This is a genomic window from Mesorhizobium sp. WSM4845 (genome assembly GCF_055811455.1).
In genome coordinates this window covers 1-41657 of record NZ_JBVVQA010000046.1, presented here as the reverse complement: position 1 = coordinate 41657, position 41657 = coordinate 1, and the positions used below count along the sequence as shown (strand labels likewise).

General features: G+C 59.6%; 36 protein-coding genes and 11 pseudogenes. 16 read left to right on the top strand and 31 right to left on the bottom strand.

Annotated elements, in window-relative coordinates; all coding sequences use genetic code 11:
* Window positions 1-408 precede the first annotated feature (408 nt).
* Window positions 409-1101, top strand: coding sequence for an OmpW/AlkL family protein (locus AC0L2C_RS31895; RefSeq protein WP_473525317.1), 693 nt, complete (start codon window positions 409-411; stop codon window positions 1099-1101).
* Between the two features lie 609 nt (window positions 1102-1710).
* Window positions 1711-4050 carry a S9 family peptidase gene (locus AC0L2C_RS31890; RefSeq protein WP_473525316.1) on the top strand — a complete coding sequence of 780 codons (2340 nt, stop codon included), beginning with the start codon at window positions 1711-1713 and terminating at the stop codon, window positions 4048-4050.
* 845 nt (window positions 4051-4895) lie between these two features.
* Here AC0L2C_RS31890 and AC0L2C_RS31885 read toward each other — a convergent pair.
* Window positions 4896-5246 (bottom strand): hypothetical protein, encoded by a 351-nt coding sequence (locus AC0L2C_RS31885; RefSeq protein ID WP_473525315.1) that lies wholly within the window; start codon window positions 5244-5246, stop codon window positions 4896-4898.
* Window positions 5247-5252: 6 nt separating this feature from the next.
* Window positions 5253-5645, bottom strand: a complete 393-nt coding sequence (locus tag AC0L2C_RS31880; protein WP_473525314.1) for a hypothetical protein — start codon at window positions 5643-5645, stop codon at window positions 5253-5255.
* A 56-nt stretch (window positions 5646-5701) separates the two neighbouring features.
* On the opposite strand from AC0L2C_RS31880, the gene AC0L2C_RS31875 reads away from it, so the two are divergent.
* Window positions 5702-6115, top strand: coding sequence for a hypothetical protein (locus AC0L2C_RS31875; RefSeq protein WP_473525313.1), 414 nt, complete (start codon window positions 5702-5704; stop codon window positions 6113-6115).
* Window positions 6116-6928: 813 nt separating this feature from the next.
* Here AC0L2C_RS31875 and AC0L2C_RS31870 read toward each other — a convergent pair.
* The 4 genes and pseudogenes from AC0L2C_RS31870 to AC0L2C_RS31855 all read right to left on the bottom strand — a co-directional run bounded on the left by AC0L2C_RS31870 (window position 6929) and on the right by AC0L2C_RS31855 (window position 8867).
* Window positions 6929-7144 carry a hypothetical protein gene (locus tag AC0L2C_RS31870; RefSeq protein ID WP_473525312.1) on the bottom strand — a complete coding sequence of 72 codons (216 nt, stop codon included), beginning with the start codon at window positions 7142-7144 and terminating at the stop codon, window positions 6929-6931.
* A gap of 147 nt (window positions 7145-7291) precedes the next feature.
* Window positions 7292-7633, bottom strand: coding sequence for a DUF2958 domain-containing protein (locus tag AC0L2C_RS31865; RefSeq protein WP_473525311.1), 342 nt, complete (start codon window positions 7631-7633; stop codon window positions 7292-7294).
* A gap of 95 nt (window positions 7634-7728) precedes the next feature.
* Complete coding sequence (locus tag AC0L2C_RS31860; RefSeq protein WP_473525310.1) at window positions 7729-7908, bottom strand: hypothetical protein; 180 nt, start codon at window positions 7906-7908, stop codon at window positions 7729-7731.
* Window positions 7905-8867 (bottom strand): annotated as a pseudogene (locus tag AC0L2C_RS31855) (ArdC family protein). Before AC0L2C_RS31855 ends, AC0L2C_RS31860 begins: the two are co-directional and overlap by 4 nt.
* 387 nt (window positions 8868-9254) lie before the next feature.
* Between AC0L2C_RS31855 and AC0L2C_RS31850 the strand changes: the two are divergent.
* The gene (locus tag AC0L2C_RS31850; protein WP_473525309.1) at window positions 9255-9596 is read left to right on the top strand and encodes a hypothetical protein; all 342 of its coding nucleotides are present in this window, start codon (window positions 9255-9257) and stop codon (window positions 9594-9596) included.
* A gap of 421 nt (window positions 9597-10017) precedes the next feature.
* Here the strand turns inward: AC0L2C_RS31850 and AC0L2C_RS31845 are convergent, their stop codons facing one another.
* The 4 genes from AC0L2C_RS31845 to AC0L2C_RS31830 form a co-directional block, all read right to left on the bottom strand.
* Window positions 10018-10986: an omptin family outer membrane protease gene (locus tag AC0L2C_RS31845; RefSeq protein ID WP_473525308.1), complete on the bottom strand. Its 969-nt coding sequence runs from the start codon at window positions 10984-10986 to the stop codon at window positions 10018-10020.
* Between the two features lie 345 nt (window positions 10987-11331).
* Complete coding sequence (locus AC0L2C_RS31840) at window positions 11332-11652, bottom strand: GNAT family N-acetyltransferase (RefSeq protein ID WP_473525307.1); 321 nt, start codon at window positions 11650-11652, stop codon at window positions 11332-11334.
* Window positions 11653-12805: 1153 nt separating this feature from the next.
* Complete coding sequence (locus AC0L2C_RS31835; RefSeq protein ID WP_473525306.1) at window positions 12806-13219, bottom strand: DUF982 domain-containing protein; 414 nt, start codon at window positions 13217-13219, stop codon at window positions 12806-12808.
* A 118-nt stretch (window positions 13220-13337) separates the two neighbouring features.
* Window positions 13338-13556, bottom strand: coding sequence for a hypothetical protein (locus AC0L2C_RS31830; protein ID WP_473479244.1), 219 nt, complete (start codon window positions 13554-13556; stop codon window positions 13338-13340).
* A gap of 870 nt (window positions 13557-14426) precedes the next feature.
* On the opposite strand from AC0L2C_RS31830, the pseudogene AC0L2C_RS31825 reads away from it, so the two are divergent.
* From AC0L2C_RS31825 to AC0L2C_RS31815, 3 genes and pseudogenes are all read left to right on the top strand, one after another.
* A pseudogene (locus tag AC0L2C_RS31825) lies at window positions 14427-14828 on the top strand (DUF6538 domain-containing protein); the annotation flags it as partial.
* A gap of 389 nt (window positions 14829-15217) precedes the next feature.
* Window positions 15218-15431, top strand: a pseudogene (locus tag AC0L2C_RS31820) (cytochrome P450); the annotation flags it as partial.
* Window positions 15432-15435: 4 nt separating this feature from the next.
* Window positions 15436-15753, top strand: coding sequence for a DUF4158 domain-containing protein (locus tag AC0L2C_RS31815; RefSeq protein WP_473525305.1), 318 nt, complete (start codon window positions 15436-15438; stop codon window positions 15751-15753).
* Between the two features lie 133 nt (window positions 15754-15886).
* On the opposite strand, the gene AC0L2C_RS31810 is transcribed toward AC0L2C_RS31815, so the two are convergent.
* The 4 genes from AC0L2C_RS31810 to AC0L2C_RS31795 all read right to left on the bottom strand — a co-directional run bounded on the left by AC0L2C_RS31810 (window position 15887) and on the right by AC0L2C_RS31795 (window position 18427).
* Window positions 15887-16117: a hypothetical protein gene (locus tag AC0L2C_RS31810; protein WP_473479240.1), complete on the bottom strand. Its 231-nt coding sequence runs from the start codon at window positions 16115-16117 to the stop codon at window positions 15887-15889.
* Window positions 16118-16223: 106 nt separating this feature from the next.
* The gene (locus AC0L2C_RS31805; protein ID WP_473525304.1) at window positions 16224-16967 is read right to left on the bottom strand and encodes a hypothetical protein; all 744 of its coding nucleotides are present in this window, start codon (window positions 16965-16967) and stop codon (window positions 16224-16226) included.
* Between the two features lie 632 nt (window positions 16968-17599).
* Window positions 17600-17848: a DUF982 domain-containing protein gene (locus AC0L2C_RS31800; protein ID WP_473479235.1), complete on the bottom strand. Its 249-nt coding sequence runs from the start codon at window positions 17846-17848 to the stop codon at window positions 17600-17602.
* A 276-nt stretch (window positions 17849-18124) separates the two neighbouring features.
* Window positions 18125-18427, bottom strand: a complete 303-nt coding sequence (locus tag AC0L2C_RS31795) for a DUF982 domain-containing protein (RefSeq protein ID WP_473525303.1) — start codon at window positions 18425-18427, stop codon at window positions 18125-18127.
* Between the two features lie 242 nt (window positions 18428-18669).
* Between AC0L2C_RS31795 and AC0L2C_RS31790 the strand changes: the two are divergent.
* Window positions 18670-19132 (top strand): annotated as a pseudogene (locus AC0L2C_RS31790) (Ros/MucR family transcriptional regulator).
* A 396-nt stretch (window positions 19133-19528) separates the two neighbouring features.
* Here the strand turns inward: AC0L2C_RS31790 and AC0L2C_RS31785 are convergent.
* From AC0L2C_RS31785 to AC0L2C_RS31750, 8 genes and pseudogenes are all read right to left on the bottom strand, one after another.
* Complete coding sequence (locus AC0L2C_RS31785) at window positions 19529-19999, bottom strand: S1 domain-containing protein (protein WP_473525302.1); 471 nt, start codon at window positions 19997-19999, stop codon at window positions 19529-19531.
* Window positions 20000-20348: 349 nt separating this feature from the next.
* A pseudogene (locus AC0L2C_RS31780) lies at window positions 20349-21097 on the bottom strand (adenosine kinase).
* Window positions 21098-21191: 94 nt separating this feature from the next.
* Window positions 21192-22366 (bottom strand): annotated as a pseudogene (gene metK, locus AC0L2C_RS31775) (methionine adenosyltransferase).
* Window positions 22367-22423: 57 nt separating this feature from the next.
* A pseudogene (gene glyA / locus AC0L2C_RS31770) lies at window positions 22424-23611 on the bottom strand (serine hydroxymethyltransferase).
* A 994-nt stretch (window positions 23612-24605) separates the two neighbouring features.
* The gene (locus AC0L2C_RS31765; RefSeq protein ID WP_473525301.1) at window positions 24606-24806 is read right to left on the bottom strand and encodes a helix-turn-helix domain-containing protein; all 201 of its coding nucleotides are present in this window, start codon (window positions 24804-24806) and stop codon (window positions 24606-24608) included.
* Between the two features lie 155 nt (window positions 24807-24961).
* On the bottom strand, window positions 24962-25156 hold the full coding sequence (locus AC0L2C_RS31760) for a helix-turn-helix domain-containing protein (RefSeq protein ID WP_473525319.1): 195 nt from the start codon (window positions 25154-25156) through the stop codon (window positions 24962-24964).
* Window positions 25157-25222: 66 nt separating this feature from the next.
* Window positions 25223-25438, bottom strand: a complete 216-nt coding sequence (locus tag AC0L2C_RS31755) for a helix-turn-helix domain-containing protein (protein WP_473525300.1) — start codon at window positions 25436-25438, stop codon at window positions 25223-25225.
* Window positions 25439-25712: 274 nt separating this feature from the next.
* Window positions 25713-25925, bottom strand: a complete 213-nt coding sequence (locus AC0L2C_RS31750; RefSeq protein ID WP_065012446.1) for a helix-turn-helix domain-containing protein — start codon at window positions 25923-25925, stop codon at window positions 25713-25715.
* A gap of 127 nt (window positions 25926-26052) precedes the next feature.
* Between AC0L2C_RS31750 and AC0L2C_RS31745 the strand changes: the two genes are divergently transcribed.
* Entirely contained in the window at window positions 26053-26304 is a 252-nt protein-coding gene (locus AC0L2C_RS31745) for a DNA -binding domain-containing protein (protein ID WP_065012453.1), read from the top strand.
* A gap of 30 nt (window positions 26305-26334) precedes the next feature.
* Here the strand turns inward: AC0L2C_RS31745 and AC0L2C_RS31740 are convergent, their stop codons facing one another.
* From AC0L2C_RS31740 to AC0L2C_RS31710, 7 genes are all read right to left on the bottom strand, one after another.
* Complete coding sequence (locus tag AC0L2C_RS31740) at window positions 26335-26619, bottom strand: DUF2285 domain-containing protein (protein ID WP_473525299.1); 285 nt, start codon at window positions 26617-26619, stop codon at window positions 26335-26337.
* A 354-nt stretch (window positions 26620-26973) separates the two neighbouring features.
* Complete coding sequence (locus AC0L2C_RS31735; protein ID WP_473525298.1) at window positions 26974-27132, bottom strand: transcriptional regulator domain-containing protein; 159 nt, start codon at window positions 27130-27132, stop codon at window positions 26974-26976.
* A gap of 1 nt (window position 27133) precedes the next feature.
* A complete protein-coding gene (locus tag AC0L2C_RS31730) occupies window positions 27134-27664 on the bottom strand; it encodes an acyl-homoserine-lactone synthase (RefSeq protein ID WP_473525297.1) in 531 nt (176 codons plus the stop codon).
* A gap of 204 nt (window positions 27665-27868) precedes the next feature.
* Window positions 27869-28594, bottom strand: coding sequence for a LuxR family transcriptional regulator (locus tag AC0L2C_RS31725; RefSeq protein WP_473525296.1), 726 nt, complete (start codon window positions 28592-28594; stop codon window positions 27869-27871).
* Between the two features lie 672 nt (window positions 28595-29266).
* The gene (locus AC0L2C_RS31720; protein ID WP_473525295.1) at window positions 29267-29506 is read right to left on the bottom strand and encodes an IS66 family transposase; all 240 of its coding nucleotides are present in this window, start codon (window positions 29504-29506) and stop codon (window positions 29267-29269) included.
* Window positions 29442-29624, bottom strand: a complete 183-nt coding sequence (locus AC0L2C_RS31715; protein ID WP_473525294.1) for an IS66 family transposase — start codon at window positions 29622-29624, stop codon at window positions 29442-29444. Before AC0L2C_RS31715 ends, AC0L2C_RS31720 begins: the two co-directional genes overlap by 65 nt.
* Window positions 29625-29792: 168 nt before the next feature.
* Window positions 29793-30095 carry an IS66 family transposase zinc-finger binding domain-containing protein gene (locus AC0L2C_RS31710; RefSeq protein ID WP_473525293.1) on the bottom strand — a complete coding sequence of 101 codons (303 nt, stop codon included), beginning with the start codon at window positions 30093-30095 and terminating at the stop codon, window positions 29793-29795.
* On the opposite strand from AC0L2C_RS31710, the pseudogene AC0L2C_RS31705 reads away from it, so the two are divergent.
* Window positions 30016-30759 (top strand): annotated as a pseudogene (locus tag AC0L2C_RS31705) (aldehyde dehydrogenase family protein); the annotation flags it as partial. The gene AC0L2C_RS31710 and the pseudogene AC0L2C_RS31705 sit on opposite strands and share 80 nt — an antisense overlap.
* Window positions 30760-31278: 519 nt before the next feature.
* Here the strand turns inward: AC0L2C_RS31705 and AC0L2C_RS31700 are convergent.
* A complete protein-coding gene (locus AC0L2C_RS31700; protein WP_473525318.1) occupies window positions 31279-31683 on the bottom strand; it encodes a DNA -binding domain-containing protein in 405 nt (134 codons plus the stop codon).
* A 181-nt stretch (window positions 31684-31864) separates the two neighbouring features.
* Window positions 31865-32083, bottom strand: coding sequence for a hypothetical protein (locus AC0L2C_RS31695; protein ID WP_473525292.1), 219 nt, complete (start codon window positions 32081-32083; stop codon window positions 31865-31867).
* A 1397-nt stretch (window positions 32084-33480) separates the two neighbouring features.
* On the opposite strand from AC0L2C_RS31695, the pseudogene AC0L2C_RS31690 reads away from it, so the two are divergent.
* The 6 genes and pseudogenes from AC0L2C_RS31690 to AC0L2C_RS31665 form a co-directional block, all read left to right on the top strand.
* A pseudogene (locus AC0L2C_RS31690) lies at window positions 33481-35593 on the top strand (prolyl oligopeptidase family serine peptidase).
* A 101-nt stretch (window positions 35594-35694) separates the two neighbouring features.
* Window positions 35695-36355, top strand: a pseudogene (locus AC0L2C_RS31685) (OmpW/AlkL family protein).
* Window positions 36356-37057: 702 nt separating this feature from the next.
* Window positions 37058-37486, top strand: a complete 429-nt coding sequence (panD, locus tag AC0L2C_RS31680) for an aspartate 1-decarboxylase (RefSeq protein WP_473525291.1) — start codon at window positions 37058-37060, stop codon at window positions 37484-37486.
* Window positions 37487-37626: 140 nt separating this feature from the next.
* Window positions 37627-38724 carry a D-alanine--D-alanine ligase family protein gene (locus tag AC0L2C_RS31675; RefSeq protein ID WP_473525290.1) on the top strand — a complete coding sequence of 366 codons (1098 nt, stop codon included), beginning with the start codon at window positions 37627-37629 and terminating at the stop codon, window positions 38722-38724.
* A 376-nt stretch (window positions 38725-39100) separates the two neighbouring features.
* On the top strand, window positions 39101-40267 hold the full coding sequence (locus tag AC0L2C_RS31670) for an IS110 family RNA-guided transposase (RefSeq protein WP_473525289.1): 1167 nt from the start codon (window positions 39101-39103) through the stop codon (window positions 40265-40267).
* 568 nt (window positions 40268-40835) lie between these two features.
* Window positions 40836-41568, top strand: a pseudogene (locus AC0L2C_RS31665) (IS256 family transposase); the annotation flags it as partial.
* Window positions 41569-41657: the final 89 nt, after the last annotated feature.

Here is a 41657-nt window from a genome sequence, read left to right as displayed (position 1 = left end):
CCCCTCCGCCTCCCCCTTACCCGTGCCCGTCTACGACACCAATCTAGGAGCCAAGCTCTGGGCAGTTCCGCCTGCGCCGCCTCGGGGACATATTCGGGCTACGTTAATACGATGCCTATCCCGCTTACTTCTACGGACCAGCGCAGGCGGGCACAGCTACGGCAAGGACAATCCGAGCGGGCCGCATTCATTGCCTTGGGCGACAATTTCCTTGGCAGCGCGATCGGCTCGCACGCCGATAGCGTTCATTGGCGACCGGCAGGTCAACAAGGGCGAACTTCGACGAAGTGAGTACATGTCTAACAATGCGCGCAGAATTTTCGAATAATGCGCGCCAGTATTCTGTAGATAGCAATCAACACGGCAGGACTATTCACAGTGAAGTCTAACGAGCAAGGAAACAACATTATGGCAACAAAGCGAATGAACGTGTTGCGGGGACTCACAGCGGCCGTCGTCCTGTTGCTGGTAGGACAGCAGGCGGCCGCGGCAGACCTTGCAGAACCGTGCGACCCGGATAAGGGTGCCTTGTTCACGGAATGGCCAAGCCCTTGGCAGATCCGCCTGCGCGCGTTGGGGGTTATCACTGAGGATTCGGGCTACGTTAACGCGGTGCCCGGCTCCGGTCTTTCCTATTCGAACACCGGAACGCCGGAACTCGATATTTCGTATTTCTTCACGGACAACGTCGCAGCCGAGCTTATCCTCGGCACCACCTATGCCAACATCACAGGCCAAGGCTCGATCGGCGGGCTGGGGAATATCGGCAAGGTTTGGCTGCTGCCGCCCACGCTGACATTGCAGTATCACTTTACCGATTTCGGCGCCTTCAAGCCCTATGTCGGCGCCGGCGTGAACTATACGATCTTCTATCATCAGCAAGCCGGCAGCGCCGATGATCTCAAGGTCAAGAACACGTTCGGCACCGCGCTGCAGGTCGGGTTCGACTACATGGTCGACCAGCACTGGGGCGTCAACTTCGACGTGAAGAAGCTTTTCCTGAAGCCAGACTTCGACGTCACCGTGGCCGGCACGAAGCAGACGGGGAAGGCGGAGCTCGACCCCTGGCTGATTGGCGCAGGCGTCACGTACCATTTCTGACGCCGGCGAAGTCGGCTTACGCGCAGCCCGAGTCGAATGAAGGGCGCCTCGTGCGCCCTTTTGCCGTGGGCCCGACGGTCCATTTTTGTCAACCCGACATACACCCAAGGTCAATGTGACTTTGGGTGGTCCGAGCTGTCGGATGTGCGACGTTAATGTCGTTCACCCGACACAGCCAGTCCGATCGATTGCCGTGATCTAAAAGGATCTCCTTTGGCGCGCATATTGCATCGTTCATCCGGACACGGATCAACGGACTGACGACAGCCATGCAGAGAATGTCCATAGCCAACGCTTTGTGCCGGGCCCAATTCCGGCCCTTCCAGGTGCAGAAAAAGGAAGGGGGTGTGATTGCAAGCGTCATCGGGCTTTGAATTTTCCATCATTGTGGACATGGAAAATACCCTGCTGGCTCGGCGCCAACTCTTCAGTCTGGTTCACCCCGCCAGTCCTGGATATCCGCGTAGGGCGCACGGGTCATGGTGACTGCCGTCTCGGCTGCACCCCGCGTGCTGACTCCTTCGAGCAACGCTCAACGCTGCTGCACACCGGCGATGAAAAGCCAGATCCAACAATGTGTCTTCCGAAAACCGAAAGAGGTGAACAGATATGGTCGAGATCGGCGCTTTGGCACTCGCGTCATTAATTCAAGGGGCATCGGGATCGGCAACCGCTCGGGTGCTGGCCAACGATTCGAATGGTGCACATCCACCGCTGGCGCTGGCGGATTTCGAGCGGGCACTTACGATCAACGATCGCTATAGCGGACTCAGTGCCAATGTCCCCGAAATGCCTTTTTGGCTGACTGGGGGTGAAGCCTTCGTCTACCGCCGGACTAGCCACGGCGAGCGCCAGTTCATGCGGGTCGATGCTGCCACGGGTTTGAAACGGGCCGCCTTCGACCAGGCCCGTCTGGCGGCGGCGCTAAATGAAGCGAGCCATAAGAGCTATCAGGCCGGCGATCTTCCCTTCGAGCGTTTCGAACTGACCGAGGATGGTCGCAGGCTCGACTTCCTGATTAAGCAGGTCCGGTGGAGCTGCGACGTTGCAAGCTATGTTTGCACCAGCACAAACTTGGATGTGGACGCGCCGGACTTTCAGCTCCGCCACGACTACACCCCCCCGGCTAAGAATAACCCCGACCAGAGGAGCGTCTCGCCCGACGGCAAATGGATCGTCTATATAAGGAACCACAATGTCTTGCTGCGCAGCAAGGATGGATTGCAGAATGTTGCGCTGAGCCGGGATGGATCCGAAAACAATGGCTACGTCTTTTCGACACTGAGCTGGTCGCCGGACTCGCGCCATCTCGCGGCCTACCGCGTTCGCCCCGGCTACAAGCGGGAGGTCCCCTACCTCAATTCGTCGACGGACCGGTTGCAGCGCGAATATTCGGCAAGGGTCTATCCCAAGCCGGGCGATGTCCTTCCGCTGCCCCAGCCGGTCCTGTTCGACATTGCCAGCCAGCGCCAGATCGCGATCGACGACGCCCTGTTCTCCAACCCCTTCGAACTTTCCCCTCTCCGGTGGTGGGCGGACGGTCGCGGCTTCACTTTCGAATATAACCAGCGCGGGCATCAGCTCTATCGGCTGGTCGAGGTAAACGCCGCCACGGGCCGCGCACGCTCGCTGATCGATGAGACCAGCACGACCTTCGTTGATTACCGGCCGCTGGTGATGAACCAGCGCCGTACCGGCAAAATCTTTCGTTACGATGTCGACGACGGGAAGGAGATCATCTGGGCGTCCGAGCGCGATGGGCACGAGCACCTGTATCTGTTCGACGGCCGGACCGGCGCGCTCAAGAACCAGATTACCAGCGGTGAGTGGGTCGTGCGGGGGGTCAACCATGTCGATCCGGTCAAGCGCCAGATCTGGTTCGAGGCGAGCGGGATGCACCCGGGGGAAGACCCTTATTTCGTCCATGCGTACCGCATCGGCTTCGACGGTGAGGGGCTGACTGAGCTCACGCCCGAGCCGGCCAACCACCATGTCGAGTTCTCTCCCGACGGCCGCTACTATGTCGATCTCTGGTCACGCATCGATCTGCCGCCCCGCATGATGCTCTACCGCGCCAGCGACGATGTCAAACTCATGCAGGTGGAGACCGCCGACATATCCGAGCTCGTCGCCGCAGGCTGGCAGCCGCCACTCAGTTTCCACGCCAAGGGGCGCGACGGCAAGACTGATATCTGGGGCGTGATCCACCTGCCCGCCAATTTCGATCCGAAGAAGAAGTACCCGGTGGTGGAGAATATCTATGCCGGGCCCCAGGGCTCGTTCGTCCCAAAATCCTTCTCAGGGCGGACAGAGCCGCTCACGCAGCTGGGCTTCGTCGTTGTGCAGATCGATGGCATGGGTACCAACAAGCGCTCGCGCGCCTTTCATGACGTTGCCTGGAAAAATCTGAAGGACGCAGGCTTTCCCGATCGCATTCTATGGCACAAGGCGGCCGCCGCGAGGTATCCGTGGTACGATATCTCCAATGTCGGCATTTTCGGCTGGTCCGCAGGCGGCCAGAACGCGGTGAGCGCGCTGCTCTTCCATCCCGAATTCTATAAGGTCGCGGTCGCCAACAGCGGCTGCTACGACAACCGGATAGACAAGATCTGGTGGAACGAACAGTGGATGGGGTGGCCAGTCGGCATTGAATATTCCCAATCCTCCGCCATCGACAATGCTTACAGGCTGCGGGGCAAGCTGATGATCGTCGTCGGCGAAATGGACCGCAATGTCGACCCGTCCTCCTCGCTGCAGCTTGCCGACCGACTCATCAAGGCGGGAAAAGATTTCGACATGGTCTATGTGCCTGGTGCCGATCACAACGCGCCAGGCATCTACACTGAGCGCAAACTCCTGGACTTCTTCGTTCGCAACATTCTCGATCAGACCCCACCCGACTGGAACGCTGAACGAACCGAGCTGCAAAAGAGCAAATCGTCACGATGATGGCTTCGGCTGCTTCTGCCTGTGGCAATCCTCGCGCCCGTTTTGTTGGCTGTGATCGAGGCGGCGAGCGAGCGGAGAACCGCTCCCACGAGGGCCTGCGCCGATTCCTGCGCCACGGGCCTTCGCAAGACGGAAACAGGAACGATTCCGACGCTCGACGGCCGCAAAGCGGGAATTAAGGACATGGCGCCCCGCCTCTGCCTGCCTCTTCGATGACGGCACGCTTCTATCTTGCATGCTTCGTTTTGCCTCCGCTCGCCAATCGCGGCTTTCCCCGGAAGCGGGACGGAAGCGGGGCGGGCGGCGAGTTGCGACCGGAAGGGCCGCCGTCCAGGCGGACCGCATCCGAAGGACCGGAACGAAGAGAAGGACCCGAAGCGAGAGCGAAGGGTTGCGGTTCGACTCAGAGCCTCGTGGATGGCGATGATATCTTTCACGCTTGGGCCGAGCGGGACGCTCCGGCCGACCTTGGGGATGGCTCGTATCTCTTGAATCATCTTTTCAGCGAGTCAGAATGTGGATGCGTCTTCGGTCAGTCCGCTGGCCGGCGGTCAGCGCATCATTTCGGTGACTAACCTCGACGAGGCGACGAGGCGGGCCGCCGGACGCACATCACCTCAAGTCAGCGACCCACACGCGACGCATGGCCAAACCCAACCTCGCCCTGATCCGGAATGCTTGCCGCCAGGGCCTTGGCGATCTGCCGAGCCCTAGATGACCGGCACGAGTATAGGCGAGCCCTTGCGTATCGGGGGCGTTCGGCTTGATGCTCTCAGCCGAGCCGAACCCTACCGCGGCGCAGACTCGGTAGTCGGCCCTGAACAACGGCTAAGGTGTTGACATTGTTAATATTGCGGACCCGGGAAGACGAGTGGAAGCATCCGATTTCGCCGTTTTCGGCTGGAGTTCTTGCAGGCACCAGGCAAGCCAAAGCGCGAGTGAGGATCAGGCGCAGATTTTGGCCGCGGCGACGAGCAGCGCATTGATCGCATCGCCAGCATGACCGAGGAGAGCGTACCATCGATCGACTGCTCGCAAACCGGGCTCGCACTGGTGATCGCCCATTCGTCCCGATTGAACAACCGGCGGATTTTCAGCTCTTCCTTGTTCTTTTGTAGGTCCCGGGCGAGCACCTCCAGACGCTGCTGATAACGACGAACGTTGCCGCGAATGGCCGCTATCGCGTTGTCCCGCAAGACCGCTTAGGAGACAGGCCGCGCGATCGGCTGACACGATACCCAAGCGGCGTCGCGGATATCGGGCTTGCGCAGGTTCAGACACCGTCGCCAGGGGCGGACGTGGCTATAAGCGTTGCGTCTCGGCAACATCCCGGCGCGGCGCAGGGCTGGCGAAGGCGATGAGTTGGCGTCGGGATTTCGCGTGCGGTGCACGCCGGAAAAGCCGCAAAGGTGCAGCCGGCATCGCCCGAGAGAGGTGCCAGGCGGCGGCACTCCGGCCAGGAACAGCGGCTGAACTCTGGCCAATTGATCGGCGGTGCGGAAGCCGCCCCGGGTCGTGTAGCTTTCGGCGGGGAATTTCATCCAGCGCGGCAGCCATGCGTCGACTTTCTCCCTGCCGTTCTCGCCGAACAGCAAATCGCGGATGGTTGTCTTTTGCGTCTTCACCTTCTCGAAACATTGCCGTGGGCGATATGCTTGCCGCCGATATCGGCGAGTATCAGATTGGTAATTTCCTTGTCGCGCAACAGGTCGAAGAGGGCGTCGTCGGCTTGCCAGCAAGCGGCCATATCGACATTCAGGTGATTGCCAAGCGCCTCGATGACGGCGCTGCCGGCTTCCACCGTCTCGGCCATAACGATGGCGAGAACGCGCAGGACATCGTCGTCGGACAGCGTCAACAGCCGGGCGAAGACGCGCGCTGTGGCAAAGGCATCGCCGTTGCCGCCGGCGACCGCGCCATCCTCCTCCGATTGCCCCAGCAGCGCCAAAACCTCGCGCCGCCTTCGCAGAATACGGCTTCGGCCTTGCAGGCTGCGAGGCTTGCCGCCACCGCTTGGCGGTACGCTGCGGCTCGCGGCGAACCTGCCACAGGCCCGAACCTGTGATGGGATGCGCCACCATCAGGCGCAGCGCGACACCCGGACGGTCGAGCATGGCCGCGCGCACCGCGGCATGGCAATGCAGATCGACATGGTTCTGCATCGGCCCGGTGAGCTCCGGTCGCGACGGCTTTGCGGGGGTGTCTTCGTGCTCGCCGCCCTCGCCTTGCGCGCGGCGCGGCGGGCATCCTTGCGCGACGCCAGCCCTCGTGGCACTCGACCGCGCCGCGATGCGAGACTGATTTGAAGACCTTGCCGCCCTTCTTCCTCGGCGTCTTTTCGTGGTCCCAAGACTGGAAAAACTGCCCCGGTTCCAGCACGGCCACGTCGGCCAGCCGGCTTCCAGATAGGCGTCGCGCTTGGCAGCGATCGCCTCGTTCTGCTTTTGCCAGAACAGGTCGGCGTCGGCGAAATAGCTGTCCCCGCCGAACAGGTCGCAGACGATCAGGCCCGGATAATCCTGGACGGCAAACAGCGCCACCTCTGAGGAAATCGACTGGCCGCCGAACAGCCACTGCTTCAACCGTCGCCGCGCGGCGCGTATTGCTCCGGATCGACATAAAGCGCCAGCCAATCCTTCTGCTGCGCGCTTGGAGGCCATGGTCAGATTGCGCGCCGTCTCGGCGTCGATTTCCTCGCGCCGATAGGCCTCGCGGATTTTCGGCAACAGGTCGCCGAGCGCCAGAATGCGTTTGACCAAAAGCTCGGTGATGCCGAAAGTGGCGGCGATGGCGGCAACACCGCGGTCCTCCTTGATCAGCCGCGAAAACGTCTCCCACTGCGACACCTCGTCGGGATCGAGCCGTGCGAAGTTTTCGATCAGCAGACCTCGAGCGCATCGGCGTCGTCGCCATCTTCCATGACGGCGCAGGGCAAGGCATTGCCCTCGCCGCGCTCGTCGGCGAGCGACTTCGCGGAGAAATAGTGGCGCCGGCCGGAGACGATCTCGAAGCTTTCCGGCGTGCCGTTGTGCCGCACCAGAAGCGGCACCAGGACGCCGCGGACAGACGGCAGAATGTCCGACACGTCGGGCACGCTGGAATGGCCCCATGTTGAGCGTGGAAATGCTGGGCCGGTCGAAAGGAATGTGGGCAAGCTGCATGGTTCGTCTCCTTCGTTGGGGGTGGAATTGTCCCCCGCCGCAAGGGCCGAAGGCCGGCGCGGCGGGGGCGGTTTTGCGCCTTATCGGCGCTCTTGCTCCGCCGTGTCGGGCGGAAGCTTGGAATGGGAGTTGCCAAGTGCTTCCGCTGCCTGCCGCAGAAGCCGCTCGGCTTCGGTGATGTGGCCGGCGCTGCGCGCCGCTTGGGCGTAAACGGAGAGCGGAAAGCGCGCCTTGAACCAGAGGTCGCGCTCGATGCCGAGGCCAAGCCGGGCCTTTGGCGCTTGCAAGCTCGGCAAGGCTGACGCTGCCGAGTTCCGGGAGCCGAAGCCGAGGTCGCAAAGGCCGAACATTGTGTCGCCGTCGGCGTCGAGTTCGGTGAGAAGCCAGGTTGCTGGCCCGGTCGGATCGAACAGTTTTACCACCGGGACATGGTCTGTCTCGATGTCAGTTGCGCCATTGGCGAGCAGCTGGCGCGCAGTTCGTCGGTGATCAAGATCATGGGAAAACTCCTCCCAAATCAGGTCGAGTTATTTCTGTCGGCGTCATCGAGCAGCCCGGTATCGAGCGGCTTCTGCGCCGCGCGCGGGCGCGTCGGCCAAAGGGCAAGGCGGTCGCGCGTGGTGACCGGCCGGACATCGTCTGCTCGCCTTGCGGCGTCGGTTCGGTCTGCAGGGTGTCGGGATCGCGCGCCGCTCATGCCGCGATCTCATCTTGTTGCGCGCCTTCGGTCTCGGCGTTAAAGCCAAGAAGAAAATCGGCGGCTTTGGAGGCAAGGCTGGCGGCGCGGAAGATGGCGCGATTTTCCTCGCGCAGCACCTTCAGCCATGTGCCGATATAGTCGGCATGGCACACGGTCGGCTCGATGCCGAGCGTCGAGCAGACAAAGTCTGCGGCGATTTCGGCAACCAATTCCTCGCGCGCATAGGTCTTGGAACCGAAGGCGCCGGACAGGTCGCGCGCCAGCCGCGCCGGGTGGCCGGTCCAGTGGCCAAGCTCGTGGAAGCAGGTGCGGTAATAGTCGATCTGCTGAAAGAATGCCGGCTGCGGCGGCACCTGAATAAAGTCGCTGCCAGGCATGTAGAAAGCGCCATCGCCGCCGATGCGAAAATCAGCACCGCTTGCATGAATGAGCGCCTCGGGTTGCGGGACGATCTGGCGCGCGGGCAGCGGTTCGGCGGCGGCATAGAGATGTTCGGGCAGGTTATCGCACTGCGCGACATTGAAGACGGTGAAGCGCTTCAAAAAAGGCACGGCCTGCGGCTCATCCCCATCGGCCTTGGCCCGTTCCTTCTCGTCTTTTGGGACAAAGCGATCGGCATGCACGATGGTGGTGCCGTGTTCGCCCTTCCTGACATTGCCGCCAAGGGAAAGCGCCTGCCGGAAGGTGAGCCAGTTCTGGCTGGGTATGAGCGCTCGATGACCGCGCCCCACAGGATAAGGACGTTGATGCCGGAATAGCGGCGCTGGGTGGCTGCATTCCTGGGCAGGCCAAGGGCTGTCTTTGCCCTGCCCCAGGGCTTGACCCATGGCACGGTGCCGCGCTCCAGTTCGGCAACGATGCTGGTCTGTGATCTCCTGATAAAGGCTGGCGCCCGGGCGCCCGCCCTTAGCCGCGCCAGCCTCTGCGCTGGCGCAACGCTTGTCGTTTGCACGCATTCCTTTCGTCCTCCGCTAACCACTCGCCGCGCCTTTCCCCGGAAACGGGGTGGGCGGCGAGACGCGACCGGAAAGGCCCGCCGTCGGAGGCGGACCGCATCCGAAGGACCGGAACGCAAGAGGAGGACCCGAAGCGAAGCGAAGGGTTGCGGGATGCCGCGGCGGGCCTAGAAGGGAGTGCCGCCCACCCCGCGCCGCCGGGAAAGGCCAACAGATAAACCGCGCCGGCCGACAGGCCGGCGACCGTCAGCAGCCGACAGGCTGCCCGCGCCAGGGGGCGAAGCGGATGGCCGAGACCGCCTGAGCCTGTCGAAGAAATAGCGGGCTCGGTGCACGAGCACCCGGCGCGCGCCGTCAGGCGCGCGGGCGCGTCAAGCTTAGGCCAAATTGGGTTCTTCCGCATATCTGGTGCAGCGACTACTTTTTTCGGGTGTCCATTTGTCCGGTTGGGTCAAGCGGCTGCCAGAAGTCGGTCCGGAGGAGTGGATAGGCGGCGCGCCCGTACATCTGGCGCTTGATCGTCTTGAGGTGGTTGATCTGGCCTTCGACCGGGCTCGTACTCCAGGGCTGGGTGATTGGCGCCCGGACAGCCTCAATGTCACGGCTGAGACCTGCCGCAAGGGTAGCCAGTTCGCTGTTCATGGCATCGTCTATCCATTGACCGAGGCCTGCATCGTCATCGCCACGTATCATCGCGGCAAAGCGGCGGGCCAGGTCAGCCGCGATTGAAAGTTCCGAAGCATGTTCATGCAGATGGTGGAGGAACCGCTCGGTCGCTCAGCCGAATTCGCGTGCTTCACGCTCGATCACATCGAAAGAATGGGGCCATTTCCTCGCTGCCGTGAATGTTCGGTGCGACGCGCTCTCAGTCGGCGGTGAACAACACGTCCGTTGGTACGGATCGTCCGATAAAGTTGAACGCGGGTTCTGAGTGCGGCTCGACGTTGTTCTGGAAGCCGACGATTGAAGGCTATCAGCTCACAGCTGTCGCAATAGGCCTATTCGATGGCCCATCCGGTTTGCATCTCTCCTGATACCATTTGTCGGGGACAAGGACGACTGCTGCGAGGTCAGAGACGGTCTACCGCGGAACGACAGCTCGGCTGCGCCATGCGGACATCGGTTTGGCGTTCCGGTCGAGTTCGTTCAATCAGAACGAGGTCTTGATGCCGACCATCACTGTCGCCGCGGCAAAATCGCCGCCAACCCTGTCGTCGTCGCCGCCCTTCTTTGCGCCGGTCGGAATGTCATAGGTGTTGTAGTCGCCGCGAGCGGTGAACACCTTTTCGTAGGAACCGGAGACGAAGAAGCTGGTCCGTTCGTTGTACTGGTAGCCGACGCTGCCGCCGACTATCAGAACCGGCGCCGATTCGAAATCTTTCTCGAAGCGCAGGTCACGCCTCCAGTGATGATCGGTATCGCCGGCCGAGAAGGTCATCCCGCCCTTCAGCGCAAAGCCGAAGTTCCAGCGATTCTGGACATAGGTCGCATCGATGCCGGCGAAGGCGACCGGCAATTTCTGCTGGTAGCTGATGCCCTTTGTGTCTCCTGGGAAGTCGCCAACCCGATCCCGGAAGCCGTCAACGCTGTAGACATAGGAGCCGCCAAAGGCAGTCCACTTGACCGAGGTGTACTTGAAGCCACCGTTGACGTTGATCAGCAGCTGGTCGCTGACCTGGAAATCGTGGCCGAGCGCGACGGTTGCCGAATAGAAGTAATCAAGATCGGTGTCGGAATGGCGCGAACGGTCGCTCCAGTCGTTCCAGCCATCATTGGTCGAGTATCGCGGGTCCCAGTCATAGTCTTCCATGTAGCTGTCGCCGCTGAAGGCGATCTGGCCGGAAAGCTTGGCGGTCCAGCCAGTCTCGCTGCGCGCCGTCATCTCGGCTGAAATGACCGGAGAGGTGCTTTCCCAGATAAGGTGGCTCCGCTTGGAGCCGCTGCCGGGAGCCTGATAGAGTAGCTCGTTGGCCTCGATGTCGATGACGCCGACGCCGCCAACGAAAGAGAAATCGGGATTGTAGGGCGCCGGTTCGCTCACCACCGCGGCGCTGGCCATCGCCGGCCAGGCGGCGAGCAACGCTGCCGCTCCACCAAAAACTTTCGCATACAATTTCATGAAACTACCCTCATAGGAATGATCCGTTATTCGGCTATACGCTGCGTAACCGGGTGCACGTCACGTGCGGTCGTCTATGCAGCGCCCCTGTAGGTTGGCAGATTTGCCGCCCTCGGCTCGGTTCCTCAACACTCAAGGAAACGTCGTTAGCGTGACCCGATTGACGGCGGTTTTTGCCGATGCGTTCCGGGCGGTCGGCGTGACGGGAACCTTGCATTATCTGAGGCACACATTTGGGATGACGATGCTGGTACGATTGCAGCGGCAGGCAGCGACCACGCCGGACCTCAATCCGCTGAGATCGTGCAGGTTGCTTTGAGCCAGTCCACAGCAGACACTCTGAGTCTAGATTATCCGACAGAGCCGAGGGCCGACTTCCTCGAACCCGTTCCGCAGATAGAAATCGAGCGTGCGCTTCCATTTTGGTTGCCCGGGCGCTCCAACTTCAAGTCGCTTCCAACCACGAGCACGGCTTTCCTGCGAGGCGACCTCAAGCAGATGAGGGGCAATCCCTTTGGAGCGCATGTCGGGTCGAACATACAGCTCCGAAATGTAGCCGAACTTGCCTCCTGCATAGATCGCCGTGCATTCATTCAGCACCATGATGCCAACCGGCTCGTCATCTGCACTTGCGATCACAGCGACCCCGCCAGCGTCGGCAAGCACCGTCTCCGCGCTTTGTCTGACGACGTCGGGCGTGGGCGCTTTCCCGCCAGTGAGTTCATCGAGTAGCGCGTGAATGAAACCGGCGACCGTCTCTGCGTCCCTTGCGTTGGCGCTACGTGTAGATATGGAAGGCATATTCTCTCCTGCTAGTGGTCAAAATCCCAGATCCATGCTGCCATCCCCGCAGGTCCGACTCACTTTTAGATGTAATGGCGGGAAAATGAACAGAGTTTTTTATTAAATATATGTGAAAGAACTGCAAAACAAATATTACAAGCTGCAGGATTCCGGATGACTTGATGCGATTGCCGCAGATAGGAGACATTTTCACATCAAAGGAACCGGGTTACTTCGTTGTCGATGAGAATTTGAGAGCAGTGGCCGTCGACTCGACTCGTGAGTCCAATCGTCTCCTTGGGCCGGCTTGGCCACCAAGGTGGGCATCATCGGACAAATGAACTCCAGCCGGCCAGCACCGGAACTCACTCGTTTACGCACGGAATCGAGTCTAGGCCCGTCCCATCTGGTGGCTAGTGGAACGGATTATGATCGTTTACTAAATTAGCAATTCTGCACGAAACGGCTTATTGTCGGTCCCAGCCGGCGGACACGACCACACCCCGACGGTTAGGCCCGCCGGTCGGTTGCCTACCCCGCAGCGGCTGTCGGGCCGTCCCCATCACAGTTCGGACAATCAACGTGAGCCGAGATAGAACCAACAACCCCGCAACCGGGATCAAGGGCAAGCGCCACGGGCCGCCTAAGCTCGATGGATAAATGGCCCGTCTTTCCCATATAGAGCCATGACACCTCCTACTCGGGCGAGAGATACATCTCCGCCTCCTTAGCGGCAGCCACGAAAGCCTAGCGACGACATGAGGGTCAATCCGATCGCCCTCCATCGCTAACAGGCAAAGCGTCCACGCCTTGTGCCAGCGAGGTCCTCTCCGGATCCACCTCTTGAGCTGCTCAAGGGCTGCCCTCGCATTGTTGCAGCCATGCCTGCCGTCGTCCGATCAATCTTCACGAACACCCGAGGGACAAACCAAAGGGTTGTCATGAAGGGTAACTAGAGTGGGTCGGAATATTTGGTAGAAATTTCTGAGCGGGCCGCGATCGGGTAGGGCTGCGCGGGCACAGGTATCCAGGAGACCTAACCAAAGTGGCGTAATACCTCCTCCTCCTCGGCAGCAGCCAGGAATGCCTTACGGGCCTCCTCAGCTTCCATCTTGTCGGCAATCACGGCAATGCAAACACGCAGCGCGAGGTTCCACTTGGGGCCACGCTTAGTGCAGTTCAGGAGTTCCTCAACTGCTGCCTCAGCAGTGTCGACGCTGCGCGTCTGATCGGGAGGCTCAGTTCTCACGCTGACCGAGGGGCTGAAAAAATGCGGCACGTTGCTGGGAACTAGGGCAGCCGCGGTCTCCTCAGCCCATTCTTGCTCTCGCCGCTCAAGCTCCTCCTGAAGCTCCACCGCTAAAGCAGCAAGCTTCGGCGGCAAAGGTCGGTCGTCCAACAGGCTTAGCTGCTTGCGCAACTTCCGACGATTATCTTCCGAACTGATCAATTCTCGGAGGAACGATTATCCCTATCTCGGGTGGCCATAACGGTTCGCCTTAAGCTTTTTACGCAACTCATTTGGTTGCTGAAGGTTCCCGGAGGCGGCCGGATGAGTTGTCACAGCGTTATTCGTTAAGGTCGAAGGCTACTGCGCGTCCAAACGCCGGAGCGGTCGCCACGATAACGTCGACCAGGGCCGTGTTACTGATTTCGAGGTCAGGGCCATCTTGGCGAACCGCAGCTATAACGGCCTTGACGGAGACTGCGCCACCGTGCGGGACCTTCTGGATGGCCTCGTGCACAAGCTCCACGGCTATGCGCTCGCAGTCCGTCTCGATGTCCACCTGAGGCCTCCCTGGACATAAACCCAAGCACCCATTTGTTGGCACGCCGCTTGTAAAAATCAACAACCAATTTTGTACAATGGGACCGCGAACAACTGTGGCGAGGACAACCGGCTCGCGCTAGATTGAACGGCTACTACCCGCCCTTATCGGATGCCACCGACAGGCCGAGGGCAGTAGCTGCTTCTATAGGCGCAGCGTGCCGAATATGGTCGATGTCGCCTTGATCGAAATGCTGTCCCCACGGTCAGCCCTGTTGAGGATTGCGATTATTGCGTGCTCTTCAATTGGACCAATCCCTTTGCACACTCATCCAACTCTCCGAACAGCTCTTGTGGCATTTCTGCACAAGAGATGCCGAAGGGACGAACTTCCCCTCCAACCAACTGTTTCATCCGGAAACAAAAAAACCCGCCGCACAGGAGAGCGACGGGTCGACCAAGCGACCACCGAGCGCGGGGTGGGTCGGGATTTGCCCGGTGCGCGGATCGTGAAAAAATCATACGCGGCCGGGTGCGTCGCGTCTACCAACCGGCAGTTGGCAGTTTTCGGCACGGCGGACTTAATGTGGCGCTTTGCCCCTATAGGGTTTCGCGGTCGCCCATACCTTCCGGGAATTGAGCGCTTGAGAGCGAGCAACGTGCTTTCGCCTAATCCGCCTCTGGGCACCATCACCTTGCTGAGGTGTTGATGCAGCTGAAAAACGAGCAAAATTAAATGCTTAGGCTACCCGAGTGCTACACACAGGTGTTACGCATGGTCCTGGCTATGAGCCGTCCAACAAAGCATCGCAAGACCGGCGTTTGCTGGTTCCGAAAGCGGGTTCCAGCCTACATTGCCGTGTTGACCGGCCGCTGAGAAGTCAACAAGACGCTGGGAACTAAGGATCCCGAAGAGGCAAAGCGGAAATACGCAGAGGTGCTTGCCGAGTTTGAACGCGAGTGGGCGCAGCTTCGGCTCGGAAATCGCTCGGTCAATGGAACCAGCTTGGGTCGTCCTGCTGCTGCCGGTGTAGATGCGCTCACACCGCGCCTCATCACGGACCGGGAGGCGCACCTTTTTGCCAAGGCCGTGCACGACGAATGGCTTGCAAAATTCTACGACAATCCGAGTGAACAGCTCCACTGGCACACCGAGCTGTACGAGGGCATGTGGAAAAAATATCCGTTGCCATCAACCGATCCAGTTGCTGGAGTGGAAGGCATCGCTGATCCCATCCCGGGGACAATGCCAATCGAGGAGAATGTCTTTTGGAAATCGATGAGGGATTGATGCATCGGCAGGGCTAAGGGTATCCTAGCCGACAACGGCTACAGTGACGATCCGTGGAGCATCCACAAAACTGCACTTGCAGTGAGGGCCGCTCTGCAGCGAGCTAGTCTAACGCTGCAAAGGCTTGAACGCAGGGAGTTTGAGCCAAGCGCGGAGCCCGGGTGGCTTCATGGTTCGGCAACTACTCAGCCAGCCGTCAGTCGCTCGCCGAAGACCGCGGCTTACGGCGAAATCAATCGCCCATGATGACAACCAGGCACCCGAGGACCACCGCCGCCAAACTGTCCGGGACTTAGCGAAACGCCTGTCCGCGACTTAGCGGAATCCCTGTCCGGCTTTTACGAAATACGCATGCCGGTCACCTTCCGCCCTTCCATCGCTTAGAGGGTGCGGCATTCACCCCGGATTCGGTGATTCTCGGTTCGCCGGGGTGGCTGGTCTCGCACGAGGGGGGCGAGCATGCCCGGTTACGCACGATCGTGGCGCCGGCCTTCAAAAACCGCAGGGTGAAGCTGCTCGCAGCAGGTCGAGGCGATCGCCGCGCAGTTGTTCGAGACGCTGGCGACCCAGCCCCAGCCCGCCGACCTGCGGCGCCACCTCTCCGGCCATGGTCATCAGCGCGCTGATGAGCGAAGGCGCAAGCACGCTGAGCGAAGCCGAGCGGGAACAACTACCGGGATTCCCGGCGGACCGTGACGACCTGGCCCGACTTTACACCTTTGAGCCCGGCGACCTCGATCTGATCCGGCGTTGCCGAGAGGACCGCAATCGCCTCGGCCGGCACTCCTCCGACTTGAACGTGACAGTCGATGCGTCGGATTGTCCCATCGCAAATTTTGACATCCCAGCGTCCCTCGCGAGCGCTCGCAATTCGGCTGGAGGTGCCAGACAGAAAGTTCGAAAAGCTTCCAAGAACCCCAGTTAAGCTTCTTTTCTTATTATCTCTAGAACACTTAGCAGACATGAGAAACTTCCAAGTTTTGCACGTAGGCGGATGATCCACGTGGCACTCAGCCTGTAGATTATCCGCACTCTATCTAACGAGTGGGACCCTGGGCTCAAAACTCCCGGTCGGTGTATACCCAAGGGCCTGCTTCCTCGATCCGAAGCGCCGCATTGGCGACGGTCTCGTCGTCGGCATCGGGATAGTTCTCGCGAATCCATTCCTCCGCATCGATGTTCCAAGCCTCCACGAGATCGCCGGCATAGTGCTGGTGGTCCAGCGCTAGCCCGAGGTTCTCTTGGCTGCGGAAATCAGCGACGATTCCGTTTGCTAATGGAATGTCCATATCAGGCCTCTTGGTGAGTCGGGATCAATGATCCTACGGGCGGGAGTGCCAACCAAGCAAGCAAATCTCAATCGAGTCATGAATATGTGTTCTCGCGTGTGTAGTTTCAGAAAGGGAGCGGCAGGACTTGAACCCAGTGCATTGCCGCAGCAGCTGCACCTTGAAGTAGCTCATACAGCTGGCCAGCGTATGCAATAACGACAGCACCGACCGCACCCGGTATCAGACCTTGAATCCCAGCATCGACGGTTGCGTTAACACGGTCCACTAACCAGCCTCCAATGGTCCCTGCTACGCGCCGGAGCACGGTGCTGCTTGCGTGAACAGCTTCAATTGCAGGCTCAGGTGCCTGAGCTTGATGGCGAAGTTCCCCGATAGCGCGCTGAATTTCATCCAAGTCGCCTCTGGTAACAGGAAGGTCATCGATCGGACTTGGCGGATTGTTGTGGCCGATCATCCCCCGATCGCGTTGGCCGGCTCTGATCAGGTCTTCAAGTCTATCTAGGCGCTGAAGCATTTCCTGTCGAAGTTGTTCGACCGTCAGCGCGTCATCGTCCTCTACATCTTCAGGTGGGATGATGTCCGGCAGGGGATCGTTGATGCTATAGATTCCGTCGTCCTCTTCGTATGGCGCGTCATTCCCGATGTCGGTCGGAGCCCAGTCATACAAGCCGTCCTTTTCAATTTCCTCTACGGCTTTCTGCATCGTGTCGAAGTCGACAACCTCGGAAAACGTGTCCTGAATCTCTTCATCCGGGTTGTAAGGGCCACCCCAAATCCATTGGTAACCGCCCTCTGCACTTTCGTAGGGAGTCTTCTCGGCCGGATCTTCGAAGTGCTCCTGAACCACGTAACCATAAGCTCGACCTTGGCAGCCCGAGAGAGCCTACGAAATCTAGACTTCGTGAACTCTTCCTCGCCGATTGAAATGAACGGTTTACTTGACATGCCTCTCCTCGCCCTTGGCCTATATGCCAGTTTCTAGCCGCAAATGAAAAGCCGCCGGGGTGGAGACGGCTCACAGCCAGCCAGTTTCGGATAATTCAGTATCACTATCATCTTTCCGATCTTGATCGCCGAAACCCGCTCCCGACCAGCGGGAGAAGCATCGGCGGTCACACGCCACCGATCCGCGGAGCGCGTTCCGGGAGATCGGATGTAGGGCCAAGCTGGGGAAGGATTCGAACGGCACTTCTGGAGACCGTTGTGGCGGCATCGACGCTGTGCCATTTGCAGCGGGCCAATTCTCGCCCTATGGCTCCGTTTACCTCTGGCTGCAATCACGATCACCGCGACGGCGAAGCCGAGCGGCCGCAGCTGGCTGGCATCCTCTTGTGTTTTGATGGTGGAAAATCCGGCGCCAGACCGGGAAAGCCACCGCGGAAAGAGCGGGGTTGGCTTGCTCCTGGCGGATGCCGGCAGGGGTGTTCTGCCCAATAGCGATGCGCAGATGGCCGAAATTCATGAGCGGCGTCCTAGGTCTCAATCGCTGCGCAGAATGCGTGCTTCGAGCGCGGCTGCCACGAAAGCTCGTCGAGCGGCTGGTGGATGGGTCTTACCGCGTAACACCTGCAGACAGGTGTCCATCGCTATTCTGCGTTTATTGGTCTCATGGTGCAGATCCCGGAGCAAGATAGCGGCTGCGTCGTTGACGTCCAACACGATTCGCTCCGAGCTCCGGCGGCTAACCTGAACAATGACTGGCCTCTCAAATCTGATCAAGCCGGTCATCTCTCCCCTCCTCCACAGCCACTATGAGGCAAACAGCCCCGGGTCGCATTTATTTACTCAGCCGAACCCGACCACTGCATCTGCATCGCCGAACCTGGCCATTGGCGACCAAGCGATCGCCATGAGCTGCGTCTGGCCATGGTCAGGGTTGCGTGCGATCTGCGGTTTTGTAGTCGGCGGTGAGGAACTGCTTCTCATTCGCGTGGTCTAGCTGAAACCTGGACATACTGCACTCTTTGACGCGCCTCGCGCCAGTCTCAAACACGTCGTCGAAGTCTACACCTGCACTTTTCCACTGCCCGATCTGCAGGCGGCGATCCACTGCATCGCGGAGGTTGGATCTTCCAATATGGCGACCCGCTTCGCAAAGCCGAAAAAGGCATTGCGCGCCGTGCTTACCGGCTTGCGCCCATCGTATGCATCGTAGCATGCCCTGAGGGCGGCTTCGTGGATCAGGTCTCTGCGATCTTCCGGCCATTCATTGAGAAAATCGATTGCATCCGCAAGGCCGGCAATCTCTTGGATGATGTGCGTAGCGCGCTTCACGAAAACGGGGCTGCTGAAAGCCTCAGCGTTCATTCGTTCCTCCAACCTTCCAAATAGCCGATTTGCGGGAAGAGGCGCCGCACCGACGCGGCGACCATGGCACAGTGTGTTGTCAGGGCGATGACGGTTCAAGAAGAAGATCCGCGGCTGCGGCCGGGTGTGTAGCGATCCGCCAGCAGATCGTGCAATGGCTTGGTTGCTATCAAACGCGGTTGTCACTATTAAGCTATGAATTGATTTTGCACCGCCTAATCTAAGCCCGCAGGAGCGTTTTCATGACCGAAGAATCTGAGACGAAAGCTGACAACCTCATCGAACTCCGCCCATGTCGTCTCAGCCTATGTTTCGAATAATCCGGTTCCCGTCGGTGAACTGCCTGGGCTTATCGGCCAGATCACATCGCATTGAAAGGCACTACTGGTGGTACCGCACCAGAAAAGTCGGAAGCTCTCCAGCCTGCCGTACCGATCAGAAAATCGGTTACACCCGATTACATTGTCAGCCTTGACGACGGCAAGAAGTTCAAGTCGCTCAAGCGTCACCTGGCTACCCACTATGGCCTTACGCCCGACGAATATCGCGCGAAATGGGGGCTGCCGGCGGACTATCCCATGGTGGCGCCGAACTACGGTGCGGCGCGCTCGGCATTGGCCAAGACCATGGGTCTGGGCCGCAAGCCGAAGGAAACCGGGAGCGCCGGCACCTGCCAAGCGTGCCCGCAAGAAAGCCGCAGCCTGACCGCACTTTGTCAGGATTGATCAAGCAGATCCGGCATCATTTCGCACTTGCGATATAAAATTTGTGCATTGCAATATCCGCAGCTATCGGTATGATCATGTTGTCGGCCATCTACTCCTCCCAGATGTGGTGCCGACGCTGAATGGGGCGCACCTCCTCCCGCGTCTCATTCGAAATAGAGCCCGCTGCCACCTCCTCCCGGCAGCGGGCTTTTTCTTTGTCTGAGGCGCGATTTCGGTCCCAGGACCATCGCATTTAAGCGAGGCGAATTCCCCGAACTTCCAGGCCTTTCTTGCCCTGCCCGCATTGAACAAACACCTTCTGACCCTCCATCAGCATGCCGAGTCCTGAGCGGGTCAGCGCGGGGCATGAACGAAGATGTCGCTCTCACCGTTTTCAGGAGCAATCAAGCCGAAGCCCTTTTGGGGGATTGTACCACTTAACGGTGCCCTCGCTCTCCAACTGGGCACCCGTCCCGGCGGTGGACTTTCCAGCGCAACTCTCGCGGTTTGATCGCCGACCTACAGCACTCCCGAGACCTGGTGACCTCTTGGGGCTTTCTTCCGTTGTGACCTTGAGACGTGTTTTCCTCGGAAACGCCGCGGCTCCCGCCGCCTCAAGTACCCGGATGTGCAGATAGGCCTCGATGCCCTCCGGCAATTTGACAAAGCCAAAACCCTTGCTGGTGTTGAACCACATCACTTCGGCGTCGACAAGGTCCGCGGTTACGTTCGACGAACGCTGAAAGTAGATGGCTCGGAAGACTGTTCCGCAAAGAAAACGTGTCATCGTCATGGCGATGCCGGCGTGGCTGACGATGGTCTTTGTATTTGCCCATGATCGTCTCGACTTGCTTGAACAACGCATTGCGCTCTCGGCAGGATAACCTCAATCGGGCGATGCGTTCATGTCAATTCACCAGTTGGCCGCTTACCCGCTCTATCGCATTACTATTCCGGCCGACCTGTTGCCACACGAGGTCGACGATGGCGGGTGAGCAATATGTGCGACATGTCGAGCTGGCGATCGGTACGCTTCCCATATCGCACGGCAGAGGGTTCGCACTGGAGGGCGACACCACAATCAACCTTTTCGATCGTGACATGCCGCGGGCTGCCGTCTCACGCGGATGCGCATACAAAATTTCGATTTACGCGCACTTTCCCCGCACGGCCTGCAGGAGGGGAGACGGGCAGCTTGTCGTTGAGTCGCCCGGCTAGATCAACCTTGCCTGCTCAGCCTCGTGGCGTAAATTCTGCCGCGGCCTTGGCCCGATCTGCTGGATCACCAGCCCGGCCGCCAGCGAGCCGAGATCGCCGCAATGCTTCAGGCTGCGCCGCCCTTGCGTGTAGCCGTAGAGGAAGCCGGCGGCATAGAGGTCGCCGGCGCCGGTGGTGTCGACCAGCTCCCGGATTTTGGTCGCGTCGACGGTGACGGTCTCGTCGCCGCGCACGATGACCGAGCCCATTTCCGAGCGGGTGACGGCAGCGATCTTGCAGTCCTTGCGGATCTGGGCCAGCGCCGCAGCGGACGCCTTGTCGGCCTCGACATCTTCCGGCCCGAGCTCGATGCAGGCGCCGAGATAGGTGTTCATCGAGCGCTCGCCGTCTGGGGTAACGAAGATCATCGAGCGCGCCGTCGGCGGCTCGCCCTTGAGCGGCCTGGTGTCGAAGGCAACCCACTGCGCATGGATTTCGTGGGCGTAGATTTCGCCGAGCGTGTCGTTCGAGACCTTGCCGAAGAAGGCGGCGCGGCCGCCGAAGCTGGCGACGCCGGCCGCCGTGTTGCCGGCGCTGCCGCCGGAGGCTTCGATGGCCGGGCCCATGCGGCTGTAGAGCAGCTCGGCGCGCCTCGTATCGATCAAATTCATCGCGCCCTTGATGATGCCGCTCCAGAAATGCCGTCGCACTGGGCGATGATGTCGACAATGGCATTACCGATACAAAGCACGTCATAGTTCGGCATCAATGATGTCTCCGCGAACTACCCCACCGGCTTTTTGCTATGCCGGCCGGGCGCCGGTCTAGCGAGTTGCCGCATGCGCTTGATCCAGCGGCCCTCACGCAGCTGCCGGTCCTGCTTCACGCAGCAAGTCGTCGGCTCTGTCCGTCTTCTCCCAGGTGAACTCAGGCTCTTCACGGCCGAAGTGTCCGTATGTCGCCGTATTGCGGTATATCGGACGTAAGAGATCAAGCATCTTGATGATGCCTTTCGGTCGGAGATCGAAAAGCTCAAGAATAAGGCGCTCGATCCTTTTTTCCTCGACCCTTGCAGTTCCGAAAGTATTGACGAGGATAGACACCGGCGCGGCCACGCCGATCGCGTAAGCAAGCTGAACCTCGCAGACCTCTGCAAGGCCGCTGGCAACGACATTCTTTGCGACGTAACGCGCCGCATAGGCGGCGGAGCGGTCAACCTTGGATGGGTCCTTGCCCGAAAAGGCGCCGCCGCCGTGACGCCCCATTCCGCCGTAGGTATCGACGATGATCTTGCGCCCGGTAAGCCCGCAGTCGCCGTGCGGCCCACCAATCACGAACCGGCCGGTTGGATTGACCAGGAATCTGATCCCCGTCGTATCCAAGTCGGGCGGCAGGACCGGTTTTATGATCTCCTCAATGACGCCTTCGCGGACCGTGGCTTGTGAGACCGCCTCGTCATGCTGCGTCAACAGGACTATGGTATCCAGCGCCACCGGGCGGAAACCCTCGTAGCGTACGGACACTTGAGATTTCACGTCTGGACGCAGCCAGCCAAGCTGTCCCGTTTTCCGGATCTCTGCCTGTCTTTCGTCAAACGATGGGCGAGTTGGATCGGCAAGGACATCAATGTATCCGTCTCGTTGCAAGCGAATCCAAACATGAGGCCCTGATCCCCCGCGCCCTGCTCGAGATCCTGCCCTCGTCCTTCGTCAACGCCCTGGCTTATGTCGGGCGACTGCTCGGTGACAGCCAGAACGACGGCGCAACGTCGACCATCAAAGCCGATGGCATCATCGTCGTACCCAATATCGAGTATCGTGTCGCGGGCAACTTGGCTGTAATCAATCTCCGCGTGGCTGGTGATCTCGCCAGCCAGAACGACCATCCCTGTCTTCACCAACGTTTCACAGGCGACGCGCGCCTTCGGATCGGTACGGAGGACCGCATCGAGGATTGCATCGGAGATGTTATCTGCCATCTTATCCGGGTGTCCCGCGCCAACGGATTCGGAAGAGAACACGAACTGCATGGTCATGGAATGCCCTCGCTTCAAGTGTTGGAGTTAGGTGGGGAGTTTCCAGACTGGGGTGGCTTACCGGTCGAGGATGCCTGGGACGTCGAACGCAGTGCAGAAGTCGGCAACGTCTCTTCGTACGCTCGCATGAACTTCCTGATCGTCGGGCTGGCGGCAGACGGAGTCGATGAAAGCGGCGATCTGCACCATTCCCCCTCACGCATGCCCATGGACGTCACTGCCGGCGACCCCAAGCGGATTCCGCTTGTGACTGCCGGGTCGCGCGGGTCGCCCGGCACCATATTAAAGTTCGTAATGATGCCTGCCCTTGCCAGGCGCTCGGCATAGGCTTTGCCTGAGAGCGGCCGGTCCGGAGATCAAGGATCAGCATGTGATTGTCAGTCCCGCCGCTGACCAGGTCATAACCACGATCCAGAAGCGCCTCGGCCAGAGTCTTGGCATTCCTGACGATCCGGTGACCGTAGGTACGGAAAAAGGGGGTCGCGGCTTCCTGCAAAGCAACAGCTAGCACGGCACGGCCCACCTTGCAGTTGAGGAAACACCGCGCGATCAATCCGTCTGGCGAGATTGTATTTACTCGTGGGATGATAGAGCGCCTGATAGCGATCTTCATTCTTCGACAAAATAAAGCCTCCACGGGGCCCGCGGATCGACTCGTGAGACGTGCTGGTGACGACGTCGCAATGGGCCACGGGATTCGGATGCGCTCCAGCGACAATCAGGCCGCAGTGTGCGCAATGTCGGCCACGAGATAGGAGTTCGCCTCCAGAGCGATTTCTGCCATTGCAGCGTAGGGACGTGTTGGTAATCGCTGCCGGAGAAGTTGCCGGCCCAACCATGGGTCGGATGGCCGCCCTCGGGGAGAGGCAAGCCCATCACTTTGTCTCCCGGACTCAACAGTGCTCGATAGATGGCCTGATTGGCCGGCGAGCCGGAATAGGGCTGGACGTTGGCGTGTTCACTGCCAAACAGCGATTTCAAGCGCCCGATCGCGAGGGTCTCAAGCTCATCGACGATCTCGTTTCCCGCGTAGTCGCGCGCACCCGGGTACCCCTGGGCGTACTTGTTCGTGAAGATCGAGCCGGTCGCTTCCAGCACGGCTGAGGAGGCAAAGTTCTCAGATGCGATGAGTTTGAGCGTCGTCCGCTCCTGCCGTAGACCTAGTTCGTGGCAATCGACGTGGACCAAGGAAGACCATCCGTATGTGCCGGGCTCTGCGATGGCTGCGTCAGCGGAGTTCTTCATAGTAGTGTCGCGCTCCCATCTGGGCAGATCTTTTTACGATCAAGCAGCAGTCTCCTTCGACCACGCGTCTGTACCGCCTCGAGCCGCTCCAGGTCCCGCTTGTGATACCAATCGTCGCGGGGCAGGAGATCGACCAAGAATTGAACCAACCCTCCGTCCTTGCCCCCTGCATTGAGATGATATAAGGACCAAGGACGTTGTCCGTTGCCGCAAAGAAAGTCGGCTCTGGCTAGCATCCGGACGTGTCGCGCAACGTGCTCCCGACGAAAATCGAGAACCTCCGCTAGTTCGCAGACAGTCAGGTCGGCATGCGCGCAAAGGCCCAGGATCCGAAGGCGAACAAGATGTGCTGCTGTCATTAGGCGATCGATAAGTATTATCATTGGCCAGCACGCCGCCAAATAGAAGAACCGAACCCTCATCCTGCTGGCTTTGTCATTTCGCGCTCTTCGCAAATGCTGTTCGGCAGCGGAACATAAAACGCATTAGATTTCTGCCGTCACTGAACTCGAAAATTGTGGTGAGCGTACCATTGACGGCGATTTGCGATCGCAAAGATTCCATGAATTTCTTTGAAGGATCTGTTGCAACGCCTAAACAAGAACGCGACGAGATTGGCGAGGTGCTGGTAAGACGGCAAGCTGGCGAACTGCTGGGCCAAGAGGGAGGCGATCGGCGCCACCTTTCCCCAGGCGACAGTGCTAACGTGTCCATTATTAACTTGATTTCGTGTCACGGAAGGATCGTAAAGCCGTCGTGCCGACGCTCAGCGCCATCTGCCGGGGCGCGGACGCCAAGCCGGCATGAAGGCTCTGGAGGACTTCAGGCCCCGGGACTGGGCCGGCGACAACCGGCGATCACTCAGAGCTGGCAGCACGTCGTGCCTCTTCGCCTATCCGGGTGTGCGCAGCATCATCTACACGACGGATGCGGTCGAAATGTCCGCGGCGCGTCGGCGCCATTTCCAAATAGCGCTTAATCCTGGTCAGTCAGGTCACACCAGATCGATGTGGCTGACACGGAGGGCTTGTGCCAGTTCATAAAGCGTCACGATGGTGGGGTTCCTTTTGCCCTTCTCCAGCCCGCTGATGTACTGCTGGCTGAATCCGGAGATCTCGGCAAGCTGCTCCTGCGTCAAGCCGGTCTTCTCCCTGATCCTACGTGCATTTCGTCCGACCAGCTTGCGCATATCCATGCGCGGAGGTCAGCGGATCACGGGCCTTGAGTTTATCAACTATAATATGTAATCCGCATTGTCATCGATTTGCCCGAACCATCTGCCGCGAGGGCAGCAAATCCAGGGGATGCGATTTCGATGACGTTGGTCGCTCAAGCCAAGCACAGCACGAGCTATCGGTCACGCAAGCGACGCACACGTGCGAGAACCCCGCAAGGGCCGATTTCGAGCGCTTCGGCTACGTCGAGGAACTCAATGAAGTCCATGCGACGTTCACCCCCCTCATACTTGGCCACGAAAGACTGCGGGCAGCGAAGCGCTTCGGCAACCTTGGCCTGGGTTAAGCCCTTGTTCTTGCGCGCCGCTATCAGCTGTTCCAGCAGCCGGCGTTGGCGGGCGATCGAAGGATCTCGGCATCCGACGATGCATTAAGTCTATTCCGATCGCGGATCGAGCATCCTTGCCGGCTCAACCTCCAGCACCGTAGCGAGCTTCTCGACCATGTCGATGGTAGCAGCATATACACTGCGCTCAAGAGCGCTGATGTAGGTTCGATCAACACCAGCTTCATGTGCCAGCGCCTCCTGCGAGAGCTTCTTTTTCTCGCGAAGCCTACGCAGATTGCGGGCAAAGACCTCTCGGATTCCCATACGCGAGAGGCCACCCTCTTGTTGAGGATTTCACCACGGAGTATACTCTACAAACTAGGAGCAACTGGCACGAGCATCGACTTTGCCCGAACTACCTGCTGTTAGAGTGCGATCTGACGATGACTATCGCTCAAGGTCACCGCTGTAGGTCACGCAAGCTGCGCCAGGGAGCGAAGCCGAATGGTCTAGACCCATGTCGAAGAAAGCGGGCTCAGTTCACTGGCGCGCCATCAAAATCGATTTCGGCAATCCGGGATGGGCCGGATCGCCTTTGTTACTGCGGCGGCCGAATCAACTCACAAGGATCAACGTCAAGCGCTTTTGCGAGCCGGCCAAGCACACTGACGCTTGCGGAAACCCGAGCACGCTCGATCGAACCAACATAGCGCATGCTGAGCTCTGTGCGGGCAGCCAATTCTTCCTGCGTCAGGTCCTGATCATGGCGCAAACGACGCATGTTGATCGCCATGACCTCCTTGAGGTCCATGGCAAGATAGGGACCAGAACCGGAACTATCGTTCTAGGAACGATCGTTCCTATTCGATATGATTAGCCCAACGAGGAGATGTCTTGTCCTATCCGATGACGACAAACCCGAACCGCAGGAGGTCGCGATGAAACCCAAAGTTCAAGACGAAGTCCCGTGGTCGGACCGTCTGACCGCTTACGACAACGAGCACTTCACGATCTATATGAGGCTCCTGGACGCGTCCGCCGACGATGCCAGCGAAGACGAGATGGCGCAGCTCGTCCTCGGCATCGATCCGATGCGAGAACCTGAGCGCGCCCGAATGGCGGTTCGCAGCCATCTCGATCGAGCAAACTGGATGGTTACGACTGGATACAAAGAACTGTTCGCGCGCTGACCGGCCCCAGGTGAGCTATTCCAATTACTTTCAGGCGAGGAAATCCAGATAGCCACGATCCATGAGCATGTGACCGCGCCGGACAGCACGGGGAATGCGATCGCGAAGGTGGTTGCGCGGATCCGTCCAGTCGACCTGGACGCGTTGCCGGCCCAACAGGGCCCTTGCGATTTGACGGTGCGATGCACCGCCTAGCGAGCCGTCAAGCGCCTGGATGACAAAGCGCAGACGGCTGGCGCGGGCCTCGGGCGGAAACAGCCTGTCGGGAAGTTGTCCGGTCGCGTGAAGAGCATTGAGGCATTCGAACGCATTCAACTGCTGTTCATCCGATCGGCGGGCCAGATCGCGTCGACGGAAAGCCGAACGGGGCGCAAAACGTCCGCGCCCTGCACAACCAGTTGTAAATCCGGTGAGCATTTCGCAGCATGATATGCCGGCGACCGTCCGCCGTGATCAGAGTGCCGCCCGACATGGCAAGGCAACGAGATCAAACGAAAGCGTTTCGGGCGACAATGCCTTTTCCGCAATGACCGGCAGAACATGAGGGCATTGGCGGAAGCACCAGAACACAGCCGCATCATGCCTCAACGAGCTTGCGAACAGGAGCCCCCACCGCGTCAGATCGAGCGACGATCTCACCACTTCTACGTCGAAGCGCACTTTTGCAAATTATGCCTGCTCAAGCGATTTTCTCAAGTCACGCTCGAAGGCCGGATTGCGCCGCAGAAACTCCCAGGCCCAGCCGCGTTGCGTCAGGTGCCGCGTATAACGATAGGATTTCTCATCCTGCCAGTCCGGCCCGTCGGCGTCATTGCCTATCATAACCATGTCAGGCGCCCGTGCAGAGTACCGGCGCCCACAGCACGGGACCGCCAAGATCGCCATTGTGGCGTACCGCAGTAAGGCTCTCCTCTGAGACATCCAAAAAGCCGGCAACGGCGCGCGTGGTGCCGATTGTCTGGGGCTTACCCATCCGGACCAGCGGCCATCCGGCGCGACGCAGGATTCGCTCCATGCGCAAATCCGTAACCGTGACGATATGGGTGAGTTGCCCTGACAAACCGAACTCGATCATGCCCGCGAGAAGTTCATAGGTGGCAACGGCTATACCTCCCACTGCCCTTCGGTGCAGACGGTGGAAGATCAATGCGAAACGGCTGGTTTCCCAGACACTCGGTTCTCTGGGGTGCCGCTCTCTTCCCAACAGCCTCGAAAAGACATCTCGCAGCATCGTCGGCCCCCCCTCGAGGGCAGAAGGCGTACGCCGCCCCCGACGCGACCGGCGGAATCGCGCAACACGAGATAGGGCGGTTTCAGGGAAATCGAATGAATCGATCTCGAAGCCGCCGGTCGTGCCCACGTTCCAGTCCAGCCGTTCCTTGAAAACGCGGTAGCGCGGCGGTGCATTTCGTGAAGTTCGTTGGTAAAGGCGCCGTACCAGCCGGGCGCAATAAGCTCAATCATGATGGTCTCCTCGCAGGTATGACCCTGCCATTGGAGGCGAACCTTCATGCCGCGACTGCCTGTGCAATTGCACAGGTGGATCAAAGAGGGATTATGTTCCTCAGAAAATTGATGATCGTGAGGAGGCCAGCAGCATCACCGCCTGATTTTTGGTGCGCACGCCGAGCTTCTTCTTCGCATTGTCCAGATGGAAAGCGGCTGTGCGCTCCTTGATTCCCAAGATGCAGCCGATCTCCCAGGCGGACTTGCCCTTCGCCGTCCATTGCAGGCATTCGTACTCACGGGGCGTCAGCGAAACGCCGTCCACCGCCAGACCACCCGAAAGCTTGCGGCGAACGCCAATGTGAAAGCACGTCGCCATAATCTCGAGCGTCTGTTCATATTGCTCGGCGATGCGCAGGAAAGTCGGATCAAGCCTGTCTGCCGCGAAGGTCATTGCAGCAACTCCCCCGCGGCGATCGACAAGTGGAATCGTCAGTCCGCAGCAGATGCCGAATTCGGCAGCCTCATCGAAAAGCTGTTGTTGTCGCCTTGAAATGCCGGCATGACCGAAATCAGGTCCCCACCGAAAGGGAAATCCGCTGTATCTTGCCCATCCAATGACCGGGTCGATCCTTTCATATTGGTGGCGCAAGTAGTGCGACGTCCAGCCGGAATGATAGTTCGATATCAGCCTCGGCTTTGTGACGCCATCAGGCACCAGAGACAGATAGGCGAATGCGCGAATGTCGAAGGCGCCGACCGCGTTAGCCAGTGCGTCACGCAAATCGACCTGATCGACGCTCAAAGACAATTGTTCCAGCAAAGTTTTGAAGACGAGCTGCATTTTCTCCTGCGGCTGTTTTCAATTAACCTGGGATCCTCTTGCTTCTGGCCAGCTACGACGGCGAGCAGACTCGCCCCCGAGATATTCGACGCTGGAGAAATTCACCGCGATGATTGCTCCCCCGACGTTCGAACATGTGAAGGGAGGTATGTGCGACCTGTCGTCAGCCGCGCGTCGGGAGCTGCGATGGTGGGCAGTTGCCATGGCGTAATAGAAATGTTCGAAGCTCGATGTGCCATTCGGATATGCAGATGACCTCCTTCTCAAACTCTCGATTGCGGACTCGCCACAATCACCCTGTTTCAGCGGGTCAAAAATGGCACCCTGCCGGTAGGGAGGTACGCCGGCAGGGTGCGCCGCACAATCGCCCTGGTCGTTGAGCAACAGGACAGCGGCGGCAGAACTGATTGAATTCCAACTTGCGATCGAAGTAATCCGGAGCATGCTGGGTGGGTCAGGTAGAGTTTGATGTCGAGCCGACGAGGCCGGTCACTTGTGAGTGTATCAGCTTCATCGGACCGCTTTGCGCGATTAACCTTCCATTAGCGCAGGGAATCGGCGTTTTATCGCTGAATTCGCATAACCAGCGGGCTGGCTCCGGTTGACGAAGCAGGCCTGTGACGATGATGATCTGTCGCTGCTGAGATCCACTCCATGGTGAGCTGGCGAACCTTACGTTCGAGCGCATCGATCCGCGAAGCATGGGCCCAAACACGCGACCGACTCCAGGCGCGGGCAACCGGTGATCGGATCCGGTTCGTAGAGCTTGTCGAAGCCGGCATAGGCGTCGGCGTGAAGGAAGCCGGATTCCGGCGCTAGCAGGGCTTGGGCGTGCTCGCCCTTGCGGTCAAGCGAGTAGCGATAGAAAGCCGCCGGCGGATTGGGCGAGCCCCGTGCCTTCGTCGCGCACAATGACCCACAGCCGGCCGCTCTTGGTGCGCCCGCGTCCGGGATCCTGAACCGGGGTCAGTGTGTCGTCGGCATGGGTGGCCGGGCCGGCGCGAGCGTAGTCGCCGATGCGCTCGGCCACCGGCGCCACCAGCCAGGCGGCGGCCTGTCCGACTCAGTCGGCCAGGATCGATCGATTCAGGTCGACGCCCTCGCGAGCGTAGATGCCGGACTGTCAGTTCAAAGGCGTCGCATATTTGGAAACCAGCACATGACGATCAATCCTTGGCCGGGCCTACCGGCTCGATCGTCAGGCTAGGCATCGCCTGCTGGGTGATGGCCTCGCAGTCCGGCAGCTCAATTTCGGCCGCACATGCACGACGACTTTGAAGTGTGACGGCACATATTCCAGCACCTCGCGTTCATCGTCGCTGATCCTGCCCAGCCGCTCGGAACCGCAGGTCGGGCGGGCACAGACCCCGGCGTATGTGACGACCTCGCGCGGCAGATGATCGGGGCATCGGCCGGCAATTGTCGGGCGGCTGCTGATGCGCCAGTGTTCGGACCAGATCAAGAAGGTCAGCCTCGAGCTGGGCGGCAATGCACCTTTCATCGTCTTCGATGACGCCGATGTCGACGCCGCGGTTGACGGGGCGATGCAGGCGAAGTTCCGCAATGCCGGTCAGACTTGCGTCTCGGCGAACCGCCTTTGCATCTAATCGCGTGTGCACGATGAGTTCGTCGAAAAATTCGTGGACAAAGTCCGCCACTTATCGGTTGGCGACGGCTTCGCTCCGGGAGTGGACATCGGACCACTCATCGACAAGCACGCTCTGGCCAAGATCGAATCCCACATCGCAGATGCCGTTGCCAAAGGCGGCACGATCCGATGCGGGGCCGAACGCATCGGCAAGCGTGGCACGTTTTTCGAACCGACGGTCCTCACCGAGATTTCCAGCGTGATGGCGGTAGCGCGGGAGGAGACATTCGGGCGGCTGGCGCCGATCATTCGCTTCGACGATGCGGATCAGGTCGTGCGTGATGCCAATGACACGATCTACGGCCTCGCGGCGTGTTTCTATGCATCAAACCTGAAGCGTGTCTGGCGTGTGGCCAAGGCATTGGAATATGGCATGGTTGGCATCAACACGGGGCGCATGTCTTCGGAAGCAGCGCCCTTCGGCGGGATAAAGCAGTCTGGTATCGGCCGGGAGGGGTCCCGCCATGGCCTCGAGGACTATCTCGAAATGAAATACCTCTGCATGGGTAGCATCTGAAGACCTGCGTGCGGGTTCGCAGATCGGGGACGCAAGCGGCGACCTCGACTATAGGCCCTCGAATGGGAGCCGACCGGCGGCTCCGCAAGCCGAGCAAGGCGCAAAATGGTAGCCCAAAAAGCGTGCAGCTAATTCTATCGCGGAAGCGCAGCGCAACACCCCAAAGAGCGCGCAACGTCGCTAACCGGAGAACTACGCCGAGCGTCAAGAGCGGTCCTGGTCGAAACGGCGGGACAAGCGATCCACACCGCCAGGTCGGAAGAGGCGCTCGGCATAGTTCGAAGGTCACAGAAATCGCCAAAATGAGCCAGGTCGATTCCGCACGCTGGCCGGCCTCGAGGGCTTCGTCGATAGCTGGCCCCAACAGCGACATCGATGCCAAGTGCCGAGCTGACCGCTGCAGCTCTCCCGTCTACGCATCGCTTGCTCCCTGGAGGATGACAAGGCGAGAGCCACAAAAATCGCCTCCCGGAATTTGCCTCAGCAACTATCGAAGCATCCATTTTTGCTTTCAGCGGCTTAGCCAAAAACGGCCAAGACGCCTGCCAAACAAGGCTGTGTCGTAAAACCGATAAAGCCGACACAATTGTCGGATGTCGCCGAGCACGGTGAGCGTGAAACCACCACCGCTTGCGCACCGGAACGCTCCCACCGCGCTCCGGCACGCCATCGGCTCGACCCTCGTAGCCGGCCGCCGCGGCAAGCGCGAGGATCTCTCCAGTCTGCTTTGACGCGCCGTTCACTGATTAGAACTTCAGCGAGTTCGCGATGTGACGCTCCGGCGAGCGATCCGTCGAGCGCGCGAAGGACGAAGGTCAAGCGGGAGCCGCGTTTTTCTGGGGCAAACAAGCGGGCGGGCAGCTGTCGACCTAGACTTAGAGTTTTGAGGCATTCCAGCGCCCTCAGCCGATGCTTCGAAAGCATCGCGGGCCAGATCGCCTCGGCACTCAGGCTAACAGGGTGCAAGATATCCGCGCCCTCGACGGCGAGTTGGAGGGTATGCTCCCTGTTGCCGAGGAGCACATGTTGGCTCTTGTCCGGGACGAGTAGGACCACCGCACGACATGGCAAGGCTGCCAAGTCGAACGGCGATGTCGTCGAGCATTCAGACAGCTGTTGCGCGACGACCGGCAGCACATGGACGCACCCGCGCGGACACCAGAACACGGCCGCACAGCGCGCATAGGACTCTGCGAAACAAAACACCCCAGCGCGACAGGTCGCCGGCCGACGCGATTACGTCCAGAAAGGATTCGCGAGACAGAGCATTGGCCTGCTGGCGCACAGCGAGAAGATCACGCTGGAATGCTGGATTGCGGCGCAAGAACTCCCAAGCCCAGCCGCGCAGCGTCAGACGAGCGGTGTAGTCGTAGGATCCTTCATCCTGTCACTCAGCCTGATCAGCGCCCGCCAGAAGAACTCTAGTCATAGCTGTGAGGCCGTCCGAGGTCATCTTCACTTCGCGAAGCACCGGCGCCCAAAGCACCGGACCGTCCATGCGATCGTTTCGTCTGACCGTGTACCATTGGAACTGTTCAGGACAGGAGACGTACGCACCAGCGACCCTACCGTCAAAACGCTACAGCACTAGGGAGAGCCGCCTGAGCGGGTCGGTGAAATCGGTTCAATGACGTATCGACGCCTGCGCCCGATACCAGATCTTCCTCGAGGACGCGGTTGCGCGGACGGTGGATGGTACGTGGTTCGTCGGCAGAGTTATCGTAGCGTACAGTGCAATGAGCTCGGTCATCGAAGGCCTCCTCGCGGAAATTCCCCGCCATTGGAGGCGAACCTTCAGGCTATGGCAGCCTGTAAAGTTGCACAGGTGAAGCTGATCAACTAAAAAACGAACCGCCAGACGCGCAATGGTTTCTGGTTGTGCTCACGCTAACGTGCTCTGCGGGGCGTTATCGAGATGGAATGCGGCCGTGCGCCGTTGACCCGGTGCAGCCGATTTCCATGCAGACTTGCTCCGCAATGCAATCGCAGGAACACCAATTCGCGCAGCGTCAGCGACACATCCTACACCTTGGCCGTCTCGCCGAGATACTTCACTGAGCCGAAGCGCGGGTCTGCCCTGACGCCTCGTACCGTGCATTGGATGCGGGCCGACTGCAGGCCAAAGTGCCCAGTCCCATGCGTGCCTTCGAACGCAGCTTGCTGCCGCGATGAATGACCTGAAATACGTCAAGCGGGCGGTGAAACAGAACCTGCGCAAACAGGGGTCGACCACCGATCATGTCCCCTTTTCCTGGGGTTCCGAGCCTTTCCGCTGGCGGCGTGTTGATTGGACGCGCAGCCGCCTTTGTCGCTCAGACGGTGCATCAACTCATCGGTGGCGATCGAAGCCGGGTACGTGAAGCGTGTTGGAGTGAACGTGTTGTGTTCGTACCAGGTTCGCTGTGCATTCACCGCTTGAGTTATGCCGGTCTCCTGAGAGCTAGCACACCAGGCCGACGATGCGCTTGCGCAGCAGTGATTGTCGGGTCCCCAACAATGTCGGACATGAGATACGCCACTATCAGATGATCGCACTGTTCTGACACGATTTTCCCAGTTGGCACGGCACATGCGGCCCTATGCGCAAACGCGTTGCCGCGCCGCCGACTGGGAGCCAGAACTATCCATGATCACCTTCGCCGAAACTGCGGTCGCCGCAAACACTGAGCTTTCCTGAGCGGACCGAAGCCTTTGCGCTTTCATTCCTCCGGTTGTCCCGACATGACCGAATTCGATTTCCGCCCAACACTGAATGCACCCGACGATGACCCCCATCTCTGGCTTGAAGACGTAGAAGGCGAACGGGCACTTGCGTGGACCGCCGGCCAGTCGGCAAAGACCCTGAAACAGTTCGGTGGAACGCAGTTCGAGCGCGACCGCGCGGCTCTGACGATGATTTTCGACCGTTTGACAGGATTGCTACGATTAGGCGCCGCGGTCAGTACCTCTACAATGTCTGGCAAGATGCCGGAAATCCGCGCGGGCTGTGGCGCCGGACCACCCTTGCCGTTTACATGAAGGCGGATCCCCAATGGGAGGTACTGCTCGATCTGGACTTCCTCGCCGCGAGAGACGGAGAGGACTGGATTTGGGGCGGCGCGTCGATCGAGCCCGAGACGCGGGAAAGAGCCGTTCTGCGCCTGTCGCGCAGCGGCAGCGACGCGGTCGTACATCGCGAATTCGACTTAGGGTCTCTCAGCTTTGTCGCCGACGGTTTCAATCTCCCGGAGGCCAGGGGCAACATTGAATGGCTCGACCCCAACACGCTTCTGCTTTCCAGTGCGCTTGGTCGTGGCATGGCCACCCGCTGCGGCTATCCGCGGACCATGCGGCTGTGGAAGCGAGGCGCGGACCCGCTCACTGCACCGGTAATCTTTGAGACTGGTTCCGAGTCCAACGGCGTGTATGGCTATCTGAATCGCACAGCCGAGAGCGAGCGCATTTGGTTCTTCGAGAGGCCGGCCTTTTTCGAGGTGATAGGCCGGATCGGCGACAGGAGCGGGCCGAAAATTGAGCTCGACCTTCCCCGGGATGCCCTGTGGAGTGAATTCGGTGACTGGTTGGCGGTAAAACCGCGCAAAGCGTGGAGGGTTGACGGGACTACCCATGCGGCCGACGCGCTGATCGGCATCTCGTTTTCGTCCTTCATCGCCGGCGAACGCCATTTTAGGACCGTTTTTGAAACGGGCGAGAGGCGCTCCGAGCAGTCATTCTTCTGGAATGACGGGAAGCTCATCATCTCCTACCTCGTCAACCTCGTTCCGCATTTCGAAATGTTCACGCCCGGCCGCCAGGAATGGACGCGCCGGGCACTGGACACTCTGCCGCCGAAGGAACTGTTCAGCTCTGGGCGCTCGATGCGGAACAGCACGAGATCAATGGAGAGGTCCTCATTTTGGCTGAGGATCCGATCACACCGCCGCAGCTTCTCCTATTCGATCTCTATGCCGCGCCGCCTCTCGGCGCTCCAGCAATCCTGAAGCGCAGCCCGGAGAATTTCGACGCATCCGGGCTGGTCGTCACGCGCCACGAGGCAGTCTCGACCGATGGTGAAATGGTCCCCTATACGCAGGTCGGCCCAGCTAACAGGAACGCGGGTGCCCCGGTTCACCTCACCGCCTACGGCGGGTTCGGCGTATCGCGCCTCCCCTACTACAACTCCTCGATTGGCAAGCTGTGGCTCGAACGCGGCGGCACGTCGGTGGTGGACTAACATTCGGGGCGGAGGCGAGTTCGGCAGCCGTTGGCACGACGCCGGGCGGAAGGAGGGCAAGCGCCTCGCCATGACGATTTCGCCGCGGTTGCCGCCGACCTCGTGCGAAGGGGCGTCACACTTCCGAGGCGGATTGCCGCCGAGGGCGGCTCAAATGGGGGCTTCGGCGCGCTGTTCTGCGTAGTTCCGCTTGTCGACATGCGCCGCTACACCAAGCTCCTGGCGGGCGCGAGCTGGATCGACGAATATGGCGATCCCGACAAGGCTGACGATTGGGCTTTCCTGAAGGAAATCTCCGCCTATCACGCCGCAACGCCGGGACAGCCCTATCCGCCTATCCTGCTCGCCACGATGAAACGCGACGACCGCGTCCACCCGGGCCACGCACGTAAGATGGCCGCAAAGCTGCAGGCACTTGGCTATCCCGCCTACTTCTACGAGCCCGGCGCGGGCGGCAGGCCGCGGCACGAACAACGGGGAGCGGGCCGCCTTCATTGCCCTCGGCAACTATTTCCTTCGAGTGCGATCGGCTGGCAAACCGATGGCGTGAGTGGGGCAAGACCCACAACCGACGCCTCAATAAGTGAACAGCGGTCAATAAGTGCGAGCACGGCGCAGTAGTGCGTGTACGGTTTACGAAAGACGCACGCCAGCGCTCTGTAGATAAAGGAGGATTATCTACAGTGCATCCTGTCATTTCTGAAGAGCAAGGAGAAAATATCATGGCAACGAACCAAATTAGCGTGGCGCGGGGAGTAACAGCGGCCATCGTCCTGATGCTGGCGGGACAGCAGGCAGTCGCGGCAGACCTTCCAGAAGTCCCGTGCGACCCGCAGGAGGGTGCCTCGATCACGGAATGGGCAAGCCCCTTGGCAGCTTCGCCTGCGCACCTTGGAGATCATCACTGAGGATTCGGGCTACGTCAATGGCGTGGCCGGCTCCGCTCTTTCTTATTCGGATACTGTGGCGCCTGAACTCGACATCTCATATTTCTTCACGGACAACATCGCGGCACAGCTTATCCTAGCCACCACCTACGCCAACATCGCAGGCGGAGGAACGATCGGCGGGCGGGGGAGCATCGGCAGGGTCTGGCTGCTGCCGCCTACGCTGACATTGCAGTACCATTTCACCGATTTCGGCGCTTTCAAGCCCTATGTCGGCGCCGGCGTGAACTATACGATGTTCTATAATCAGGATGCCGGCACCGCGCTGCAGGTCGGATTCGACTACATGGTGGATCGGCACTGGGGCGTCAACTTCGACGTGAAAAAGATTTTCCTGAGGCCAGACTTCGACGTCATCGTGGCCGATGCCAAGCTGACGGGGAAAGCGAAGCTCGATCCATGGCTGATAGGCGCAGGTGTTACCTATCGTTTCTGATAACAAAGGCTAAGCAGCTTCAGCCCGCCGAGTTCCGTCGAACGGCGCCTCGTGCGCCCTTTTTCGTCGCCGCCCGCCAGGTACTCACCTCTCTGCGTGTGGCCGCGTATAGCCAGAGCGATAGCCGAGACGCTCCAGCGCGCGCTCGGTGTTCGAAGCGCCCCGCGCGTGGTCCATCTCGGCTTCGAACCACCTCCTGCATCGCCGCGCGGATCACCGCGTGCAATCCATCCGGGCGAAAGCAGAATAACTTTGACGGCGGCTATGCGGTTTCGAATTTGCAGAACTAGCAGCACACTTCCAACAAAACCACCTTTCTATCAGTTCGGACAAGCCATCCAACATCTCCTGTCGGTTTGTCGGATTCCCGACTGGGGGTTGACAACCAACCTCTTGTTTGGCCTCAGGCTAAATAGCTGAAGCCAAACGCAGAATCTTTTCTTCGCCTCGATCAGCCAACTGGCACGAGGTTTGCAAAGTTCGTTACAGGGCGACGGATGCCGCCGGCCGGCTTTTTTCTCCTGGTGACGAAGCGATCTATGGAAGAAGTAACATGTCAGGCTGCATCCGATCCGCATTATACGGCAGCAGGGGGCACCGGTCAGCCCGCAAATGCGTTCCGGGGCTACGCATGCGATCTTGACTAGCACCATTGCCGTTACTTTTCCGTGTGGCGATCCATTACCGAGGAGGAAAGTGAATATGAAAAAATTTGTTGCCGCCAAGCTCCATGGCATTACCGTGACCGATGCGGACCTGAACTACCACGGTTCGATAACTCTGGATCCAGATCACTGTGAGGAAGCGGGTATTCTTCCGTTGGAATTCGTCGAGATATGGAACAAGGCTTCAGGGGCGCGAATCAGCACATACGTCATTTACGGTGAGAGGGGTTCTCATTGCTGCGTTATGAATGGCGCCGCTGCTCGAACCTGCCAGGTCGGGGATGAGATAATCATTTGCTCCTCGCTATATGTTGAGAAGCACCAGCTCGCAGAGATAAAACCGCGAGTGCTGACGTTCAACCCAGACAACTCTATCCGCGAGCGCATGTTCTACGATGCTAGGGTCAAAGAAGATGGAACGATGACGTTTGCCGTTTGCGGGGGGCCTCCTGGCAGCAACGCCTGAAAGGGTCCTAAGTCGCGCCAGTCGCTGATGGCTCATGGGTTGAATCAGCGCTGCGGAATCAAGTGGAGACCACTCCTAGTTAGTCCAGAGGCTCTGCGCGTGCGAGCCGGACCCTGCAACTCATTCCAAAGGGGCAATCTATGCAATTTGCGCTCATCTATGGCGGCCGGTCGGTTGAGCACGACTGGTCCATTGCGATGTATAATTACGTCGCTAAGTTCCTCAATAATGCGCCCGACTCCGATATTTCAGCGGTCGCCATCTACTATATCTCTCGATTTGGGGACGTACTCAGGCTCTTGCTGGAAGAGGGTCGGCTTCCCAGGCACGAAGAGTTCGCAGCTCGCGCCGAGATGCATCCAATTGCTTCTCTCGCTCACTTACTCAAGAGCGATGGCCATTTCGTCTTTTCACTTCTTCAAGGCCAGGACGGAGAGGATGGCCAAATGCAGGCCCTCGCCCAATTCCATGACATTCAAGGCAGCTTTGGCGACAAGACTGCAGCCGTGCTTTCAGCCGATAAATATCTGCAAGGAATAGTTGCCAATCGACTTTGCCCTGAGTTGACTCCCATTCCGATGGTCCACGTCTGCCAAGGTAATCTCGAAACCGGCATCGAAGAGGCCCTGCTGCATCTTGCTGGCCCCTGTGTCCTCAAACCGAACACGCTCGGAGGTTCGTTCCTAACGGAGTGCACAGACGAGCTCTCGGAGAACGGCCTCCGTTCCTATTCCGAACGAATCGCTCCGTATGACCCCTCGTTCTTGGTCCAGCAGCGAATTGTTGGAACGGAGTACACCTGCGGCGTCTTAATTGATCGCCATGAGATTGCCGCGCTTCCGGTCGCTCGGATCAACAATCCCTTAGGCTTTCTTGGGTATGATCAGAAGACAAAGGGCGGCTACTCTGTTGAATTCCACCACGAAAAGAACATCCTTCAAACTCGTATTGCCTCGGTTTCTATACGGATTGCTCGCAAATTCCAGCTTCACACATTCGGACGTCTCGATTTCATCGTTGACGAGCAGCAACGTGTTTACTTCTTCGAAGTGAACTTGGTACCGGGCATGACGGCAGGAAGTATCTTTCCCAAAATGCTCGCAAGAGCCGGCTTGGACCTTCACCACATCATTCGATTAGCTGCCTCGAACGAGACGTATCAACGGCGTCGAGAAGAGACTCGTAAGATCGAGACCAGCCGCATCCGCTATGGACTGCCTTTAACGGTGGCATCCTAGTTCTTCTTGCCTCACAGAATGTTGCAATCAGCTTGTCACGCAATGCGTCACTGCGAATGCTCACGATGACGGTTGAATTCGACAATCTTGCCTGGAACTTGAATGAGTTCCGAACTATCTGCCTGGTGCTAGTGTTGCGGCTGTCCGACGCCTGTGGAACTGGGCTTGATGCGGTTACTCGCCGCTTGACCCCACGGCTGCGCAACTTTCTTCGTCGCTCATCTCCACGCAGGGAGGTAGCGTCCCTACAGGTGGTGTAGCTCGGCGGTAGCGAAGCCGGTCGCGAGCGCGCCCTCGATAGCGATGTAGATGCTATGGGCGGCGGCGAGCGTGTGGCACCCTCGACGCTGTTGAGCAGCTACCTAAGGAGCGCCCCATGTCACCATCCTTTGATGCAAGCAAATCCCGTACCGCCCTTGATCAGGACAGCACGTTGGTCGCAGTGATTGAGATGAGCCAGACAAAGTGGCTCATAGCTGCGACGGTCCCTGGCTTTGAACGTAACCCTCTCAAGAAGCTCGATGCCGACCCGGATTCGGTGTTCAGGCTGTTGCGCCGCTGGCGCAGCGAAGCCATCCAAGCCGGGCGTGGAGTCCGGCGCATCGTTGTCGCCTATGAGGCTGGACGCGACGGCTTTTGGTTGGCGCGCTGGCTCCAGGCGCGCGCTGTCGAAGCTTATGTCATACATCCATCGAGCGTCGCGGTTTCCCGTGAGCATCGGCGTGCCAAGACCGATCGCCTCGATACCGAACTGCTGATGCGCGCCTTTCTTGGCTGGCTGCGGGGGGAGAAGCGCCACTGCAGCATGGCAGCCATCCCAACCATCAATGAGGAGGAGGCCCGCCGTCCGAACCGTGAACGAGACAATCTCGTCCGCGAACGTACACGGATCGTCAACCGCATCAAGGCAATCCTCGCTCGCTTCGGCATTCGCGCCTTCAAACCCAATCTGCGCAAAGCTGCCGAGAAACTGGAGGCTCTGCATACGGCGGAAGGTATGCCCCTACGGGAACGAAGCCGAGCCGAGTTGCGCCGTAATCTCGGACGGCTTCACCTGTTGCGTGAACAAATCCACGAGATCGAACAGGAGCGGTTGCGGCGGCTCTCGGTGGTTCCGGACACGGAGAAGGGTCCGCTCGCGATGGTTCGCCTTCTTGCGCGGATCATCGGTGTCGGTATCGAGACTGCGGACATGCTGGTGAATAAGATTCTCTCACGCGGCCTGCGTGATCGGAGAGCCGTCGCCCGCTATGCCGGACTTACCGGGGCGCCGGATGAGAGCGGCCAACGCAGGCGCGAGAAAGGTCTTGCGCGGGCCGGCAACGCTCGCGTCCGCTACGGCATGATCCTACTGGCTTGGCGGTTCCTCCAATTCCAAAAGGACAGCCCGCTGGCGCACTGGTTTTGCGCGAGAACGGCCGATGGCCGTGGCGGTACGCGCAAGACAATGATCGTGGCTTTGGCGCGCAAGCTACTGATTGCCTTCTGGCGACTTGTCACGACCGGCGAGATCCCGACGGGAGTAGCCCTGCGTCCGGTATAAAGCATGGAGGAGCGTTCGACAGGACGAGCATTGAAGTTTGGCAGCTGCAATAGCGTCTGCCGATAACGATCCGAGGTGGTGGTGATCCCGGTCGCTCATATGGCTTACGACGCCGCGCTGTAGAATGGCCCACCGCCCGGAGCTTCGCCGCCGATGCGTATGGCTGCATCATGGTTTTTGATCCGCGAGGATCAACCGCATACAAGCTTGCGGCGCGTTTACGGCGCCTGATGGCGAGCTCCCCTCGGTTTGCAAGTTATAGACCTCTACGAACAGGCACCTGCCGGCTCAATGTAACGCTGCCGCCGTGCTCGTGACCATCAAGGGCAAGTCGCTTCGCGATGGCCAAAGGCCCACCCTTGACCGTCACTGCGCGCGGCGCCCCCAATGAACCCCGGAGCCAAAGCAGGAACAAATGGGGCGCCACAGCTGAACAAGGAGACGGAACGACTGAAAGATCACCTTGACAAATATTACCCCATACAAGCGAGCGTGCGGCTTTGCGGTGGTCATCAGTTCGGCGGTAGGGTCGGTTTGCTGACCCCAACCTAATTCGAAGGAACCATCGATGACCAACGACATGATGAACCTGCGCGCTCATGGAGAAGACTCCGGATTCCGATCTCTTGCGCGAGATGATTGGCTTTGCCGCCGAGCGGCTGATGGAGCTGGAGGTTGGCGCCGCCTATGGCGAGAAGAACCCGTTGCGCACGGCCCAGCGCAACGGCTATCGCGAGCGCGACTGGGAGACGCGGGCCGGCACCGTGCGCATCCCCAAGCTCAGGAATGGCTCCTATTTCCCCGGTTTCTTTGAACCGCGCCGCATGGCCGAGAAGGCGCTGACCGCCGTCATCCAGGAGGCCTACGTCCAAGGTATCTCGACCCGCTCGGTCGACGACCTGGTCAAGGCTATGGGCATGTGCGGCATCTACAAAAGCCAGGTCTGCCGGCTGTGCGAAGAGACCGACGGCAAGGTCAAAGCGTTCCTTGAAAGACCCATCGAGGGCGCCTGGCCATATCTGTGGATCGACGCCACCTACCTGAAGGTGCGCCGCGGCGGCCGCATCGTCTCGGTCGCCGTCATCATCGCTGTCGGCGTCAACGCGGACGGCCGGCGCGAGGTGCTGGGCATTGAGGTCGGCACGTCTGAGGCCGAGCCGATCTGGACGGAGTTCTTGCGCAAGCTGACCCGCAGCGGCCTGCGCGGCGTCAAGCTCGTGGTCTCCGATGCCCATGAAGGAATCAAGGCGGCCGTCACCAAGGTGCTGTGCGCGACATGGCAGAGGTGCCGCGTCCATTATGCCGATGTCCGGATTATGCCGACCTTGGGGGTGAGTGTCGGCTTCGGAGGCGGTGATCGCTGCGATGGGGTCCGCATAATCAGAGCGCC

Coding starts and splice junctions, on each gene's coding strand:
- AC0L2C_RS31755 (WP_473525300.1), bottom strand. CDS start 25,438: ATGGGAATCCGAGAGGTCTTTGCCCGCAATCTGCGTAGGCTTCGCGAG.
- AC0L2C_RS31675 (WP_473525290.1), top strand. CDS start 37,627: ATGCAATTTGCGCTCATCTATGGCGGCCGGTCGGTTGAGCACGACTGG.
- panD (WP_473525291.1), top strand. CDS start 37,058: ATGAAAAAATTTGTTGCCGCCAAGCTCCATGGCATTACCGTGACCGAT.
- AC0L2C_RS31890 (WP_473525316.1), top strand. CDS start 1,711: ATGGTCGAGATCGGCGCTTTGGCACTCGCGTCATTAATTCAAGGGGCA.
- AC0L2C_RS31795 (WP_473525303.1), bottom strand. CDS start 18,427: ATGAACGCTGAGGCTTTCAGCAGCCCCGTTTTCGTGAAGCGCGCTACG.
- AC0L2C_RS31725 (WP_473525296.1), bottom strand. CDS start 28,594: ATGCAGCTCGTCTTCAAAACTTTGCTGGAACAATTGTCTTTGAGCGTC.
- AC0L2C_RS31800 (WP_473479235.1), bottom strand. CDS start 17,848: ATGACCGGCTTGATCAGATTTGAGAGGCCAGTCATTGTTCAGGTTAGC.
- AC0L2C_RS31670 (WP_473525289.1), top strand. CDS start 39,101: ATGTCACCATCCTTTGATGCAAGCAAATCCCGTACCGCCCTTGATCAG.
- AC0L2C_RS31785 (WP_473525302.1), bottom strand. CDS start 19,999: ATGCGTTGTTCAAGCAAGTCGAGACGATCATGGGCAAATACAAAGACC.
- AC0L2C_RS31735 (WP_473525298.1), bottom strand. CDS start 27,132: ATGGTTATGATAGGCAATGACGCCGACGGGCCGGACTGGCAGGATGAG.
- AC0L2C_RS31860 (WP_473525310.1), bottom strand. CDS start 7,908: ATGAGCGGCGCGCGATCCCGACACCCTGCAGACCGAACCGACGCCGCA.
- AC0L2C_RS31745 (WP_065012453.1), top strand. CDS start 26,053: ATGAAACCCAAAGTTCAAGACGAAGTCCCGTGGTCGGACCGTCTGACC.
- AC0L2C_RS31845 (WP_473525308.1), bottom strand. CDS start 10,986: ATGAAATTGTATGCGAAAGTTTTTGGTGGAGCGGCAGCGTTGCTCGCC.
- AC0L2C_RS31875 (WP_473525313.1), top strand. CDS start 5,702: ATGCTTGCCGCCGATATCGGCGAGTATCAGATTGGTAATTTCCTTGTC.
- AC0L2C_RS31765 (WP_473525301.1), bottom strand. CDS start 24,806: ATGGATATGCGCAAGCTGGTCGGACGAAATGCACGTAGGATCAGGGAG.
- AC0L2C_RS31700 (WP_473525318.1), bottom strand. CDS start 31,683: ATGCTTTCGAAGCATCGGCTGAGGGCGCTGGAATGCCTCAAAACTCTA.
- AC0L2C_RS31815 (WP_473525305.1), top strand. CDS start 15,436: ATGGTCATCAGCGCGCTGATGAGCGAAGGCGCAAGCACGCTGAGCGAA.
- AC0L2C_RS31810 (WP_473479240.1), bottom strand. CDS start 16,117: ATGGACATTCCATTAGCAAACGGAATCGTCGCTGATTTCCGCAGCCAA.
- AC0L2C_RS31895 (WP_473525317.1), top strand. CDS start 409: ATGGCAACAAAGCGAATGAACGTGTTGCGGGGACTCACAGCGGCCGTC.
- AC0L2C_RS31710 (WP_473525293.1), bottom strand. CDS start 30,095: ATGAAAGGTGCATTGCCGCCCAGCTCGAGGCTGACCTTCTTGATCTGG.
- AC0L2C_RS31750 (WP_065012446.1), bottom strand. CDS start 25,925: ATGGACCTCAAGGAGGTCATGGCGATCAACATGCGTCGTTTGCGCCAT.